Annotated in this window: 60 protein-coding genes, 1 pseudogene and 1 riboswitch (2 of these 62 running past the window's edge); of the genes and pseudogenes, 10 read left to right on the top strand and 51 right to left on the bottom strand. The window is 29.2% G+C overall.

Going from position 1 to position 57,671, the window contains the following annotated elements; translation table 11 throughout:
* Nucleotides 1-630: the 5' end (the start) of a methyl-accepting chemotaxis protein gene (locus tag ACYUEX_RS15090; protein ID WP_460288933.1), read on the bottom strand. Its footprint begins 1,137 nt before the window's first position; the window shows 630 of its 1,767 coding nt (coding positions 1-630); it begins with the start codon at nucleotides 628-630; its stop codon lies off the left edge, out of view.
* A gap of 518 nt (nucleotides 631-1,148) precedes the next feature.
* Between ACYUEX_RS15090 and ACYUEX_RS15085 the strand changes: the two genes are divergently transcribed.
* Nucleotides 1,149-1,349, top strand: coding sequence for a hypothetical protein (locus tag ACYUEX_RS15085; protein WP_460288932.1), 201 nt, complete (start codon nucleotides 1,149-1,151; stop codon nucleotides 1,347-1,349).
* A gap of 114 nt (nucleotides 1,350-1,463) precedes the next feature.
* Nucleotides 1,464-1,693 (top strand): annotated as a pseudogene (locus ACYUEX_RS15080) (IS5/IS1182 family transposase); the annotation flags it as partial.
* Between the two features lie 36 nt (nucleotides 1,694-1,729).
* Here ACYUEX_RS15080 and uvsE read toward each other — a convergent pair.
* The 8 genes from uvsE to ACYUEX_RS15040 form a co-directional block, all read right to left on the bottom strand.
* Nucleotides 1,730-2,707: a UV DNA damage repair endonuclease UvsE gene (uvsE, locus tag ACYUEX_RS15075; RefSeq protein WP_460288931.1), complete on the bottom strand. Its 978-nt coding sequence runs from the start codon at nucleotides 2,705-2,707 to the stop codon at nucleotides 1,730-1,732.
* Between the two features lie 296 nt (nucleotides 2,708-3,003).
* Nucleotides 3,004-3,546: a DUF6512 family protein gene (locus tag ACYUEX_RS15070; RefSeq protein WP_460288930.1), complete on the bottom strand. Its 543-nt coding sequence runs from the start codon at nucleotides 3,544-3,546 to the stop codon at nucleotides 3,004-3,006.
* A 159-nt stretch (nucleotides 3,547-3,705) separates the two neighbouring features.
* Nucleotides 3,706-4,701 carry an adenosine deaminase gene (gene add / locus ACYUEX_RS15065; RefSeq protein ID WP_460288929.1) on the bottom strand — a complete coding sequence of 332 codons (996 nt, stop codon included), beginning with the start codon at nucleotides 4,699-4,701 and terminating at the stop codon, nucleotides 3,706-3,708.
* Nucleotides 4,702-4,834: 133 nt separating this feature from the next.
* Nucleotides 4,835-4,934, bottom strand: a riboswitch (purine riboswitch).
* A 111-nt stretch (nucleotides 4,935-5,045) separates the two neighbouring features.
* Nucleotides 5,046-5,942 carry an N-acetylmuramoyl-L-alanine amidase gene (locus ACYUEX_RS15060; protein ID WP_460288928.1) on the bottom strand — a complete coding sequence of 299 codons (897 nt, stop codon included), beginning with the start codon at nucleotides 5,940-5,942 and terminating at the stop codon, nucleotides 5,046-5,048.
* A 246-nt stretch (nucleotides 5,943-6,188) separates the two neighbouring features.
* Entirely contained in the window at nucleotides 6,189-7,322 is a 1,134-nt protein-coding gene (locus ACYUEX_RS15055; protein ID WP_460288927.1) for a DEAD/DEAH box helicase, read from the bottom strand.
* Nucleotides 7,323-7,400: 78 nt separating this feature from the next.
* The gene (locus ACYUEX_RS15050) at nucleotides 7,401-8,102 is read right to left on the bottom strand and encodes a transglutaminase-like domain-containing protein (RefSeq protein WP_460288926.1); all 702 of its coding nucleotides are present in this window, start codon (nucleotides 8,100-8,102) and stop codon (nucleotides 7,401-7,403) included.
* Nucleotides 8,103-8,137: 35 nt separating this feature from the next.
* Entirely contained in the window at nucleotides 8,138-8,908 is a 771-nt protein-coding gene (locus ACYUEX_RS15045) for a helix-turn-helix domain-containing protein (RefSeq protein ID WP_460288925.1), read from the bottom strand.
* 127 nt (nucleotides 8,909-9,035) lie between these two features.
* Nucleotides 9,036-9,311: a hypothetical protein gene (locus ACYUEX_RS15040; protein WP_460288924.1), complete on the bottom strand. Its 276-nt coding sequence runs from the start codon at nucleotides 9,309-9,311 to the stop codon at nucleotides 9,036-9,038.
* A gap of 253 nt (nucleotides 9,312-9,564) precedes the next feature.
* Here ACYUEX_RS15040 and ACYUEX_RS15035 point away from each other — a divergent pair, with 253 nt between their 5' ends.
* A complete protein-coding gene (locus ACYUEX_RS15035) occupies nucleotides 9,565-10,104 on the top strand; it encodes an RNA polymerase sigma factor (protein ID WP_460288923.1) in 540 nt (179 codons plus the stop codon).
* Nucleotides 10,079-11,071: a DUF4179 domain-containing protein gene (locus ACYUEX_RS15030; protein WP_460288922.1), complete on the top strand. Its 993-nt coding sequence runs from the start codon at nucleotides 10,079-10,081 to the stop codon at nucleotides 11,069-11,071. Before ACYUEX_RS15035 ends, ACYUEX_RS15030 begins: the two co-directional genes overlap by 26 nt.
* An 86-nt stretch (nucleotides 11,072-11,157) precedes the next feature.
* Here ACYUEX_RS15030 and eutM read toward each other — a convergent pair whose 3' ends face one another.
* The 34 genes from eutM to ACYUEX_RS14860 all read right to left on the bottom strand — a co-directional run bounded on the left by eutM (nucleotide 11,158) and on the right by ACYUEX_RS14860 (nucleotide 43,584).
* Complete coding sequence (gene eutM / locus ACYUEX_RS15025; RefSeq protein WP_460288921.1) at nucleotides 11,158-11,448, bottom strand: ethanolamine utilization microcompartment protein EutM; 291 nt, start codon at nucleotides 11,446-11,448, stop codon at nucleotides 11,158-11,160.
* Between the two features lie 125 nt (nucleotides 11,449-11,573).
* Nucleotides 11,574-12,224 carry a phosphate propanoyltransferase gene (locus ACYUEX_RS15020; protein WP_460288920.1) on the bottom strand — a complete coding sequence of 217 codons (651 nt, stop codon included), beginning with the start codon at nucleotides 12,222-12,224 and terminating at the stop codon, nucleotides 11,574-11,576.
* Complete coding sequence (locus tag ACYUEX_RS15015; protein ID WP_460288919.1) at nucleotides 12,225-13,784, bottom strand: acetaldehyde dehydrogenase (acetylating); 1,560 nt, start codon at nucleotides 13,782-13,784, stop codon at nucleotides 12,225-12,227.
* Nucleotides 13,785-13,822: 38 nt separating this feature from the next.
* The gene (locus tag ACYUEX_RS15010) at nucleotides 13,823-14,605 is read right to left on the bottom strand and encodes a BMC domain-containing protein (RefSeq protein ID WP_460288918.1); all 783 of its coding nucleotides are present in this window, start codon (nucleotides 14,603-14,605) and stop codon (nucleotides 13,823-13,825) included.
* A gap of 22 nt (nucleotides 14,606-14,627) precedes the next feature.
* Complete coding sequence (locus tag ACYUEX_RS15005; RefSeq protein WP_460288917.1) at nucleotides 14,628-15,302, bottom strand: cupin domain-containing protein; 675 nt, start codon at nucleotides 15,300-15,302, stop codon at nucleotides 14,628-14,630.
* 54 nt (nucleotides 15,303-15,356) lie between these two features.
* Nucleotides 15,357-15,905 (bottom strand): BMC domain-containing protein, encoded by a 549-nt coding sequence (locus ACYUEX_RS15000; RefSeq protein ID WP_460288916.1) that lies wholly within the window; start codon nucleotides 15,903-15,905, stop codon nucleotides 15,357-15,359.
* A gap of 1 nt (nucleotide 15,906) precedes the next feature.
* On the bottom strand, nucleotides 15,907-17,235 hold the full coding sequence (locus ACYUEX_RS14995; protein ID WP_460288915.1) for a 4Fe-4S dicluster domain-containing protein: 1,329 nt from the start codon (nucleotides 17,233-17,235) through the stop codon (nucleotides 15,907-15,909).
* Between the two features lie 17 nt (nucleotides 17,236-17,252).
* Complete coding sequence (locus ACYUEX_RS14990; RefSeq protein WP_460288914.1) at nucleotides 17,253-17,516, bottom strand: EutN/CcmL family microcompartment protein; 264 nt, start codon at nucleotides 17,514-17,516, stop codon at nucleotides 17,253-17,255.
* Complete coding sequence (locus ACYUEX_RS14985) at nucleotides 17,513-17,815, bottom strand: BMC domain-containing protein (protein WP_460288913.1); 303 nt, start codon at nucleotides 17,813-17,815, stop codon at nucleotides 17,513-17,515. Before ACYUEX_RS14985 ends, ACYUEX_RS14990 begins: the two co-directional genes overlap by 4 nt.
* Before the next feature lie 15 nt (nucleotides 17,816-17,830).
* Complete coding sequence (gene eutJ, locus ACYUEX_RS14980; RefSeq protein ID WP_460288912.1) at nucleotides 17,831-18,676, bottom strand: ethanolamine utilization protein EutJ; 846 nt, start codon at nucleotides 18,674-18,676, stop codon at nucleotides 17,831-17,833.
* Nucleotides 18,658-19,326 (bottom strand): cobalamin adenosyltransferase, encoded by a 669-nt coding sequence (locus ACYUEX_RS14975; RefSeq protein ID WP_460288911.1) that lies wholly within the window; start codon nucleotides 19,324-19,326, stop codon nucleotides 18,658-18,660. The genes eutJ and ACYUEX_RS14975 overlap by 19 nt, the downstream gene beginning before the upstream one ends.
* 13 nt (nucleotides 19,327-19,339) lie before the next feature.
* Complete coding sequence (locus ACYUEX_RS14970; protein ID WP_460288910.1) at nucleotides 19,340-19,780, bottom strand: EutP/PduV family microcompartment system protein; 441 nt, start codon at nucleotides 19,778-19,780, stop codon at nucleotides 19,340-19,342.
* Nucleotides 19,777-20,130 (bottom strand): BMC domain-containing protein, encoded by a 354-nt coding sequence (locus ACYUEX_RS14965; RefSeq protein WP_460288909.1) that lies wholly within the window; start codon nucleotides 20,128-20,130, stop codon nucleotides 19,777-19,779. The genes ACYUEX_RS14970 and ACYUEX_RS14965 overlap by 4 nt, the downstream gene beginning before the upstream one ends.
* A gap of 27 nt (nucleotides 20,131-20,157) precedes the next feature.
* Nucleotides 20,158-21,111 (bottom strand): choline TMA-lyase-activating enzyme, encoded by a 954-nt coding sequence (cutD, locus tag ACYUEX_RS14960; protein ID WP_460288908.1) that lies wholly within the window; start codon nucleotides 21,109-21,111, stop codon nucleotides 20,158-20,160.
* 164 nt (nucleotides 21,112-21,275) lie between these two features.
* The gene (gene cutC, locus ACYUEX_RS14955) at nucleotides 21,276-23,816 is read right to left on the bottom strand and encodes a choline trimethylamine-lyase (RefSeq protein WP_460288907.1); all 2,541 of its coding nucleotides are present in this window, start codon (nucleotides 23,814-23,816) and stop codon (nucleotides 21,276-21,278) included.
* A gap of 50 nt (nucleotides 23,817-23,866) precedes the next feature.
* Nucleotides 23,867-25,357: an aldehyde dehydrogenase family protein gene (locus tag ACYUEX_RS14950; protein ID WP_460288906.1), complete on the bottom strand. Its 1,491-nt coding sequence runs from the start codon at nucleotides 25,355-25,357 to the stop codon at nucleotides 23,867-23,869.
* 47 nt (nucleotides 25,358-25,404) lie between these two features.
* A complete protein-coding gene (locus ACYUEX_RS14945; protein WP_411167481.1) occupies nucleotides 25,405-25,710 on the bottom strand; it encodes a BMC domain-containing protein in 306 nt (101 codons plus the stop codon).
* 25 nt (nucleotides 25,711-25,735) lie between these two features.
* A complete protein-coding gene (locus ACYUEX_RS14940) occupies nucleotides 25,736-26,032 on the bottom strand; it encodes a BMC domain-containing protein (RefSeq protein WP_411167480.1) in 297 nt (98 codons plus the stop codon).
* A gap of 34 nt (nucleotides 26,033-26,066) precedes the next feature.
* Nucleotides 26,067-26,333: a hypothetical protein gene (locus tag ACYUEX_RS14935; protein WP_411167479.1), complete on the bottom strand. Its 267-nt coding sequence runs from the start codon at nucleotides 26,331-26,333 to the stop codon at nucleotides 26,067-26,069.
* A complete protein-coding gene (locus ACYUEX_RS14930) occupies nucleotides 26,320-27,447 on the bottom strand; it encodes a hypothetical protein (protein ID WP_460288905.1) in 1,128 nt (375 codons plus the stop codon). The genes ACYUEX_RS14935 and ACYUEX_RS14930 overlap by 14 nt, the downstream gene beginning before the upstream one ends.
* Before the next feature lie 553 nt (nucleotides 27,448-28,000).
* Nucleotides 28,001-28,837: a MerR family transcriptional regulator gene (locus tag ACYUEX_RS14925; protein WP_460288904.1), complete on the bottom strand. Its 837-nt coding sequence runs from the start codon at nucleotides 28,835-28,837 to the stop codon at nucleotides 28,001-28,003.
* Between the two features lie 362 nt (nucleotides 28,838-29,199).
* Nucleotides 29,200-30,348, bottom strand: coding sequence for a 1-propanol dehydrogenase PduQ (locus ACYUEX_RS14920; protein ID WP_460288903.1), 1,149 nt, complete (start codon nucleotides 30,346-30,348; stop codon nucleotides 29,200-29,202).
* A 287-nt stretch (nucleotides 30,349-30,635) separates the two neighbouring features.
* Nucleotides 30,636-31,130, bottom strand: coding sequence for an NAD(+) diphosphatase (locus ACYUEX_RS14915; protein ID WP_460288902.1), 495 nt, complete (start codon nucleotides 31,128-31,130; stop codon nucleotides 30,636-30,638).
* A gap of 243 nt (nucleotides 31,131-31,373) precedes the next feature.
* A complete protein-coding gene (locus ACYUEX_RS14910) occupies nucleotides 31,374-31,919 on the bottom strand; it encodes a cyclase family protein (RefSeq protein WP_460288901.1) in 546 nt (181 codons plus the stop codon).
* A gap of 1 nt (nucleotide 31,920) precedes the next feature.
* Nucleotides 31,921-32,361, bottom strand: a complete 441-nt coding sequence (locus tag ACYUEX_RS14905) for a MarR family transcriptional regulator (RefSeq protein WP_460288959.1) — start codon at nucleotides 32,359-32,361, stop codon at nucleotides 31,921-31,923.
* 264 nt (nucleotides 32,362-32,625) lie between these two features.
* Entirely contained in the window at nucleotides 32,626-33,693 is a 1,068-nt protein-coding gene (locus tag ACYUEX_RS14900) for a DUF4179 domain-containing protein (RefSeq protein ID WP_460288900.1), read from the bottom strand.
* A gap of 1 nt (nucleotide 33,694) precedes the next feature.
* The gene (locus ACYUEX_RS14895; RefSeq protein ID WP_460288899.1) at nucleotides 33,695-34,255 is read right to left on the bottom strand and encodes a sigma-70 family RNA polymerase sigma factor; all 561 of its coding nucleotides are present in this window, start codon (nucleotides 34,253-34,255) and stop codon (nucleotides 33,695-33,697) included.
* Nucleotides 34,256-34,568: 313 nt separating this feature from the next.
* Nucleotides 34,569-35,681, bottom strand: coding sequence for a hypothetical protein (locus ACYUEX_RS14890; protein WP_460288898.1), 1,113 nt, complete (start codon nucleotides 35,679-35,681; stop codon nucleotides 34,569-34,571).
* A 4-nt stretch (nucleotides 35,682-35,685) separates the two neighbouring features.
* Nucleotides 35,686-36,912, bottom strand: coding sequence for an ABC transporter permease (locus ACYUEX_RS14885; RefSeq protein WP_460288897.1), 1,227 nt, complete (start codon nucleotides 36,910-36,912; stop codon nucleotides 35,686-35,688).
* A gap of 2 nt (nucleotides 36,913-36,914) precedes the next feature.
* Nucleotides 36,915-37,778: an ABC transporter ATP-binding protein gene (locus ACYUEX_RS14880; RefSeq protein WP_460288895.1), complete on the bottom strand. Its 864-nt coding sequence runs from the start codon at nucleotides 37,776-37,778 to the stop codon at nucleotides 36,915-36,917.
* Nucleotides 37,779-37,891: 113 nt separating this feature from the next.
* Nucleotides 37,892-39,001, bottom strand: a complete 1,110-nt coding sequence (locus ACYUEX_RS14875) for a sensor histidine kinase (protein WP_460288894.1) — start codon at nucleotides 38,999-39,001, stop codon at nucleotides 37,892-37,894.
* A complete protein-coding gene (locus tag ACYUEX_RS14870) occupies nucleotides 38,991-39,680 on the bottom strand; it encodes a response regulator transcription factor (RefSeq protein ID WP_460288893.1) in 690 nt (229 codons plus the stop codon). Before ACYUEX_RS14870 ends, ACYUEX_RS14875 begins: the two co-directional genes overlap by 11 nt.
* Nucleotides 39,681-39,837: 157 nt before the next feature.
* Nucleotides 39,838-42,045 (bottom strand): glycoside hydrolase family 30 protein, encoded by a 2,208-nt coding sequence (locus ACYUEX_RS14865; protein WP_460288892.1) that lies wholly within the window; start codon nucleotides 42,043-42,045, stop codon nucleotides 39,838-39,840.
* 306 nt (nucleotides 42,046-42,351) lie between these two features.
* Nucleotides 42,352-43,584, bottom strand: a complete 1,233-nt coding sequence (locus ACYUEX_RS14860) for a chloride channel protein (RefSeq protein ID WP_460288958.1) — start codon at nucleotides 43,582-43,584, stop codon at nucleotides 42,352-42,354.
* Between the two features lie 695 nt (nucleotides 43,585-44,279).
* Between ACYUEX_RS14860 and ACYUEX_RS14855 the strand changes: the two genes are divergently transcribed.
* From ACYUEX_RS14855 to ACYUEX_RS14845, 3 genes are all read left to right on the top strand, one after another.
* Nucleotides 44,280-45,131, top strand: coding sequence for a Cof-type HAD-IIB family hydrolase (locus ACYUEX_RS14855; RefSeq protein WP_460288891.1), 852 nt, complete (start codon nucleotides 44,280-44,282; stop codon nucleotides 45,129-45,131).
* Between the two features lie 66 nt (nucleotides 45,132-45,197).
* The gene (locus tag ACYUEX_RS14850) at nucleotides 45,198-45,389 is read left to right on the top strand and encodes a MurR/RpiR family transcriptional regulator (RefSeq protein WP_460288890.1); all 192 of its coding nucleotides are present in this window, start codon (nucleotides 45,198-45,200) and stop codon (nucleotides 45,387-45,389) included.
* A 36-nt stretch (nucleotides 45,390-45,425) separates the two neighbouring features.
* Entirely contained in the window at nucleotides 45,426-46,049 is a 624-nt protein-coding gene (locus tag ACYUEX_RS14845; RefSeq protein ID WP_460288889.1) for a MurR/RpiR family transcriptional regulator, read from the top strand.
* A 174-nt stretch (nucleotides 46,050-46,223) separates the two neighbouring features.
* Here ACYUEX_RS14845 and ACYUEX_RS14840 read toward each other — a convergent pair whose 3' ends face one another.
* The 3 genes from ACYUEX_RS14840 to ACYUEX_RS14830 form a co-directional block, all read right to left on the bottom strand.
* Nucleotides 46,224-47,069 carry an HAD family hydrolase gene (locus ACYUEX_RS14840; RefSeq protein ID WP_460288888.1) on the bottom strand — a complete coding sequence of 282 codons (846 nt, stop codon included), beginning with the start codon at nucleotides 47,067-47,069 and terminating at the stop codon, nucleotides 46,224-46,226.
* A gap of 20 nt (nucleotides 47,070-47,089) precedes the next feature.
* Nucleotides 47,090-48,541 (bottom strand): glycoside hydrolase family 1 protein, encoded by a 1,452-nt coding sequence (locus ACYUEX_RS14835; RefSeq protein WP_460288887.1) that lies wholly within the window; start codon nucleotides 48,539-48,541, stop codon nucleotides 47,090-47,092.
* Between the two features lie 113 nt (nucleotides 48,542-48,654).
* Nucleotides 48,655-49,386, bottom strand: a complete 732-nt coding sequence (locus ACYUEX_RS14830) for a MurR/RpiR family transcriptional regulator (RefSeq protein ID WP_411167454.1) — start codon at nucleotides 49,384-49,386, stop codon at nucleotides 48,655-48,657.
* 270 nt (nucleotides 49,387-49,656) lie between these two features.
* Here ACYUEX_RS14830 and ACYUEX_RS14825 point away from each other — a divergent pair, with 270 nt between their 5' ends.
* Both ACYUEX_RS14825 and ACYUEX_RS14820 read left to right on the top strand, forming a co-directional pair.
* The gene (locus tag ACYUEX_RS14825) at nucleotides 49,657-50,142 is read left to right on the top strand and encodes a C-GCAxxG-C-C family protein (RefSeq protein WP_322412774.1); all 486 of its coding nucleotides are present in this window, start codon (nucleotides 49,657-49,659) and stop codon (nucleotides 50,140-50,142) included.
* An 11-nt stretch (nucleotides 50,143-50,153) separates the two neighbouring features.
* Nucleotides 50,154-51,083, top strand: a complete 930-nt coding sequence (locus tag ACYUEX_RS14820; RefSeq protein ID WP_460288886.1) for a TDT family transporter — start codon at nucleotides 50,154-50,156, stop codon at nucleotides 51,081-51,083.
* A 187-nt stretch (nucleotides 51,084-51,270) separates the two neighbouring features.
* Here the strand turns inward: ACYUEX_RS14820 and ACYUEX_RS14815 are convergent, their stop codons facing one another.
* Entirely contained in the window at nucleotides 51,271-52,116 is an 846-nt protein-coding gene (locus ACYUEX_RS14815; protein ID WP_460288885.1) for an aldo/keto reductase, read from the bottom strand.
* 427 nt (nucleotides 52,117-52,543) lie between these two features.
* On the opposite strand from ACYUEX_RS14815, the gene ACYUEX_RS14810 reads away from it, so the two are divergent.
* The gene (locus ACYUEX_RS14810; RefSeq protein ID WP_460288884.1) at nucleotides 52,544-53,119 is read left to right on the top strand and encodes a hypothetical protein; all 576 of its coding nucleotides are present in this window, start codon (nucleotides 52,544-52,546) and stop codon (nucleotides 53,117-53,119) included.
* A 232-nt stretch (nucleotides 53,120-53,351) separates the two neighbouring features.
* Here the strand turns inward: ACYUEX_RS14810 and ACYUEX_RS14805 are convergent, their stop codons facing one another.
* The 4 genes from ACYUEX_RS14805 to ACYUEX_RS14790 form a co-directional block, all read right to left on the bottom strand.
* A complete protein-coding gene (locus tag ACYUEX_RS14805) occupies nucleotides 53,352-55,589 on the bottom strand; it encodes an ATP-binding cassette domain-containing protein (RefSeq protein WP_460288883.1) in 2,238 nt (745 codons plus the stop codon).
* A 74-nt stretch (nucleotides 55,590-55,663) separates the two neighbouring features.
* On the bottom strand, nucleotides 55,664-55,876 hold the full coding sequence (locus tag ACYUEX_RS14800; RefSeq protein ID WP_460288882.1) for a hypothetical protein: 213 nt from the start codon (nucleotides 55,874-55,876) through the stop codon (nucleotides 55,664-55,666).
* 25 nt (nucleotides 55,877-55,901) lie between these two features.
* Nucleotides 55,902-56,657, bottom strand: coding sequence for an EFR1 family ferrodoxin (locus tag ACYUEX_RS14795; RefSeq protein WP_460288881.1), 756 nt, complete (start codon nucleotides 56,655-56,657; stop codon nucleotides 55,902-55,904).
* A gap of 297 nt (nucleotides 56,658-56,954) precedes the next feature.
* Nucleotides 56,955-57,671: the final stretch of an OPT family oligopeptide transporter gene (locus ACYUEX_RS14790; RefSeq protein WP_460288880.1), read on the bottom strand. 1,194 nt of this gene lie beyond the right edge of the window; 717 of the gene's 1,911 nt are visible here — the last part of the coding sequence; the start codon falls outside the window, past its right edge; its stop codon occupies nucleotides 56,955-56,957.

Raw genomic sequence — 57,671 nt, 5'->3', positions numbered from 1 at the left:
ATTAATAGTTATACTAAACATTAACTCCTTTTGTGCAATAGCTTCTCTATCTGCTATTATCTTATCTATATCATCTATATAATTCCCTGTTCCTATTACCCAATTAAAAGGAGCATATAATTTACTATAACTTCTTTTAGGTGATGATTCTGTTTCTCCACTCTTAGGGAACCAATAATCAGTATATCCACCACCTTCTTTTTTACCATTTTCAATTACATCTTTTATCATATAGTTTCCTTTACTGTCTTGAGAATTAAGTCTATTTTTACCTTCTGTTTCAGATCCTAAAAGAACAACATTTAATCCATCAACTGTATCAGCCCAAAAGTACCCTCCATTACCAAATTTTAAATTTCTTAATAAATCTGCACTTTGCTTTTTAGCTTCATCAAGGGTAATCTCACCTCTTTTAGCCTTTTCGTTTATTTTATCTATCATAGAAATTGCAATTTCTACTTGCTCTTTAATTCTTGAATCATAGTCATCCTTTAAACTCTTTCTTTGCATAGATAACGAATTAGAATTATTCTTGATAAATCCATATGTCATACTTCCAGCTATAATTATAGCTGTCAGTAAAGATATTATCATTGTAACAAGAATTACTTTGTGTTTGACTTTCCTCATAAAATCATCTCCTCTTTTTGAAAATTTAGAATTCATTAACATAATTTATAAAATTATTCCTTTTAAAATAATTAATATAGTGATTTTTCTACAAACTTCAACATATTTGTACATATTAATTATAATATATATATCGGCAATACTTTTTATTAATTAATACTTATTCTATAATATTAAAATTAATATTTCTAAGCACTTCTCAAATAAAAAATTCACCAGACTATCGAAATAGTTCTATTCATTAAAATATGCTAACAAAATAAATCATGACCATAAGTACTGATATAAGTAATTATATTAAAGTAAGTGTAATAATCTGTAAAAGGCCTTTCATCAGGTATCATTTTTTATACTTTGTCAGTATGATACCTTTGCAAGCTAAAAATGTTAAGTTTAGTTGACAAATCTAAATTTTATTTTCATAATTACTGGAATTATAATCCATAAATTATGTATAATAAGAATATAAATAATTTATGGATTGTATTAAATTATTCATATTTGAGTGGGAGGATATTATGAGAAAATGTTTAAGATGTGATGAAGTTATGATTGAAGATTATATGTTAAAAACAGAAAATATAACTTCTACTGCGTCAGTTGTATTGGGAAAAGGGAGTGGAGTTCTTTCAGATAATAAAGGAAAGATAAAGGCTGCTATATGCCCGAAATGTGGTGAAATTTCAATATTTTTTGATAAGTTAGATAAAATTAAGTAGTGCATTTATTTAATATTAAGCGAAATAAGTATAAAAGGGGCTGTTGCACAACTAAGGTTGTTCGATGGCTTATTTTTTGCCCGAAATGAAAAAAAGCGAGTCAAAGACTCGCTAATGTTTTATAATTTATCTGTGAAAACAAAACTAAAATATCACAAAGATTATACTAAATTTAATGACAGCTATCAATTAGTTTTTTCATTAAATTTTGAAATGTTTATACCAGAGGATGATTTAGTTAAATGGCTAAGCCACATATTGGAGGGATTAGATTACAGCAAACTGTATAAGGCGGACTCTTCCGTAGGAATTTTGCAATTGAACCTAAAATTCTATTTAAAGTAAAAAAATGTATACTTAAAATTGATTTTTTATTTATATTAGTTAATAATTAATGTAGTTTTATCCTTCCATTTATATTCAGGCTTAATTTCTTTTATATCTTTAACTAGCTTAAATAAAGCTACATCTTTTTCTTTACATTCTAGCATTATATCAAAGTCTTTATTAATTTTTCTTGTTAATTCTATAAAATTTATAAAGTCTAAAGCATTTATAAAATCTGAATGTTTTCTATCTATTTTACCATCTAACTTTTCATCCCTTGGTGAAGAAAAGTGCATTTTAGGAGGTAAATTTTCATTACTCCATGTATCAAATATACCTTGTAGCATATCAGAAATATTTTCGTCATTATTATTGCAATTGTGGTGATGAATATCTAAAACCATTGGTATATTTAAAGTTTTGCATAATTCTAAAGTTTCACTAGCTGTATAAGTTTTATCATCATTTTCTATAATTAAACTTTCTTTTATTTTGCTAGGAAAATCTTTAAAATTTTCAATAAATCTTTGTATAGCCAATTCTTTCCCTCCAGTTGCTCCACCTATATGAATTACCATTTTCCCTTCTTTATAATTCATGTCTTCAAACCATTCAACTTGTCTAGTTAAATTTATAATTGTATTTTTAACAACCTTTAGATTATTACTGTTTATCACATTAAATTCATCCGGATGAGTATCTACTCTCATATTAGATTCTTTAATAAGATTACCTATATATTCGAAATCCTTTTTAAAAATTTCTCTATGTCCCCAATACCCGACTTCAGGGTGAGTAACTAACGGTACTAAGGCAGAAGTTATTCTATAAAAATGTATATCATTTTCTATATTGTGTCTTAATATTTCTTCTAATGCATTTAAGTTTGAAGCAGTAACGCTTTTTAATTTTTCTAATCTTTTTTCTTCTGATATAATTTTACTATAGTTTGTAAAGGTTACATTACTAGAACTTGTTATCTTCTTTCCTAATACATTTGAAATGGCAACATATCCAAGCCTTACTTTCATAAATTTTCTCCTATTTAATAATTAATTAAAAGTAGTTTTTCCTAATTAACTATTTTATAAACATAAAAAGCCCTTAGATTTTATTTAAATACTTTTAAAAACATATATTCATACTATCAAAGATGGTTTGTACTATTCAAATCAATGTAAATTATTAGCTAGAGATACAACTTAAAAGAGTTTGACTTTTTGTGTTCAATATATTGACATAAGACCAAAATAAGGTTGCCTAATCAAGACAACCTTATTTTAATATTTATATAACTAATTTATAAGTTTTATTAATTGATTATAATCTAAAGCCCGTATTGCCCTGTAATACTATCTTTAAAATATTCTATCATAGGAGGATTAAACGTAAAAAGAATAAAAATAATTATATGAATAGCTATACCTACTACAGCTATATAAAATAATGTTTTATTTTCTTTTGTTTTACAGGATATAAAGTATCCAGCTAATTGTCCTATTAAAATCCCTATAAAATAGGCAGCTATATCAACTATCATATTAGTTGTAAAACTTGCTTCTTTAAATAAAATATGCCATAACCCAACCAAAGAGAAGCATATAATTTCAAAAACTACTATAACTATAAATCTACTAAATAAAAAGTTTTTTACATGCCCTTTTACAAAAATATATTCTATAATAGAATATATTAATATTGGATATAATCCTATTTTCCAATGCTCCCACATACTTTCATTTACAGGTGCTATTAATCCTATCAGAACATTATTACCTAAAATATCATATAGATTATGCCATAAACATCCTATAAAAAATATTATAAATATACCTATAATATCATACTTAAATAGCTTTTTACATTTCATATTATTACTCCCAAACACAATATTTACTATATATTATATGTTGATGTTAAACATATATACATTTTATATATTTCTATTCAGAATTATCTAATTTTTGTTCTAGGATTATATCACTTTTATAATAATAATCAAAATAATATCTATAACTTATCTATTTTACTAAATTTGAAAAGAAAGTAAACCTACCTTTGTTTCTTCATCACAAAAGGCCGCATTTACACTATTTATATAAATTTCTCTATACTCATCTATGTTTACATTAAATATTTCTATCACTTTATTTGTTTCTTCTGTTAAACTTATATTAGAAACAGTTCTGTTATCTGTACTAATATTAACTTTGATACTATCTTTATGGTATTTATATATAGGATGTTCTTCATATGATATTACAGCTTTTGTATCAAGATTACTTTTAGGACACATTTCTAATGTTACCCCATTTTCTTTAACTAAATTATATGCCTCATCATCATTATATATATACACTCCATGGCCTATTCTTTCAGCTCCTAAAAGGTTTATTGCATCTCTTACATTTTTGCCAAAGCCAGTTTCTCCTGCATGTATTGTAATTCTAAATCCCTTTTCCTTAGCAACCTTCATTGCTTCTATATACTCATAAGCAAAATCTTCTCTTTCAGATGCTGCTAAATCTATTGCTACAACACCTCTACCAATATACTTTTCACCTGCATTTATAGATTGATATACGTGCTCTAAATCTAATCCTCTTATACAAGAAATTATTACATTACCTCTAATGTCGTATTTTTCTTCTGCATCCTTTATTCCACTTATAACACTTTCTATAATTTCTTCTAAATCTAGTCCTTCTTGTGTATGAAATACTGGTGCAAATCTAACTTCAATGTATTTAACATTTTCCTTTGCAGCATCTTCTAAAAGCTCATAAGCTACTCTTTTTAAATTTTCTTTTGTTTGCAAAACTTTATTAGGTAGATCAAATCTCTTTAAGTATTCATCTAGTGAATCACACTCTTCTGAAATAGTCAGTAAACTCTTAACGTAATCATAATCATAACTGTCTAATTTTATATTTTCTTTTTTAGCTAATTCTATAACTGTCTCAACTCTTAAGCTACCATCTAAATGACAGTGTAGTTCTATTTTAGGTAAGTTCTTAGTATCCATAATAATTTTTCCTCCTTAAAAACATTTTCTTTATGTAAAATATAAATTAAAATTCTTTAAAATATAAATAGCCTTATATATTTTTAATTTAAGTAATTTTATATAAAAAAAATTCTTGATTACGAAGAAATCACAAATAAAATGATTTCTTCGTAATCAAGAATTATTGGTTCTTGGTAGAAACCCCTAATCCATATTATTAGGGTTATACGAAGCTATTTAATATATCTTTTTAAATTACTATTAATTTTAGCATATATGTTAAAATAGTCAATATGTAATTATAAATTTTATCATTATATATTACCTTTAATCTTTGGCTCTTTTAGACATTTTTCTCTAATTTAGAATCCAATTCTAGTCCAATCAAATAGAGAACCTGGGTCAGTTTTTACACCTGGATTGTATTCATCATGCCCTATAATATGTCTTCTATCCTTTATTATACTAGGATTTCTCTTTATGATGTCCTCTAACAATACATTTAGTGATTCATATTGAGCATCTGTATATCCTAATAAAGAATGATTTATTAAGTCAAACTTCTCAGCTGTTATCACTGGAATCATCTCTTCTCTAGTACCAATAGCAAGTAACTCTATTCCTATTGAATAATGATTTAACCTATTTTCATATTCAGGGTAATCTATAAGCTTTCCAGGTCCTGCATGGTAAGCAACTCTATTTTCAGGTACAAAAAGATAAATCTTCCCTTCTCTATCGATTACATAATTGGAAGATACTCCATATTGCTCTAAAATAGAGTATGTATCATTAATTTCATATGGATTATTTGGGTTGTTAGAAGCATTACTTATAAAATGAATAACAACATGAGTAGTTGTTTCTATTCTTGGTTCTGAGTTTATATCAGGAAGAAGCATATTAATAGTATCTAAGCTTGTTTCCCATTGAATAGATAAGTCTTGTCCAATTTTTCTTTGACCTGATACTTCTTGTCTTATTTCTAATTGATTAAATACTTCTTTAGACTCTGAAATAGATATATTCTCTATATTTCCTTCTTCATAAGTAGATACTTTTTCTATTTCAGTTTCTTGTTCTATTTCTACTTTATTAGACTCCTCTTTTTCTTCTAAAGATTCTATATTTTTTTTATTATCCACTTTTCCTTGAGAGGCTAACCTTATTATTCCAATTTTCTTAGAGCAACCTGCTAAAATTAAAACTAATCCTCCCAAAAGCATAATTAGAATAATTAACCATTTATTTTTTTTCATCTATTTCTCCTTTGTAATTATTTTTATATATCCATTTTTACTAAATTATACCTCAATGTGAAATTATAATACAAATATACATTTTTTTCTATACATTAAGACAAAAAATTTCATTTTTGAATATAAAAATAAGTCACAGAATATCTATGATAATCATTTAAATGATCTTCATAGATATTCTGTGACTTTTCTTCATTTATATCACGTTTATTAAGTCTAATAACTAATTTAAAACTAACAACTACTCTACTCTTCTACATTTCCTTTATAGAGATTCTTTTGTAAAATATTAATTTTAAAGTTCTTTTCATGCATTTCTATTATCTTTTCTTCTCTTTCATCAACTAAAGAAAATACATCTCCAGTTTCCCCTGCTCTTCCGACTCTTCCTGCTCTATGTAGATAATCATTAGAGTCTTCAGGAATGTCTAAATTAATAACATGAGTTACACCTTTTATATCTAAACCTCTAGCAGCTACATCCGAAGCAATTAAAACTTGAATTTTACCCGTTCTAAAACTTTCTAAAGCTCTTTTTCTATCTTCCATCTTTCCATTACCACCAATAGCATCTACTTTTACATTATTAAATTTTAAATATTCAACAGCTGTGTTAGTAGTATAACTATCATTATTAAATACTAAAACTTTTTCAGCTTTTAGTGCATTTATAAGCTTTCTTAAAGTTTCAATCTTTTTTCTGCCATCAGTTTTTATGTAGCTATGATTTATATTTTCATTAACTTTATTATGTTTAACTGCTACAACATTTATATCATTAGCTAAAGTCTTAGCAATATCTAAAGTTTTTCCATTTAATGTAGCAGAGAACATCATAACTTGAGTTTGTTTTTGAGTAGATTTTATTATATCTTTTATAACAGGAAGATTATTTTTATCTAAAAGTTTATCTACTTCATCAATTACAATAGTTTTTATAGTATGAGCAGATACTTTCTTTTTACGAATTAACTCTAATATTCTTCCAGCAGAGCCAACTATAATATGAGGTTTTGCTTTTAAACTATCTATTTGCCTTTGGATATTAGCACTACCGATTAAAGATGTAGAAGTAATATCTAGTCCTGATGATTTTTTAACTTCATTTATTGTATTATTAATTTGAATAGCTAATTCATGAGTTGGAGCTAGTATTATACATTGCATTTCTTTTTTGCTTGTATCAATATTTTCTATTATAGGTAAAAGATAAGCTAAAGTCTTTCCTGTTCCTGTTTCAGACTGTCCAATTAAATTTACTTTATCAATAGCTAAAGGGATAATTTTCTTTTGTATTTCTGTAGGTTCTTTTATTCCCATAGCACTTAATCCACTAATAATTTTTTCATTTATTTTAAGATTTTCAAAGTTAATTTCCATAATAATACCTCTTTCATTAAATTATGTGCTTCTTAACTTTATCAGTAGTTTTAAATATTGTCAAAATATTATAAGATATTATTTAGAATTTCTAATTTTACTAATGTTCCTGTTCATCAAATGTCTAATAAATTTTCTATAAATAAATTTTTTCATAGAACTAATTGCTTGACTATGATTTTTAAAAAATTCATCTGGATTATCAAATACACCAAAATCTCTTAAAATACCTTCTTTTTGTATATATGTGTCATTTTCATTCCAATCAATTATTGGATTTTGAAAATCTTTTGTTGCTACTCCATATCCACAAAAAGAGCCTGTAAAATCTGAAAATCTACTTTGTAATTTATTTAGATAACTTACATCTAAAATAAATCCTTCAAGGTTATACCATTTAGAATTATAATAAACTTCTGCCCAACTATGAACTATTTCCTTAGGTGAAAGCTTATAGTATAAGGCTTTCATAGCACCTTTTTGTAGTATTTTATCTATTGTAAAGCCATGCATTCTGCACTGAACTCCAACTGCACGCAATAATGCCATAAATAAAATCCCTTTTGTATTACACTGTCCATATCCGTCTTCTAAAACCTTTGAGGCAGGAATTGCATCATCCTCATTATACCCAAAGGCAATATCATTTTTTACATAATTATATATCTGAAGAATTTTATTATAATCACTAAGATTTCTCCATTGCTTTTCTTCAACTAGCTTTCTAATGCAATTTGATGAAAAATCTAAAAGCTTTGTTTCTTCTAAATATCTTTCCATAAAATATAACCTCCATTTTCTTTATTGGCTATATTTTACTCTATTTTAAAATTAGGAACTTTCAAAAATACGCTATCTTTACGAATATTTTTCGCTGACATACCCGTTAACTTCTTACTTGTATAAGCAAAATGTGATGGACTATCAAAGCCGGCTTTCATTGCTGCATCTGTTATACTACCATTTTTTAACAAATGCATATATGCTTTTTTTAAATTACATAATACAATATAACTTTTAAGAGGTATCCCTATCTGCTCCTTAAATAAATGAGATATCCTACTTTCAGATAATGAAACCATTTTAGAAAATTCTTTTAAAAAATTAACATCATAATCATATTCATCTAACATTTTAAGTAATTTAAGAATTCGTTCATCATATTTAATTTTCTTGTTTACTTCTATTTCTAAAATATTAAACATTGAAGAAGTAAAATCACTATATTTTTCTATATCTAAATCTTTAACTAGTTGTTGAAACTCTTTTTGAAGTAATCTAATTTCAGAACAATCAAGTACACAATACTCTTTTCCTAATAGATATTTTTTCTTAAATTGTTGAGCAATATCAGATGTTGCATCTATAAGCATTGTAAAATGAATATTATTATCTGAAGAAAAACAATGCTCTACATTCGTGTTCACAATAATACATTTGCAAGATATATCTTCACCTTTCACTTCTATATTTAAATTATCTTCATAGCTCATAAACAATTGAAGCATATAATGCTTATGAACTTCAGCATCAATAATATCTGTAAAGGCTGATATATAACTTTCACTCATAAAAATATAATTCATATTAAATCTCCAATACATAATAAAAATAGTTTTTACTTCTTCATATTATATAGATGTTCATTAGTTATAGTATGCTTTATTATATAAACCATATCTTATAATAAAACAAAGTTTATTTACAGCATTATTATAAACCCATATCATCTAACACTTTATTTATGTACATTATAATATCTTCATCATTAACTTCAATTTTCCTCTCTAAATATAGCTGATTCCATATAAAATACTTCTTTAATAATATTGCTTCACTGATTTGAATATTTCTTTCAAATAACTTCTCTACTAATAGCTTCTCTATATAAGCAATCTCAGAATTATCTCTTGTATTTTGTGCTAATAAAAAACTCTTATCAATCTTAGTATAAACTTCTTCACCTTTTTCTAATATTGCACTTTTCATACATACACCTTATAAATTTTCGTTAAAACTTAATAAACTACTTTTTTAATTTCACAATTTTCTTTCTTTCTACTTGCAGTATATTATTTACATATATAATTATATATGTAAGTGATATTAAAATATAGTCGTCCTTCATACAGAACTGCTGAATTTCTATTTGAAGAACACTTAGATATTATTAATAAAAAATTTCCCAAACATGGAACAAATCAGCTATTTATAAAGTCTAGTTGGTATAAGGAGGGAACATATGGACGAAAAATTATTAATTAAAAAAGCTAAAAAAGGAAATAAAGAGGCTTTCATTGAGCTACTTAAAACTTATGAAAAAGATGTATATTTATTTGCAAAATATATGTTAAATAATGATGAGCTTGTCAAAGATGCAGTGCAAGAAACTATAACAGTTGTCTATGAGAAAATAAGCACTTTAAAAAATGATAACTCATTTAAGTCTTGGTTATTAAAGATATTAGGAAACAAGTGTCGAGATCTTTTAAAAAAAGAAAATAATGTAATATATCTAGGTTCACAAATAGAAGATCAGTATATTGACAATGGCTTTGCAGAAATTGAAATAAGGCAATGTATGGATGGTTTATCTGATGAACATAAGAAGATTATTATTTTGTATTATTTTAATGACCTAAGCTATAAAGAAATAAGTGATTTAATGGAAATTTCTGAAGGTACAGTAAAATCTAAATTATCAAGAGCAAAAGAAAGTTTAAAGAAGATAATAAGTAAAGAGGAGATGATAATAAATGAAACTAGAAGAAATGTTAAATGAAGAGAAAAATAAAGAAATTAATAAAGAATTTAAAGACTTCTATGAAGATACATTAAAAAATCTCCCAGATAAAAATAGAAATAAAAAAAGTAGCTTTGTAAAAGCAATAGCAGTAGTTATGCTATGTTTAGTTTTAACTCCCGTTATAAAAACATATGGAACTGACATATTGAAAAATATTTTTGGTGTAAAGGAAATTATAAATGATGCTGTTACAGCAGATTTATATTTAAAATATACAAATGATGAAATTGTTAATCTAGATTTTGAGGAATATAAAATAACAGTAAATAATATTGGATATGATGATAACTTTTTAGTTTATGCATATAGCTTAGAAAGGAAAGATGGTAAAGATTTATCTCCTCATGAGAATATGCAAATAGGGGTAAGACTAGACTTTGAGAGAAATGGATCCTCTTATGGTTCTGACGTAGATACAAAAATAGAAAGTAATAAGTTTTCTATGGTAGTATGGGAATATATTGGAGATTTAAATTTAGATGAAAATATTAAAGTTGAAGTAGTTGCAACAGATTATGTAAGTAAATTTAAAAGTGAAAAGAAAACTAAACTAGAGCTACAAAAATCAAAGGAAGCTACTTCAAAGATAGTTGTACTTAATAAGGAGATAAAAGTTCCAGAAGGAAGTATATATTTAGATGAAATAGTATTCTCTCCTTTTGCTGCTATTTTTAAATCTGAAAACAGAGGAAAATTTGGAAATATAAATGGACAAGAAAGAGACCCTTATTACTATGCTATATTTGATGAGAATGGAGATCAAATATGGATGGGAAATCAAAGTCGTCATGGAGTATCAGAAGAGCTTACTAAAATAGGTAAAACTATATTACCATCTGAATATGTGGGAAAGAAAAAATATACAATAAAAGTATATGATAGTAGAACATCTGAAGAAGTAGAAAATTCAGCTATAACTATAGATGTTCCAGAGATAAAATAGTTATTCAGAATTTTTAGACCTGCTGGGAGTGTTAAGTAAAAAGGAGCTATTGCAAAATAGTTTTGCAATAGCTCCTTTTATGTTAATTATTTTGTAGCGTCTTTAGCTGCTGGAAGTATTACTTCTACTTCTGAGTGTGGACGAGGAATTACGTGAACTGAAACTAACTCCCCAACACGTTGTGCAGCAGCAGCACCAGCATCAGTAGCAGCTTTTACAGCTCCTACGTCTCCTCTTACCATAACTGTTACAAGACCACCACCAACATATTCTTTACCAATTAGATAAACATTTGCAGCCTTAACCATAGCATCTGCAGCCTCTATTGAACCAACTAATCCCTTTGTTTCGATCATTCCTAAAGCATCATATTTCATTTTAAAATCCTCCATTTTATTTAATAATTTTTTGTTTAATAATTTTATATTATAATTTTTATTTTATAAGCTAATCTTTAATTTATGTTTTTTGATTTATATTTTAAAAATTTTTAATTTATATTTTACTTTATAATTTTAATTTTTGAACTAGAGCTAATATTCATAGCATTTGCTTCTTCAGTGTCAATATGGCATTCAAGTTTAGAGGCATCATTTGCTCTAATAGCTACATTACTGTAAATACCACCTCTTAAGTCATCAAATTTTATAGAGACTACTTGACCATCTGAAACACCAAAGCTTTTAGCATCTTCTGGTGTCATGTGTATATGTCTTTGTGCAACTATTACTCCTTCTTCAAGCTGTACTGAACCTTTTGGTCCAATTAAAGTTACTCCAGGTGTTTTGCACAAATCACCAGATAATCTTGGATGTTTAGCAACACCAAGTTTAAAACAATCTCCAGCTAATACTTCAACCTGAGTTTTACTTCTTGTAGGCCCAAGGATTCTAATTTTTTCAATAGCTCCCTTTGGTCCACAAATTGTTAAAGTCTCTTTGCATGCATACTGTCCAGGCTGTGACAAATCTTTCATTTTTGCCAGATGATAATCTTCACCAAATAAAATATTTAGATCCCCCTGTGAAAGATGTACATGCCTATTTGAAACACCTACTGGAATTTCAGATGAATCATTTTTCACTTCTGTATTAGCTCCGTTAGCTTGTACAGCTTCCAGTAAAAGCTTCAATATAGCTTCACATCCATCCATCTATTGTTCCCCCTTCATCGCCTTTACTATCTGATTAACTAATTTCATAAGTTCTTCATTATTAACACATGCATAATCATCAGTACTGTTGCACTTTGATGCAGCTACGTATTCAGCAGGACTTAAAGTTCCACATTGGTTTTGTGCAGAATGACAGTTCTCAGCAGTTTTTATACGATTGAAAGTTGGATCAGCAGAAGCTAATGTTGCACAATCTTTTAAGCCATAAGCAACTCTCTTTATATTAACTAGATGCATTGGGGTAACATTTTCAGATACTGAACTACCTCCCCAAGTACCACAACCAAGTGTAAATGATGGCATAAGACCTGTGCTTGCACCTGTTCCACCTTGAGCTCCTCCAGTATTAACTAAAATACGCGAAGCTGGCTTTCTAGCAAATTTCATTACTATATCTCTATCTTCAGTGTGAATACTCATTGTATGTCCAATTCCATTTTGAAGTAATTGAATACTTAATTCACACGCTTCTTTCCAGTCTTTTACTGTATAGAATCCAAGTACTGTTGTAAGCTTTTCAAAAGATAAAGGATAACCTTCTCCTACACCTTTTTGCTCTCCGATAAGTACTTTAGTTCCTTCCGGAATAGAAATTCCTGCAGCTTTTGCAATAACTTGAGGAGATCTACCTACAAACTTAGCATTCATATTGTGTCCATTCTTAAACAACAAAGCACAAACTTTATTAGTTTCCTCTGTTGTCATAAAATATCCACCTTGCTTTTTAAATTCTTCAACAACTAGGTTATGATTACACTCTTCACATATAATTGATTGTTCTGATGCACATATTGTACCATTATCAAATGTCTTACTTGCAATTATATTTCTAACAGCTTTTTCAACATTAGCACTTCTCTCTATATATGCTGGAGAATTTCCTGCTCCTACTCCAAGTGCAGGCTTACCAGAACTATAAGCAGCTTTTACCATACCTGGGCCACCTGTTGCTATAATGATAGCAACCTCTTTACTTTTCATTAATTCATTTGTTGCTCCAATGGTTGGTATAGAAATACATCCAATAATATCTTCAGGTGCTCCTGCTTCAATAGCTGCATCTTTCATTAATTTAGCTGCTTTAATTGTACATTCTGCTGCTGATGGATGTGGTGAAAATACTATAGCGTTTCTAGATTTAATTGCAATCATAGACTTAAAAATAGTAGTTGATGTTGGATTTGTAGATGGTACTATTCCCATTACTAAGCCAACCGGCTCTGCAATTTCAATCAGCTTATTTACCTCATCTTCTCTAATTACACCAATAGTCTTCATATCTTTTATTGCGTCATATAATATTGTAGATGCCATATGGTTTTTATAGGTCTTATCATTAACCTTACCAAACCCAGTTTCTTCTACAGCCATTTGCGCTAAACATACTGAATTTTCTTCAGCAACTTTAACCATATTACGTAAAATTCTATCAATTTGTTCTTCTGTATAATCTGCAATTTTTTCTGTTGCAACTTTTCCTAATCTTGCAAGATCTCTTGCTTCTTGTATAGAGCGCAAATCTTTATCAAAATTTCCCATTTTGTCATTCCTCCTTTTAGAATATTTGTGTATTAAAGTTATTTGTAATATGCTTTTATTTTACTAATTATTATCTTCTTACTTGCTTTTGAGATTGCTTTATTTGTAATCTCTAAATCATCATATTGACGAGCTAAATTTCTAAGGTTCATTAAATTAAGAGTATTTAAAACTTTTATAGCTTCTTCCATTCCACTATCTTTTACTAGATTATCTACAGTATCTTTCTGTAAATTCTCTATATCAATTTCTAAAGATTTAGTTTTATTTTCATCTTTTAAATTTTCATCAGCTATGTTTTCTATATTCTCAATTACAATGTTAGCTTCATCATTGTGATTGTAAGCTTCATTTATATTTTCAATGCTAATATCAGTATCTTTATTAAGATTAATATCTTTGTTATCATCGCTACCCTTATTAACATTGATATCAGTATTCTTATCAATCTTATCAATAACATCAATAACATTAATATCATCAATATTATCAGTATCATCATTAGCAGTATCATTTATATTAGAATCTTCTATGCTAACTGTTGTATTTTTAATTCCAATAATACTATCTAGCTCTTCATGTGGGCGTGGTATTACATGTTCTGAAACAAGCAATGAACTATCAAGCTTTTTAACAGCTGCAACACCAGCTTCTACTGCTGCTTTTACTGCACCTACATCTCCAGTTACTGCTACTGAAACAAGTCCACCACCAACATAAGTTTTATCAAAAATGCTAACATCTGCTGCTTTAAGCATTGTATCTGCACTTTCAATTGCTGCTAATAGTCCTCTTGTTTCTATTAATCCAAGTGCCTTCATAGCTTAATCCCCCCAAAGTTTACTATAAAAGATCCGCCCAGTTTGCAGGATAAGTAGTATAGAATACCCTTGCCTTATCTGGTGAACCCCAAACTACCTTAGAGCCTGATGGTACAAATAGTACATCTCCAGGATATGCAGTATAGGTCTTTCCATTAATCTCCACTGTTAAAGTTCCTTCAATAACATAATCAATTTCTTCATAAGTTAATTCCCAATCAAAGCGTGAATTTTCTATTGTTAAAAATCCAGCACTCATTTTAGATTCATCTTTGCTAACTAATTCCTGATAATAAGCCTTTACATTTGGATTACCTGTATCAAATACATCCATTTTAACTGTATTACCTCTAACAACCTTTAAACCACCTTTATCACTTTCAAAAGAGTAAGGTGTATTTGGTTTGTTTAAGCAATTAAGCATTTCTTGCACAAGACCTTTATCCATCATAGTTTTGAAAAATGTTAAAAGCATTTCACTATCTAGTCCATCCACACAAATTTTTTGTGCTTTATTTTGTTTTACTTCACAGGACTTTGTCTCACATTTAGGAGTCTCTGTAGTGAACTCTATTCCATTATTCCTTGCTAAATCTTTAGCTGATGGTGTAATAATTACATTACTATCAATATAAAATTTTGCTTCACCTTGTTTTATTAAGGCTTCAACATCTTTTGCACTAATTAACCTCTTCATTTACTCACATCCTTTCATTATAAAATTAATTTTATATAATGTTTTTACTCATTTTTAGAGTAAAGACTGTAGTAATCTGTCAGACGGAGATGGTATAATCTCTGCATTAACCAACAACCCTTTTTCCTCCATAATGGACTTTCCTGCATCAATACCTGCTTCAACTGCAGCTACATCACCAGTGAAGGTAAAGAAAGATTTTCCTCCAAGGCCTGTTCCTAGTCTAAGTTCTATTGGCTCCAAATTAGCAGCCTTTAAAACAGCATCTGCAGCTATAACCATATTTGCTATAGAGAAGGATTCTAAAATTCCTAGTGCCTGTATTCTCTCGGGCATTGTTGCTCCTGTAATTGCTGGAAAAACCAATGGACTTACATTGGGAATAATTATTGAGTCAATCCAAAACTCTCCTGCCATTTTTTCTCCTACACTTACTGATTCCTTTACAGCTGCAACGTCGCCACTAACTATTGCAATGTATTTTCCTGGACAAACAGAACTAGCAGTAACTATTTCAACTTCTGAAGTCTTAAGCATTTGATCCGCTGAATAAATTCCACGCGCAATGCTTGTAAATTCAACCATTCCTATTGCATTAGCCACATTAATCCCTCCTTATAGTTATAAAATCATTTTCAATCTCTATAATAGTTCCTGAAATACTTGTATGAATTGGAGCACCCAAACTTCCTTCTGGAACTTTACCTATTAAATCGCCAGCCTGAACATGGTCACCTATGTTCACACTGCAAATAGATGGCGCACCTACATGTTGTTGCTTTGCAATATAAACTCTTTCAGGTTCTAATGTAATATCTGTTAAAGGAGCTGGTTTGTCAAACTCTCTTAATCCTAGCCTAGCAATAAGTCTTTTACTTGGAACTAATCTATATTCACGAGCTTGTCTTCCCTCAAATTTATCTTGCACTGGCTTATACCTAATATTCTTTTCAGCAAGCTTTTGTTTAAAGTATAAATTAGCTGCTTTAGGATAAAGTCCAGCTGGACAAGAAAATAATTCACATAAATTACATTGACAACATAGTTGAGATATTTTTTGTCCTTCCATATCATCAAGATTATATGCCATAGCTCTCATCATTTTATGAGGTTGAGTGTTATGACCTAGTAGATATCTTGGGCACATATCAGTGCACATTCTACATTGTTCACAAGACGCTCTATTTACTCTTTTAGCTTGATCCATGCTAACAGACTTCTTACGAATCAGTGAATGACTTTTTTTAAGTATTACAAATCCTTTGTTTTTCTTTGTAACATATCCATCTAAACTTTTCATTACAGGTCCCATCATTGGACCACCATCAATAACTGCATAATCCTCAAAGTTATTGATTCCACTAAGCTTTAATACATCTATAATAGAAGTACCAACTGGTACTTTTACAGTTACAGGATTTGGAACATCTCCTGACACAGTAATATACTTTTCTGTAACTGATTTTCCAATAGAAGCATTATAGATATTTAAAGCTGTTTCACTATTAACAACTACACAACCAACTTGAATTGGAATACCAGCTTCTGGAACAACTCTTCCTGTAAGCTCATAAACAAGTACTTGTTCATCACCTGCTGGATAAATATCAGGAAGTTCTTTTACTTCAATTAAATTTCCTAATTGTAATTTGTTAATTCTATCTCTTAAAATATTAATTACTTCTTTATGCTTTCCTTTAATTCCTATAATTCCTGTCTTTGCATCAACTAGTTCTCTAGCTGCTTCAAATCCCTTTATTATCTCATCTGGAAATATCTCCATTAACTGTTGATCAACTCTCAAAAGAGGTTCACATTCAGCTCCGTTGAGAAGTATGTATTCTGCCTTTGATGCTAACTTAGCATGGGTAGGAAAACCTGCTCCACCTGCACCAATAACTCCTGCCTCTTTTACTTTATCTAAAAGACTCATTGTTATACCTCCTGAATTTATCTAAAATCACAATCTTCATCAATGATTCCTACAACAACTGCATCAACTGGAATATCATCATTACCTAACATTCTACGGGCAGAGGATCCAGTACATATAATTACTCTATCACCTATACCTGCACTAATAATATCTACTACTATTAGTCTTCTTCCTTCATTGATTCCACCAATTTCCTCAGCTAACATAAGCTTAAAACCACTAAGTGACTCAGCTTTTCTAGTTGCCCATACATTGCCAATAAGTTTTGCTGTTATCATAATGCTTTTCCTTCTTCCATCTTGATTTTAATTTCCTTGACTGCTGACTCCACAGAAGCTGTATCTCCAAAAATAGCAATTAAAATCATATTTTGAGGACAACTTCCTTTAATATCCTCAACTGTAACTCCAACAGCTTTTTCTGCAATATCTGCAGCGCAAATCATTTCTATCATTCTTCCTTGAACAAGGCCAACTGCATCTATAGTATTTAAATCTGTTTTGCAATTTACTCCCATACGTCGTTTTAGAATATCTATAGTCCCTTCAGAGGGTGATTTTATAATCCTAAACTCCATATCTTTTCACTCTCCTTATTCAATAATTTCTTTTGTACAGCTAAGGGCTATTCCTAATGGTGTAACAAACATTGGATTTTGAGGCTTATGTGTATATATTCCTGTTTGTTTTTGGATGATTTCTTCTATTCCAGTTAAACAACAAGTTCCACCTACTAAAGAAATCTCTTTAACATCATGGCCTTCTATATGTTCATTGATAATAGATGAAACTTTTTCAACTACAGGTTTTAATACTGGAAGTAATTCTTTATGCCTTTTATTGTCTCTTTTAAATTTATCTGCTTCTGCAAAAGACATGCCATAAGCTCCTGAAATAACTAATGAAAAGTGAGTTCCACCTGTTGGCTCATCGACTACATAAACGACTTCCCCATTCTTTAATATAGAAATACCTGTTGTTCCACCACCTATATCTACGACTGCTCCATTTTCAATTTTAAGAACTTTATTTGCAGCTGTAGGTTCATCTAATATACTTGTAAGTTCAAACCCTGCTGCTTGCACTACATTTTTAATAGCTCCTGAATCTAAAGCGTCTGTTCCTGGTGGAATTGCTGCTGCTGCATAAAGTAGCTCTGCGCCTAATTTTTCTTCGATCTCTTCTTTTAATTCTCTTACAATCTTAACAGCACCAATATAGTCAACAACCATACCATCACGAACTACATCTGCATATCTATAGGCTCCTGCAACTGGTTTATAGTTTTCATCTAAAACAGCTAGTACCACACATGCAGTACCTAAATCAACACCTGTATAGTAAATTGATGATTTTTCTATAATGGGCTTGTTTATAACTTCTTCAAAGTCATGAACAAGCTTATCACAATATTCAAAAGTTAATTCTCTCTCTGACATCTCTTTCCTCCAATAATTGAACAAATCATTTGGGATATGGTATTAATAATTGAATTTATATTTTTAATAACATCTTTCCCTAAATTGTCATCATCTTCATAAACTTCAAAAACATAAGGTTCTAATTCATGAAGAGCACAACGAAGTGTATGCAATTTTAGAATTTCCTTGCTTTTTTCAAGTTGCATATAAAACTCTGTAATTTCAAAGCAGTCACCAATGTCATCATAAAAATTATTTGAATTTATTCCAGTACATTCTTGACAACTAAGGATCTCTAATTCACTTTTTCCATCTATAAATTTTCTAATATTTGTAATCTTCTTACCTAAGGCAATAATATTTTGTGATATGATAATATCTTCTTTTAAAATATCACTACTTGTAACAAGGAATATTGCTTCAATAGATTTTAATTTATAATAAAGCTTCTTCTTATTGTTATTTTCCCTTGGCAATATTTCTGATTGCTTTACTTCAGGATTTTCCTTATTCTTGCAAGCAACCTCATCTAACATTTTTATACCTCTATCAGAAATATATTGTCTTGCTCCAGGTGTAAGGCGCTCTCCCTGAACTAATTGATAAGTACTAAAGGGTTCTTTCTTATACAAATCTCTTAAATACTCTTCAGTAATAAATTTCATCATTGCCCCCTTTGTTTTACCCTTCTTTTAATAAATATTCTTTTAAATCATCAATACCTATCCTTTTAGAAAAACTAATGTGAAAATATGGCTCTGAAACTCCTATGATTTTTAATTGTCTTAAGCAATTTTCTTTATTTTCTGGCATTAAATCACATTTAGTTATTACTCCTATTACAGGGCATCTAAAGGACTTTGCAAATCCATGAGGATACACATCTGCGCATCTTGATTGGTCAATTAAAATTAATACATGTGATGCATCTTGTGCTGCTGCAATTATATGCTTATACATCCAAGAATTTTCTATATATGATCCTGGGACATCAATGGTATTTTTACCATAAATCATATCCTGTGTTCTTTTTAATTCACCTTGGTAATTATTTAATTCATTTACTAATGTGGTTTTTCCACATCTTGAAGGGCCAATTACCATTATTCTTTTCTTTCTCATGTTCTTGTAATGGGAGCAGGTGTAAACCCAAGTAAATTTTTCAACGTATCATTTACAGCAGTAAGTGCAGTTTCAACGCTCTGTACATCTCCATTTATAACTACAGATCCTGTAAAACGATCTAAGAATCCAATTTCAACATCTGCGACCTTTGTAGCAATGTCTGCTGCAATAATAGCAGTTTCATAAGGAGTTAAAGTTAAAATTCCTATAGCTCCTTTTTCATCAATCCCTAAACGTTCATAGATATCTGGCATAGGTGAAGCAATAACATGAGCTATTGTGATTTGCTTACCTGGCACTGACTCTTGTATAACACGTTGTATATTTCTTTCAAGAAATTCTCCCATAAACCTTACCTTCCATTTTTTATTTATTTAGTGACGAATCACTTTAACAGGTAAATCATATTTTTTAATCCAGCTTTCAATTCTATCTAAGTCTTCATTGCTTAAGCTTGGATCTCCTTCAATTGGATATTCCATTCCTAATTGTTTGTATTTATTTACTCCCATCTTGTGATATGGAAGTAAGTCAATTCCTTTAAAATTCTTGTAATCTTTAAAAGGAATTAAAAATTTCATAGCATTTTCAATGTCATCTTGACAATCATTTACACCCTTTAATAAAGGCATTCTGATTTTAACATTATATTTGCGACGAAGAAGTTCTTTTAAGTTCTCTAATATTTGTTCATTTCTCACTCCAGTTAGTTGAAAGTGTTTGTCTGAATCAATATGCTTCATATCAAATAGAAATAAATCTGTAAACTCCGCAGCCTTTAATACTGATTCTAATTTTGCATATCCACAGGTTTCAATTGCAGTATTTATACCTTCTTGTTTGCATGCCATAAGTAAATTACTAGCTGCTTCTGGTTGCATTAAAACTTCACCACCACCTAAGGTAACACCCCCACCTGAAACTTCATAAAATTCTCTATCTTCTTCAACAATTTCTACAAGCTCAGAAATTGTTTTTACTTCTCCTACTATGGATAATGCTGAGTTTAAGCAAGCATTATCACACTTTCCACACCCAATACAATCAATATTACGATTTACCTCATGCTTTAAAGTTTCGTTGGAAATAGTATGTATTCCAACCGGACAAACAGAAACGCAAGCACCACAATCAACACATGAATTACTTTTAAACATAACTCTATATTTCTTTAAAATTCCCTCAGGATTAGCACACCATTTACAACGTAATGGACATCCTTGAAAAAATATTAGAGTTCTTACTCCTGGTCCATCGTACATATTGTATTTTTGTACATTGAAAATTGTTGCTTTTCGTTCGATTATACCTAAGTTTTTATTCCCCATACTATTCAGTCTCCAGTCTCATTTATCATAACTTTAAATATATAATTTAATTGTTACCTTGCCACCAAAATCTTTAATTTCAGTGGCAAGATTTATAAAAATTAATTTATAGTCAAAAGATATTTATTTACTTGTCTGTAATTTACAAAACAATTTAAAGTGTTTTAAAAATGTGTTAGCATAGTTCTGCTGATAATTTCATCTTGAACATCTTTACATAACTCAACGAAGTACGCACTATATCCTGCAACACGAACAATTAAATCACGATATTGTTCAGGATGTTTTTGTGCTTCAATTAAGGTATTGTTATCTAAATAGTTGAATTGAATTTCACCAAGTCCAAGAGCACAAGCACTACGTAATAAAGTTATAATACCTTCTTCTCCTTCTTTTGTATCAAGAAGTCCAGCTATAAGCTTAAAGTTATGAACCATACCAATGTTCATATTGTCACAAGCCATTTTTGATACAGATTTAATTATTGCTGTTGGTCCCTTATAGTCTGCACCTTGAGTTGGACTTATACCATCAGATAATGGCATCCATGCTCTACGTCCATTAGCTGTTGCACCAGTTAATTGACCAAATGGAGTGTTATTAGAGATTGATAAAGTACCATGACTTAGTACTGAATATAAAGTTTTAAATTTACGGTGCTCCATTTCAGTAAAATTGATTAAGTCAGCAGCAATGTAATCTGCGTAATCATCATCATTACCATACTTAGGTGCTTCTAAACAATCTTTTCTAAGCTTTTCATATCCAACAAAATCAGCCTTTAATGCTTCATTTAATTCTCTTAATGTATATTTCTTTTCTTCAAATACTAACCTTTTAATAGCAGCCATAGAGTCTGCATAAGTAGCTAGTCCACTCCATACTACTCCTGGTCCAAAGTTATACATTGCTCCACCAGCTTCAACGCCTCTACCTTTTTCCATACAACCTTCATACATTATAGACATTAAAGGTTTTGGAGCAAGATCTTTGTGAACACGTTGTGAAATTACAGTAGCAACACTACTCCACTTAGTTATATATTTAATTTGTTCCTTAACTGCAATTTCAAATTCTTCATAAGTTCTAAAGTTATCTATATTACCCATATCTGGACAAACTTGTTTTTTATACCAAAGAGGTACACCATTATTAAGTACAAGTTCTATACATATTGGCCATTGAGTGTAAGCAGTAGATGTCCATTGATAAAGTCTTCCTGATTTTTGAGGTTCAACACAACCCATTAAACAGTAATCTCTTGCATCTTCAATAGAAACTCCCTTTGCTAACATCATCTTTATGTGTACATCATCAAAGTGACAAGCTGGGAATCCCATTCCTGCACGAACTACATCAACTATCTTTTTAAGGTATTTATGTGGTGATTTCTTATGAATACGGCATGCTAATGATGGTTGATAAATCTTAACATGACGAACTGCATCCATAAGTAAGTAAGTTAAATCATTTGTAGCATCACGTCCATCTCTTGTAACACCACCAACACACATATTAACAAATGGTTGATATCCAGCGAAGAACTTAGAACCACCTTCACTTGTAATCCACATCATTTCAGACATTTTAATAAGCATACAGCCTGATAATTCAAATGCTTCAAAATCATTCATTCTGCCTGATTCAATATCAGCTTTATAATATGGATACATATATTGATCCACACGTCCTATAGACATACCTGTTTGGTTTTCTTCAACTACTAGTAAAGATTCTATAGTCCAAACTGCTTGAATTGCTTCCCAGAATGTGCTTGGCTTATGAGCTGGTACCCTTGCATTAACTTCAGATATCTTTTGAAGTTCTGCTTTACGCTTAGGATTTGTTTCTTTAGCAGCTAATTCTGCAGCATATTCTGATAAACGCTTAGCATAAATCATTACGCCTTCTGTAGTATCAATTACTGCTTTATAGAAATATATTTTTTCTATATCATCAGGATTTTCATACTGAAGCTTTTCAAGATTCTCTTTAGCTTCACGTTGAATATCTAACATACCCTTTTCCATTAAAATTACATCATATCCTGGGTTTGAGTCTCCTCCACCATTAATAGCATGGTATGAACAGTCTGAAACAAAGGACTCACCTGAAAGTTCCCAAACACCGGCTTCACGATACTGATCTTCGCAGTATTCATCAACTGATTTACCTGCCCAGTATGGGAATAATTCTTCTTTCATAATCTTCTTATCTTCTTCAGAAATATAGAATGGATCTTGAGCACGATTACCTATAGTATCAATTTCATCAACCATCCATCTCCATGCTATATCAGGAGAAAATGCTCCTGCACGAGGTGCACCACATGGAGCTCCTACAATAAGTTCATTATCTTGAATTACTAATGGTGCAGTTTCACAACAATATTTAAAACACTTAGCACGTAATAAAATCTTAGGCATACCAGGATTTTCTTTAGCTATCTTTGTAATAGCTCTTGCACGATGTGTTGTTATTGTTGGAACTTGTTTTAAATAGTTTTCCTTTAATTTTACTAAACGATTTGTTATTCCATCTGGAATTTTATCGCCTTCATTATTTAATACTGTTTTTGAAACAGGTTCTTCTTTTGAAATTTCTTTTGATATACTTTCAAACATCTTCATTAAAGATTCACGTTCTTCAGAAGACATATGTTGAGTAGCTTCCATAAACTTATTTGAAAATTCACGAATATCCAAATCCTTACCTCTCATTCTTTAAATATTTTTCATATTTATAATCTTATCTTCTATTTTAAATTTTGTATTACCTTCTTTAATAGGCTTTCTAGAAATTCTACATTATCTAAAGTACAACCTTCTTTTACTTCAACCTCTTTAGATAAAGATGTACTTTCTTCTAATTTATCATTAACGATTTCATTAGCTTTACGTACTCCATATCCAATTTTTCTAATATATATTAGATTTCTTGGTGAAACATTATCAGATGTCATACCATGTCCTGCAGAACCACTACCTAATGTCATTGAAGGAAATAAATTAGTAGTTGCTCCCATACTTCCTAAAGCTCCAGGTGTATTTACTAGCACTCTACCTACTGGTTTTTTTAGTGCAAATTGACGGATAACTTCCTCATCTCTTGAATGTATAATTAGAGTATGTCCTTGTCTTTCACTTAGTAATAATTCAATACATTTTTCACAAGCATGCATCCAGTCATCTTCAATGTAATATGCTAAAACTGGACAAAGTTTTTCCCTAGAGTAAGGATTACTCTGTGAAACATACTTTTGCTTTGAAATAAGAACTTTTACATCATTAGAGACACTAAAGCCTGCTTTTTTTGCTAATTCTTGTGCTGATTTACCAACAACATCTGATTCAGCACTTCCACCATTATAGGAGAAAATTAAAGCAAGTTTCTTCGACTCTTCTTCATTCATAAAGTAAGCACCATTTTTTTCTAGCTCTTTCTTCACTTCAGATTCGATACAACTATCTACCACAATAGACTGTTCAGCTGCTGAAACAACTCCATTATCAAAAGTCTTACTAGCAATTATATCTTTAACAGCTTGTTTTATATCTGCTGTACGTTCTATAAAAGCTGGTCCATTACCATTTCCACCATATATTACTGGCTTTCCAGATTTATAGGCTTCTTTTAGTAAACTTGGTACACCTGTATTTATTATTAATGAAGCATCTTTATGATTCATTAGCTCTAATGTTCCACTTTTTGTAACATTATGAAGGTATGTAAGTGCTCCTTCTGGTAGCCCATATCCTTCAGCTGCACGAATCAAAATATCTAAAGTTCTTGAAATTGTATTTTTAGCTCTTGGATGAGGTGAAAATATAATTGCATTTCCTGATTTTATTGCAATTAAGGCCTTATATATTGTGGTAGAAACTGGACTTGTTGATGGACAAAAGGCGATTATTACTCCCATAGGTACACCTACATCCATTGTTTTATTTTCTTTATCTTCACTAATTATTCCAACACAATTCATACCTTTTAATCTGTGACTTAGATACTTACAGATAAAATGATTCTTTATATACTTATCTTCCCATTTTCCGTAATCTGTTTCATCACTAGACATCATTGCAAGTTCTGAAAGATGCTTTTCTATTTCTTCAGTCATCCTTTCAACAATTTCATCAAGCTTTTTTTGTGAAAAAGTTGCTAATTTTCTTTGAGCTTCACGAGCATTTTCAACAAGAATTCTCGATTCTTGTATGGAGAGTAAATCGTTATCTATTATATTCATTTTTTTCTCTCCTTTTTATAAGAAATAACTATAATATTCTTTTACTTTTAAGGCATCAAATTAGTAATTTTGTAACGCTCAATAATCTTTTCAAGATCTGGGTGAGGTCTTGCAATAACAACTGAACTATAAAGGTTTCCACCTTCCATACTTTCAACTGCTTTTACTCCAGCTTCAACTGCTGTTTTACAAGCTCCTACATCTCCACGAACAAGAACCGATATATATCCTGATGCAACGTTTTCATAACCTATAAGTTCAACATCAGCTGCTTTGCACATGGCATCTGCTGCTTCTAAAACGAAAACTAAGCCAAAAGTTTCAATTAATCCTAAAGCTTCATAACGTGCCATTTAAACACCTTTCCTTTCATTAAATTTAAGAATCTATATCATGTACTGAAACAATATCTCCAACTTCTCTAATAGGACGTGGCATAACATTTTTTGCTGTTAGCTTACCTATTGCAGCTGCTGCTTCAGCACCTGCTTCTACAGCTGATCTAACTGCTGCTACATCACCTTTAACCATAATTGTAACTAGGGTTGATCCAACGTTTTCATATGATATTAATTCAACGTTTGCAGCCTTTAACATTTTGTCAGCTGCCTCAAGTGCCGGAACTAATCCGATTGTTTCTACAAGACCTAATGCTTCATCACCATAATATCTCATTCACAATTCCCCCCTCTCCTTTTAACAAATTAGCTTAGTCTTTAATATATCTATTTATTGTTGCTGCTCCTTCTTCATGAGCATGATAGTAAACTCTTAGCTCACCATTGTTATCCATATCAAATCTTGTTTCCTCAAGAAGGCCATTTGCTTCTGCTGTCATTAAAGCTGTAATTATATCTTTCTTATTAAGAGCTTTAAATTTACCATATTCACCTTTTAATGCATTAATTACATCATTAGCGCAGGCTTCTTCAACAGTAGTAAAATGCTTTAATATAGCATAATTAAGTGGCTTCATAATGGTCTACCTCCTTATCAGTATCTTTATTCTTCTTTCTAAATAAATCAAGTGGATTCATAGCAATAACTAGAATACCAAAAATCATTAGAACAGCTCCAATCCAAACTACTGGAGGTAATGCCCATCCATCCATTCCTGCGAATACTCCAAGTACAATCCAACAACAGAATGGTCCCCAGAATGAATAAGTACCATTACATGCCATACCAAGAGCTGCACCACACATACTATTACCGTTATACCAGCACATGTATGAAACGAATGCACAAAGTCCACTTAACGCAAACCAAATCATAGAAGAACTACTTGTAAATGCTTCAACAACTAAATTAGCTGAAAAACCAACTCCATCACCAAATATCATTCCAAAAATAGGAACTAGAATTATTAGATTTGATAAACCTGATGTTGCTTGACGGATTGTAATTCCAATCTCTGAATCAATCATTGATGTACCATATCCAGCAACACATCCTTCAAATCCCCATCCAAGAGCTGCTATAAATGCAATGCATAATCCAAGGAACATTCCTTCTGGGGCATCTCCTGAAAGGCTTGTACTACCAATAAGAAAACTTGAAGCAACACAAATTGCAATACCAGCCATCATACGTTTATTTAATTCTTGCTTAAATAATATTCTTCCTAAGATAGCACCGATAGCTGGACAAAGAGCTGTAATAGGAATAACTATTGATCCAGCCATTTGAAGTCCAACAACATAAGCTGTACTTGAAATTGGGCCTCCAATAAGAGCAGCTAGAATCATTACTCCACCTGGAGTTGTTCTAATACATCTAAAGAAATCACCAATTTTTCCTTTTATAGTTGCATAAATCATTGCCCAAACAGCACTACATGTATCATTTACTGCACTACCAAGAGCTCCCAGTAAATATGTAATTACAAGTACTGATAAGCCTGCATTGTTATCGCCATACCAATCGGCCCAAACACCTTTCTTCATTCCAAGTGTCATAAATGCGGAATAAAATCCATACATAAGACCTGAGAATAATGCGATAGAAATACCTTTTTTAAGGAAATTAGATGATAATTTCTTTTTAGCAGCAATTGCTGACGAATTAGCCGCTCCTGACATTTCACTCATAAATAAAACTCCCTCCATTTAAACGTTATCACGTTTGATTGTATATTATCATTAAATAAAGATTTATAATGACCATACTAAACTTTTAATAAGTATAAAATTACTTATTAAAAGCACTACAAGAACTCCTTTGAGTTTAATTACACTTGTTATAATTTTATCTCTAGGATATTTTATTTGTTTTGAAATTATGGAATAACTTTTCATCTTATGTATGTTTGTAGGTATTTTTTACTCTTGATTAAATTATAGTCCTTTCCCTATAGGGGAAAGTCAATATGTATTTTAATTGCACTGTTTAGTTTTATCTCTATAAATTTTTAATATAGATTTTCTTTTCATTAATTTTTTACTTAACTACACCTAAACCTATTGTATTAAAGGTTTTAAAAGTACCATCCAATATTTGTAATTATGTAGAATTATACTGATTTTTTTAATTTAAAAAATATAAAAAGCATCTTAACTGATAAATCTATAATAATTTATCCCTTAAAATGCTTTTATTTATAATTTATACGTTACCCTAAGGGTAACGTTTTCACCAAAGTCATTATTTTTTACCCCTACTAATCTTAACCATCACTTCTGTTACAAACTTATCAGTATTTTTAGTTGTCCAATAATCAGTAACATATCTTTCGTATGAATTATTTTCATATTTGTATTTATTTTTTTCTGCCCAATCTCTTATCTTTTTATATGTTTCATTAATTGTTTCATGTGAGCCTACATGATAGCAAGATGCTACCATACATCCACCAAATTCAACTGTTTTACACTCTTTACATTTTAATATTGTTTCCTGCATTATTTTCATTTTATTACACTTTCCATTCATCTTATCTTCAAAAGACGGAAACTGTATTATTACAGGACCAGTTATTGCATTATTTATATCTTCTATATAATTAGTAAATTCTATATTTATTATAGAATCCATATAATCATAATTAAATTTTTGATCTAAGTACACCATTCTACAGCTGTCCACATATTTTACTGAAACTTCTTTAATATCATTTTCTATAACTGTCTGGGCTTCAATTATAAGATCATACCAATCTTTTATAGATTTAAGTTTTAAATTTATTTCACTTTCTTCCTCCTTAAGTTCATCTATTTTATTTCTAAAGCTCTTTTCAAAAACTGAATAAGATGTTCCTTCAAGAAATTCCTTCATTTCTTCAAGTTTAAAGCCACTTTGTTTATAGTATTTTATCATTGGTACAGATAATAAAGTTTTTTTACTATAATATCTATACCCGCTTTCATCAGACACTTTATCAGGCGATAATATCCCCATTTTATCATAATACCTAAGTGCTTTTTTTGATAAATTACATATCTCTCCAACCTTCCCGATGCAATACAATTCACTTTGTCTCATAAAACAACCTCCCCTATTTTCTCCCCAGAATTTAGCTGTAATGAAATTCAGTTACATATCTTCCACCTTTATAGTTTACTTAAAATTTAAGTTATTTTCAATATTTAATATTTATATATATGGTTATTTTAAATGCATATAATTTTGCGTTATCTTTCTCTATCTATTTTAAATAAAAGGCTGTCTTATATAAAAATGCTTATATGACAATCACCTCATCACTAATTCACTAGGTTCATACAGAATCCATAGCGGCTTATAGACTGTTTACTTACTTTTAAAATAACTAATGCACTATGTTAAAACAGAACCACAAAAAAATCGAACAAAAAACCACTCATTTCTGAGTGGTTTTAATTAAACTATTTACTTCCTGAAACTTTATCTAAAATCTTTAATAAATCTTCTCTTGTTACTTCTCTAGGATTTGTAGCCGTACAAATATCCTTCATAGCAGCAGTTATTATTTCTTCTTTTACTTCATTTAGTAAGTTTAAGTCTGATCCTTGCTCCTTTAATGTAGTGGGAATCATTAGTTTCTTTTGAAGGTCAACAATACATTTAATTAAATTGTTAACTCCAATAGGTACTGTAGAAGCATGTAAATTCAACACCTTTGCTAATCTTTGATACTTTCTAGCAGCTAAATCATATTCTTTATTATAATTATCTATATTTAAATTAGCGTTATATTCTATAACGTGAGGAAGTATTATTGCATTACTTCTTCCATGAGATATATGCAATTTTCCTCCTACAGCATGTGCTAAGCTATGTGTAATACCAAGTCCAGCTGAATTGAAAGCCATACCTGCTAAACAAGATGCATTATGAATTTTTTCTCTTGCTAATAAGTTATTTCCATCAGCAAAAGCCTCTGGTAAAAATTTAACAGCTAAAGAAAGTGCTTTTTCTGCTAAAGCATCTGAAAAATCATTAGCATCCTTTGAAACATAAGCTTCTATTGCATGTGTAATTACATCCATACCTGTGTCTGCTGTAATAGCTGAAGGTACAGAAGTTACAAGCTCAGGATCAAGTATTGCTACCATAGGAAGAAGTGATTTATCTGATAAAGCATATTTTAATCCTTCCTTTTTATCAGTTATTACTGCATATTGAGTAGCTTCAGAACCTGTCCCACTTGTAGTAGGAATAGCAAAACATTCTTCTACTTCAAAATCTGAACCTAGAAGTTTTTTTGAATACTCTCTTATAGCCTTAGCTGCATCAATTGAAGATCCACCACCAAGAGCTATAATAGTCCTTGCACCACAACCTTTTAATTTTTGAATACCAGCAGCAATAATTTCCACTGAAGGATCTGGTACTATATCACTAAATATAGTTACCTCACAATTAACTAACCTTTCTTGAATCTTTGCAGCCATACCTGAAGACTCTATAAACTTGTCACATACAATCAACACTTTTTTATCTTTTATTTCACTTAATCGACTTAAAGAACCTTCTCCAAAATAAATATTGGTACTAACACTAAATTCTTTCATATAAATTTCTCCTAATTTTAAGTTTATAAAATATGAATAATTTAGTCATTCCTTAAATTTCAAAACAATGATTAATAATTACCCTACAATATAATTATAATTAATCACAATAAATCTTTATTTGTTAATTATACTACAATCATATTGAGATAGCAAATGATTACATGACATTAATTCTATTTCTAAATAAATTTACTACTGAAATTTCTATTATTAGTTTCAGCGCCTTTATCTAAAAATAATAAAGTCTTCATAATATATCTAGTCCAGTTAATTATTTAGCTTTATTATATATAATTCATTTTTTTAAGAGCATATATTAAAAATTCCTCTGCTAAACTTTCGCTTTTAATATTCTTTAGTGCATCTTTGAAAGTAAACCATTGTGCTTTATCAATTTCATCATTAATTTGTCCTAAATCTTCACTATCCGCTGTGCAAATAAAATTACACATTAGAGTGTTAGTTCTTTCAAAATATCTACTCTTCATATATTCATAATCTTTAATATTAAGACCGATCTCTTCTTTTACTTCTCTTACTAAAGTTTGTTCTGCATCTTCGCCTTTATTAATATATCCTGCTACAAGTATATTATCTAATCGTCCATACTGTTGTATAAGTAATACTTTATTTTTATCAGGGTTCAAAATAACTGCACTTATAGCTGAACTAAAAGTAGGAAAATGAAATACTTCACATTTATTACAATATGGAATTTCTCCCTCATTATTACACTGCTTGTTTATTAACTTAGTTCCACACTTAAAACAATAATTCATACTATTACTCCTTGTACCTCTATATAATTCATAATCATTTGTTTGCACCAATTCTCAATTTACATATCTTAGAATCAAGAACATTATAAATTCTTTAATAAATCATTTTTCTTTTTCTGTAATAATATATTATAATTCCGTTATAAAGTAAATAAAAAAACTCATAGTTCATATTATATATATTTTACACTTATTTTGGGTATTATTCTTAGCATTATTACTAAGTGAGGTTTTATAAGTAATTTATAAAGTCTCAATTTCAACTTTTATCGCTGTAGCTTCATCTAACTGAATCCAATTTAGATTCGCCTTGAATTCTGAAGTAACTTTATCTAAATTGCATATATTTTCTACAACATAAGCTCCTTTATTTTCAACATATTTATCTATTTCTACATGAGCTCTACCATGTTGAATTCCACTTAAATCAATACCTATTAATTTTACATTACAATCTAATAATTTATCTATAAGTTCATTAGTTAAATATGGACTTGATTTAGTATTAAAATACTCTTCACTTCCATATCCATAGCTTTCTAAGTATCCTGTTCTAAATATTACAAAAGAGCCTGCCTTAATTGATAAATTATCTAATATATTAACGTCTATAATATCTAAATTTCTAACATCTACTACCCTAACATCTATTTTTGATGCTAACTCTATACTTGATAGATTATAGCAATCTATATGAGTTCCTATATGTTGCCTTTGATGTGCTGGCTGTGAGTCTCCCCACTTCAATATTTTTTCTGGAATATTAAATTCTATTAAATGTAAATTCATATTATATTTCCCCCGATGATTCTATTATTTTATCTAAATAGTTATTAAATTTTATTAGGAATCTAGCTACAATCTCTTGATCTTCCTCAGTTATATCTTTAAAGAAATTATTATTTCTTTCTTCCCATTGCTTATGTTTTATTTCATGATATTTATATAATTCTTCACCTGATTCTGTTAACTTAAAATATATTTCTTTGTCATTCTCTGGCTTTTTATATTTAACAATAAGATTATTACTCAAAAGCTTTTTGCACAGTTTACTTATTGCACCTCTTGTCATATTCATACTTTGAGATATTTTAGTAACATTAGGCTCCTTTATTTTCCCTATAAAATCTAAGCAATGTATTTCTGAAATCCCATAATCTTCATATTCACCTTTAAATGCTAATTTTCCTATAGTTTCTTCCTTTTCATATATACTTTTTAAACTCTCCATAATAGTATTGATATTATCCACTTTAAAAACCTCCCTTAGAAACCTAATAAAATAATATTCATAACTTTGTTTCCTTAGAAACAATATTATTACATTTTTGTTTCCTTGTCAACATTTTATATAAATTAATCTAATATCTAATCCTTAATTTTATGTAATACAAAAAAGCTATCAGAATAATAATTCCAATAGCTTCTTATTAAAAAATTAAATAAAAATATTATTTTGTTATTCTCTATAAAACCTCTAGGTTTCCCAAATAAATTATTTTTCTAGCTCAATCACAATATCGTCCAATGTAAGTTCACCATCTCCATTACCTGATACTTGGTGTACATCATTTGATAAATGTACCTTAGGAGTTATTATTAGCTTAGTTGCATTTGGATCTAGTCTGCCAAAGTTTGACATAGAATCTCCTGAATATCTTCCTTCACTACCTGCATTTGTTGTACAACTTGTTGCAGTATAAACATTTCCTAAGTCATCTTTTACTTCTTGTATTGGAATATCTACAGAAAAATATTTTTCCTGTAATTCTTTAGAAACTTCTTGAAAATAGTCTAAGGTAAATGATACTTCAGTCTTAGAAATGCTCTTTATATTTAATTTAACTCCATTTTTTTCAGTCTCCTTATTTACAGATTGTTTAACATTATCTAATGCCTTTAGATTAATTTTAAAATTCCAATTTCCCTTTATTTCTTTAGAACTCTCAGAACTCATATCTCCTATATCTGCAAAGTTTAGTTCAAAACTTATAGCTTTTCTTTCTTCATCTATAGTAATGTTTTCTCGACCTACATAAGTATTCTCATCAACTTTTTTTACTCCAGAATTTCCTCCTGTGCTTCCATTATAATCATTTATAGTAAGTCTAGGTCCATGCATATTAAAAAGTGGATTCTCCCCTAAATCTTTATCACTTTTTATTTCATAAGTATATGTTAATGTTCTTCCATTAAATATTGCTTCTTTTATAGTAACCTTAATACCATTACTTTCTTGCGTAAAATCTACTACATCTGCATAATCCTTATATTTATCATATGCACCTGTTCTGCCATTATCTAAAAATCTAAATATATCTCCAACTATAGGGATTTCTGCTGCATATGCTGGATTTGTTATTCCAACTGCTCCAATACTTCCAACCAATGAACAACATAACACTGCTGCAACTAGACTCTTCTTCTTCCATCCTCTATTTTTATTTATACATTTCTTTAAATAATTTTTCACTTTTGCTTTTTCAACTTCTGATACTTCCATTGTTTCAATTTCACTTTCATCTATATCTACATCATTTATTAATTCATAAATATCCTTCATATTACATTACCTCCAAATTCAATCTAGTTGCTTGTTTACTAAGTAGCTTCTTACCTCTGTAAATCCTGTTATCTATAGCCGTTCTGCTCATTTTAAATTTTTTAGCTATATCCTCTGACTGTACACCTAAGAAAAATTTCATAGTAAATATTTCTCTATCTAAAGGTTGAAGAGTGTTTATTAGCTTTATTAATTCATTTCTATTTTCCATAGTAATAATTTCATCTTCCACTAATCTATTAGTAGTTATTTCTTTGTCTTCTAAGCTTACATCAGAATTTTTAACTTCTTTTCTGTAATAATCAATAGCTTTAAACTTAGCTATTTTATATATCCATTTTTTAAAATCTACTTCTTCACCAGTGAATTTGTCTGTATTATTCCATACTGAAAGAAATACATCATTTATACATTCATCAATAATTCCATCTCTTTCAAGTGGTGAAAGTACTTTATATATAGCTGATTTAACTAATCCTAAATATTTATCTACTATGAATTCTAAAGCATCCTCTTTTCCTTTTTTCAGTCTATCAATATAATTTTTTTCGGTACAACTCATTGAAATTTCTCCAATCTAATAGTTTTGTAAAAGCCTTTCCACTTTATATAACGTAAACAAAATTATTTTCTCTCATATTATTTTTATTTACTATCTATATTTCTATTTTTAAAAACTAATCTAATTTCATTATACTTAACTCCACGATCACTTAGTTAATTTAAAATAATTTTTCCCATGTAAAATTTCAGCATATTAAAAAGAAGAAGGAGAACCTCCTCCATCTGGACTTGGCTCTCCTTAATTACTTAGACACATTATTAAGTTATTATTAAATTAGCTCTACAACATACTCTTTTTATTTCTATGTTAATTATATTTCTTCTCTACAAATTGCATGACTGAGTAGCATACCGAATACAATAAACACCACAACCATACTCACCATAACTGCGTATGGTCTCCAAATCAACATGTCGAAACGGAACCCAGACACCTCATTTATCACCTGTGATGATGCCAGTGGCAACGCATTTAATATATATTGAAAGAATCTTCCTGATATCTTGATAAATGAAGCCATGAGGATATAGAAAATATTTATTGAAATTCCTATTGCTGTAGTGAAATTCGTATTTGCTGTTTTGTAGGATATCCACCCCATAATAGTTGTTAAAGCCAGTACTCCCAAAAGTTCACTCACAAACATCAAGAGCATTCCACCACCTAATGTGAAATTTCCTATAGAAAATAGTGCAAATACTTTCAAACTGCTCTTCAAAGCCTGAAGTCCCGTAGCCGAACCTATAACTGACACCATGCCAAGTGTTGCCACTAAAGTTAACAGTAGACCATATATCATAACTGGCAGAAGGCGAATAGCCATCATTCTTTTTCCAAGTTTTGTTGCATAAATAATTTCCATACTACCATCTTCCATGCTATCAGAATAAGTGGCTGCTGCAAAAAATGTCACCATAAAGATAATTATTAGATAAATAACCTTAAGATTATCAATTCCTAAATTCCAATAATAATATCCTGGATACTTAACAAAAGGCGTCTTTACCTTGTTTAGTTCTTCTAATGCTTTTGCTTGATCCTTTTCAGGAATTTTTTCTATAAGTGCAATAGATTTTTTTCTCCAACACTTATAAAATTTTTTTGCATAATCATCTGGAAAGTCTTCAATTCTATTTTCACCATATAACACTTCAGGATGAACCTTAACTAAACCGTTCATAAAAGTTAAAAGTGATCTATATTTTATTTCATCTGATTTTTCATCCCTTACCTTTTTCAGTCCTAACCATAATTTATCTTCCGTCATTTCACCAGAATAAACAGCTTCTTCTTTTAACACTTCAGGTAGATTTTTCTCTCCTACTATCAGTATTGCTAACCCAACAGTCAAAAGAAGTATCCCTATTATTGAGAAAAGCACATATCTTGTAAAAAGTCGACGCTTTAATTCTTGATATATCATCTCTTTACCTCCTTCTATAGTTTAATGCGGTGAATACTGTGCTAAGTAAGAATATAACTCCACTTACTATCAGCAAAATTAATGGTATTAAGAAAACTTTTCCATAAAGTGTTCTCATAGGGAATTTAGTCAATCCTACGAATTGTAGATATGAAAATGTTGCTCCTCCAGGTAACAATATTTTAATTGCATCAATAATTGGAGCATCTATATTAATAAACACACCTAATAGAAAAGCTCCTAGTATTGTCAATATAGAGAATTGAATGGCCTTTGAAGATTTCTTAGCTATAGATGAAATCCAAGTAGAAAAGCTTGCTATTGTTAAGATTCCTATAGCTCCGAAAATAAATAAATTTCTAAGTAATTCACCTAGGTTGTATGTAAGAAAGCTTTCAGTAAAAACCTGTATTGATGTATTTAAAGCATCAGCAGGCAATAAAAGTCTCAGAAGCACAACATAAACACCAACTCCACAAAGATAGATAATAAATGCCATAACCCAAGGTATAACAATCTTTGCTACAGCGAGATTCTTCCTACCCTTCATTGTAGTTGTGATAATCTCATCCATTCCATTTTCTTTATCTTTCGCTATAATGGAACCTGCAAAAATTCCTACCATAATCATAAGTACAAATGAGAAAAACATCATATGTTGAATTCCGTCATCCCATTGTTTAAATCCACTATAATAAGTATAAGGTTTTTTTACGCTATTCCAAATTGAAAGAGCTAATTCCTTTTCACTTTCATTATGTGCGTTTTTATCAATATAATCACGATAATAAAGATCTTCATTTTCATAAAAATGTCTTCCTGCATCCTTCGGAATATCCCAAAGATGCTCTGTAGATGCTCCTATCATGTTTCTAAGCCTTAACTCTTGCATAACTAGCATGTCAGCATAAACAGCATGTTCTAATAGGTCTTTAGTCATTTCTACATTACTTTCGTCATTACCTCTTAATGCACTAAGAAACGCATCACAACCACTTTGAAATTTATCTTCAGTCATTTCTCCAGCAGTAACATTTCTATCCTTAGCTGCCACTTCTATTGCCGCTTTACCTTTATAGTCTTTGTAACATCCTGTCTGCATAAATCCCTCAGTAGCTCCCCCTACAATAAACCATGTCCATAATCCTGCTAATGTAATTGCAATTAAAATATATGTTATCAGCCTTTTAAAATTAAGCTGTCTTTTTAACTCTTGAAAAAATATATCCATTTTTATACCTCCTTCACTTTTGAAAGGTAAAAATCATTAAGAGAAGGTGGAACTAACTTACTATTTGGTAATGGAACATCTGCAATATATCGAATTGTAACCTGACCCCCGTGTTCATTACGAAAATTCATAATTCTATATTCATTTTCTATCCTTTTCATTTCATTTTCTGGAACAACTGTCTCAAATACATTACCATCAAGTCTTTGAATTAAAGAATCACTTTCTCCATTTGCAATTACTTCACCTTTTTCCATAATTACAAGATAATTAGCAATAAACTCAATATCTGAAACAATATGTGTAGATAAAATAACGATTTTTTCTTTACTTATTGTTGTTAAATACTTACGAAATCTTCTTCTTTCTTCAATATCTAAACCTACAGTTGGCTCATCTACAATCAAAATATCAGGATTATTTAACATAGCTTGGCATATTCCAACTCTACGTTTCATACCTCCAGAAAGCTTATCAATCTTTTTCTTTTTAACTTCTGATAAATTAAATTGACTTAATAATTCACTGATTCTTTCATTTCTTAACTTTTTATCCATCCCTTTTAAAGATCCAATATAATGGAGAAAATCTTCCACTGATTGATTTTTATCATATCCAAATTGCTGAGGTAAGTACCCTATTTTATCCAAATATGCCTTCCTAAGTTCAGCAATATTTACATCATCCAGCATTATTTTTCCTTTACTTGGCTTTATATTTCCAACCATCATTCTCATTAATGTGGTTTTTCCTGCGCCATTAGGTCCTAAAAGCCCCCAAATTCCTGGAGTAAATTCAAGATTTATATCATCAACAGCCTTTAAATCTTTAAACTCCTTAGAAAGATTATAAACAAATAATTTCATATCTTTTCCTCCTCGTAATTAAAGCAAAATAAAAAACCTTTCTTCTATCTTCAGTATAACTAAGATAAAAGAAAGGTTTATTCATAAATTATTTAGTATTTATAAAGATTTTATTAAGAATTGGGCAAAGTAATAATAAATACAGTATGTACATCCTGACTTTCAGCTTCTAAAGATCCCTGATGCCTTTCTACAATTTCTCTTGCAATAGCTAATCCAAGTCCTGCCCCTGATGATTGGCTCCTTGACTGATCTCTTCTATAGAATTTTTCAAATATAAGTTTTAATTCTTGCTCACTTATTACGTCACCATCATTTTCCACAAATAATTGTATACTATGTTTTCCTATTTTTCCGTTTATTTTTATGACAGAATCCTTGTTACTATATGCTATGGCATTCTTTAATAAATTATTTAACACTCGAGCAAATAGTGATCCGTCGGCATAAATCTTCATATTAGGCGGAATATTTATATTAATTCTTAAGTTTTTATCTCTAAGTAGTGGATATAATTCTTCAGTCAACTGTTCTAGAAAAAATTCTGCATCTAATAAACTTTTATTTAAAGGGATTTCATGAAGACTAAAACGAGCAATATCAAAAAACTGATTAGTTAAGTCTTCCAATTTATAGGATTTTCCCAGAAGTTTTTTAATATAGTCTTTGCGCATATTCTCTGGTACCTCAGATTCATCTAAGATTGTGAGATAGCCAATGATACTTGTTAATGGAGTCTTTAAGTCGTGTGCTAAGTAGGTTACAAGGTCATTTTTTTTACTCATCTCTATTGCTATTTCCTGTTTTACAATTTCATTCTCATGTATAATCTTATTTATTTGAGAATCAATAATCTTTAGTTCTTGAACTTTTTCAGATACCTCTCCTTTAGCTAATAAAGCTATTCTTTGCTCCAACTGATCTATTATCTTTTTTCGTTCCTTATTTTGAGAGTATCTTGTTGTAAAGTAAACAACAATTTCTAAAATAGCAAAACCTCCAACAGCTATAAGTATCAATATATCTTTAAGGTGTGGCCAATAAAAGGTTCCCCTGGTGCGTTCCCCTCCTAAAAATGCCACTTTTTCTCTATCGTATAATATTTGCTTTTCAAAATATTCTGCTACAATTCCCTCCAAATTAATATCAATAAATAACATTAATCCTATAAATATAAAAAAAGCTAAAACATAATAATTCCATTTCCATTTTTTACGCTTCAATGATATAACCTACCCCCCAAACAGTTTTAATATATTCAGGATGTTCAAAAGATTCCTCCATTTTTTCTCTTAAGTTTCGAATATGAACTGTTATTGTATTTGTAGATTTTGAATAATACTCATCCTCCCTAAGGATATGGAACAACTTTTCTCCATTTAAGACTTGTCCTTTGTTTAATAGTAATATTTCAAGAAGGTTAAATTCTGTAGGTGTTAGTTTTAGCTCCTTTCCATTTAAATCAACATGCTTACTTTTTCTATCTAAGATTAACCCTTTATAATATATGGTATTATCTTCCTTTGTTTCTTCTCCATATTCCTTGTATCTTCTGAGCTGAGCTTTAACCCTTGCCATAACTTCCAATGGGTTAAAAGGCTTAGTGATATAATCATCTGCACCATAAGTAAGACCTATTATTTTATCTTGATCTGCAGTCTTAGCAGTAATCATTATTATAGGATACTTATATTTTGTACGTATATTTTTACAAATATTTAGCCCATTTATATCTGGTAACATTAAGTCCAAAATAACTAAATCTGGTTCTTTATTTTCAAGAAGTTTAAAAGCTTCCTTACCATTTTCTGCTTCCCATATCTCAAAAGATTCAGACTTTAAATAGATTTTTAATATATCTCTAATATCTTCATCATCTTCCACAATCAAAATTCTCTCCATTTAATTCCTCCATATGTTTATATTAAAAAATATATAATGTCCTTAGTTCCATTTAAGTATAATTATACCAAATAAAATTACTATCTTCACGCTTTTTATATTTTCGGCTGTGTTAGACGATTTCCTCTAACACAGCCATATTCATAATTTCTTAATTTTATTTTTTAAGAAAATCTCCAATCCACTGGGTTCCATTATACCTACCACCTGTTCCGTTTAGTTTTAAGGTAATAGTGCCATTAAATGGATTAATGTCTTCATAATCATGATGCCTTTCACCATTAATCCAGAAATCTACATATACTCTAGCACTAGAGATAGGTCTATTATAGTCTAATTGTGTTATTTCTATTTTCTTGTCTCCTGAAATACTTCCTGAGTTTGTTAGATAATCACCAAGCCATTGAGTTCCATCATATTTACCCCCCTCTGTAAATAATGAAAGTTCTTTAGTATTATCCCATACACCGGTATTTTCATAGTCATAATGTTTTGCACCATTAATATAAAATTCCACAGCTACTTTTACATCTGAAATTTCTCTAGTATCATCATCTAAAATCACGATTTTATTTGGAGTATAAGTAATTGCAGTCCCATAATCAACTTGTAGTGATGTTCCTTGAGAAAAACTATTTTTATCACCTGTAATTCTTATCTTTATCTTATGATTTCCTAAAGGTAGATTACTTGGGCTATAAATATAAATGGAATCTTTAGATGATGAACTATAAAGATCTATATATTTTTCTGGACCATCATCTACAGAAATCGCAGCAATACCTGATGTAGAGCTCTTTCTACCATATAATTCAATGTTAGTTCCAAAGAAGCTAATTTCAGCACTACTATTAATTTCTCCATTTATGAAATCACCAGTATAATTAATATCATTTATTGTTTCTAGAGTGCCCTTTGAAGTAAAATTGCTATTTGGTATTACAAATGTAGTAATAGAATTAGCAGGTAAAACTGCATTTAAGCATTTATCAGTTATTGAAATATCATCTTTCTTTTCAATATTTTCAGTGCTAGATGTTCTAAATACATTTGAAACTTCTGAAAGTGAATCAAAGTTAGTAAGATTATAAGAATTAGATATATCATTAGAAGTATTATTCATTGCTACAATTACAAGATTTTTTGAATCTTTATCGTAAGCAGCTATAGAATTTTTATCATTTATATCTATTAACTTATATCCCGCCTTTATAAATTTTGAGAATTGTCCAAAGGTATAATATTGTTTAGTAGTTGTGTACTGATAAGTTGTATCTAAGTAGCGAGCTTGTATAAATCCCCATGAATCACTTCTTTGTTCAATATTTTCTACTGGTTGCCAATATACCCACGCATCAGGCTTCATATCTCTTAAATCTCTTATCATTGTATCTGATAATGTTAATCCATTTGAAATAGCATTTAAATCTGTACCCGAGCCTGTACCATATTCACTCATCCATAATCTCTTATTATTAGTCTTAGCGTATTCCCTAACACCTATTCTATCACTACCACTATATGAATGAACATTAAACTGGGAAATAGCATTTTTTGCATTTGAATCATAATGATTCACATGGTCTGCTAATTTATCCATACTCCAAGAATCATTTGCAGTAATTTCAATCCCTGTTTGAGCAGAATCAATTTTAGCTTTTAATACATTTATAATATTTTTTTGTACCCATGGTTCTACTATCATTCCTTCTTGAGGACGACCTGACATCCAAAAACCATCAGGCTCATTAAAAGGTTCAATTGTTCTAAAGTTTATTCCCATAGTATCCTTTAAATGTTGAGTTACTTTTAAAAGATAATCAGCAAAATCGTTTTCGTATTTTGTATTGAAATTTGGAAGGGATAGAGTATTCCCAGCACTACAACCTGATTTCGTCATCCAATATGGTGCACTATTTGAAAAAGCTTCAAATATATTTACTCCTCTTGCTTTTGCTAACCTTAACATTTCACGTTCACCAGCATCACCATCCCAATTCCATACTCCTGGTGATGGTTGATAACCCTCCATTTCTGCATTTACAAAGCTTCCTGAATTCATATGGTTATGACCTGGATCATCGCCTCCCCCAATATTAAAACGAAGCACATTAATTCCTAGACCATCTTCACTAAATAATAAATCAGCAATTTCATTTCTTTTATCTTCTGGCCATTTTCCAATTGTATTTCCCCACCAAGCAAGATTTACACCAAATCCTTCTGATGTTTGATATTGCATATTTGGATCAACTCTTATAGTAGTAGCTGCTTGAGCTTTTTTAGGTAAAGTTATATTAGTACACAAAGATGTCAAAAGTGTAGCAGATAGCAATAAAGCTGCAGACAATTTTGATTTTTTCATTATAATACCTCCATTTTAAATTTATACATATATATTCAAATGTAAATTAAAAATGCAAGTATTTCTCATATATTAATAACTATAATGGTAAAAAAATTCTTGAATAATTTTGTAATTGAATAAAAAAATCTGTTTCGTAGACTATGTGATTCTGCCTCTTTGCAAAGTTATTCACAGATTCAAACCCTATAATTCTCTATAAAGTAAGAAAAAGATGCACCATCATGAAAATGTTAGCATCTTTTCTTTAAATTTTTTATGTATCACTTATAATTTTTTTACTTTACTATCTATATTTATATATCTTTAATTTTTATTTTCAAGTTTATTAAATATATTTCCAGCAGCTGCTGCCATTATCATAGGTATTATAGCATTTGCTGGGAAAAAGAATATTAATAAAAATATTGCTATAAACATATTTCCTATTGCCTTACTTGCAAGACCTGTTACAATTATAGCCAAACAAAAAACTGGATCTAATGAAAATAACATGGATACCCCATAAGCTGCACAACTACCTGCAAAAATCAATGGGAAAATGTGCCCTCCTCTATGACCTGTAGATAAGCAAATCTCAGTTAATAGAAGTTTTAATAATGATAATAATATCAACATATAACCTGACATACTACCCCATTCAACTACTAGTTTTTTCAATTCATGTTCTCCTGAAAATAATGTATAAGGAAAAATTGTTCCAAATATACCTATAAGTACTCCTCCAATTATTCCTTTTAGTAATTTTTTATTTTCAATAGATTTTAATGCTTTATGAAGTATAACACCATAAGCTTTATATATGTATGCTAGTAACATAGCTATTAATATTAATGGAATTGCCCAAATAATTTCTTTTATTGTTATATTACTCTCTCCAAATTTAACAACAAAGGACTCTCTATGATTAAGCTTTGATAATAGAAAAAATGCTAAAAAACCTGCTACAGTAGTAGTTGTATATACTATAGTTTTTATTTTTTTTAGAACCTTTGAATCATTTTCTTCTTCACCTGTTAATGTGTATAGACCAAATAAAGGTGCATTAAATATAATACTAGCGCTTGCTTGGATACTATATTCTATTACAACATCTGAATTCTCAACTGCTATATTTTTATTTTTAAACCTCTCCTTCATCTTATCTCCAATATATGTACTTATTCCTCCCACAATACCTGTTAATGCTGCTTCTGGCCCAACACTTGCTCCAAAAAAAAGTATTGTTAACGAATTAATTATTGAATTTTTTACAGATTTATATTCTATTCTTTTATTTTTCTTATACTCCTCTAAAGTTTCAGGCATATACTTTGGATATTCTCCAAGATATTTTTGAGTAAGCCCTACTAAAACACCACCAATAGTAGCAATAACTAATGTCCAATATTTTATATTAAAAAATCCGCCTGCTGTATTCCATATAAAATTAATCCCAAAGGTTACCAAACTTAAAAATACCCATGTAAAGGCACCTACTAACGCTCCCATAAATATGCTATGAATCATCAACTTTAAATCTAATTTTGCAATTTTCATCAAAACTTTCACTCCTTATCTATAATTATTTAATCTTTTCGTTTTACTTAAATCACATTTATTAATATATTTATAATATTATTATATTTTTATAATAAATTCATAATAAAATAATATACCACTATTTTTAAATTTTTTCTACTCTTTCTAAAAATCTATACTCATTTTTTAACCATTTAATTAACTCACTATCTCTTTTTGCAATTCTTGCAATATTTATTCTTAAAGTTCTCTATACTTATAATTCACTGCTACACTTCTAAGGTTTTTATATCTACAATTGCATAATTTTTTCTTTTATACTTTTATTAATTTTTTTTACTAAACTCATATTTCCACTAATCATCAAATTCCCTTCATAATTAGTATCTTTATAAATAAGGATTTATATAAATCAATATGTTAATGCACATAGAGCAAAATAATCACGAAAAAATTTTTTTCTATAGTAGTACAAAATAAATGAATTATCACTGACATTAGAAAAATTTGGTTCTATTTTTAAAATGTTTTTGCCTACTCCACCATTTCAATTAACAATTCAGTAAAATTCTAAAAAATTGATAGACTTATTTCATCTATTATTTACTAACTTTATTATTTTTGATATGTGTTGCTCATTATTCAATTAGTCTATTTATTTATAAAACTATCATTAGTATAATTAAATAAAAATAACTATGGAGGAAAGATAAATGAGTAATATAAGAGTAATTATTATGGATGTAGATGGTACATTAACTAATAGTAAAAAAGTAGTAACTGAAAAAACTAAAAATGCTTTAATTAAAGCACAAGAAGCAGGAGCTATACTAGTTTTAGCCTCAGGGAGACCTACCTCTGGATTAATGGATCTTGCTAGTGAATTAAAAATGAATGAAAATAATGGACTTTTAGTTTCTTTTAATGGGTCTAAGGTTATTGATTGTGAAACTAATGAAGTTCTATTTAATGAAACTATGAGCATCGAAGAAGGACAAGCCATTCTTGAACATATGAAGAATTTTGATGTTAAACCTATGATTGACAAAGGTAATTATATGTATGTTAATGATGTCTTCAACAATGAAATTAATTATAAAGGTTCACCTTTTAACATAATTCAGTACGAAGCTCGTGGTGGTAAATTTAAACTTTGTGAAAAAGATGATTTAGCTGCTTTTGCTGATTATCCATTAAATAAAATTCTAACTGCTGGCGAATCAGAGTATCTAAAATCTCATTACAAAGAAATGATTGAACCTTTTAAAGACACTTTAAGTTGCATGTTCACAGCAGATTTCTACTTTGAATTTACGGCTAAAGGAATTGATAAAGCTAAAGCCTTAGATACTGTACTAATTCCTATGGGATATAAAAAAGAAGAAATGATTGCTTTTGGAGATGGTCATAATGATGCTTCAATGATTAAATATGCTGGTATCGGAGTAGCTATGGGTAATGCTGTAGATGACTTAAAATCTATAGCTGATGAAGTGACTTTATCTAATGAAGAAGATGGTATTGCTTATACACTAGATAAATATATAAAAGATATAGATATTTAAACTATCTATAAACTTTAAACACTAAAATTTAATAAAATATTATATAATGTTCATGAGGTGATCTTCATGAACATTTTTAGTAAATTGAATAAACTAACTAATTTAACTGAAAACGAAAAAACATTAGTTACATATATGCAAGATAATCCTGAAATTTTCGTAAAGATGAGTGCTGCTGAAATTAGTGAAGCATGCTTTATTTCAACTTCAACAATTTATAGATTATGTCAGAAGTTAGATTTAATAGGTCTATCATAATTAAAAGTACAAGTATCTTCTTCTATTAATGAATATTTGAAAGAGAAAAGTTTAATAGATTATAACTATCCCTTTAAAGAAAATGAAACACAATATGAAATTGTTCTTAGAATGAAGGAATTGTATGAACAAACGATGGTATCTTCCTTAAATCTAATAGATCTTGAACAATTAAAATTAATTTCTAATGCTTTAAAAGAAGCAAAATACATAGATTTTTACACATCTGCTGGGAATATTTATTTTGCTGAGAACTTTAAATTTCAAATGCAAGAAATAGGAACATTTATTAATGTTCCTATAGAAGAATACCATCAACTATTAACAGCTTCTACTAGTGACGAAAATCATATTGCAATAATAGTTTCATTTGAAGGTAGAGGTGTAATAATACAAAATATAGCAGATATATTAAAAAAGAATAAAACACCAATTATTTTAATATCTTCTACAAATGAGACTCCTCTTACTAAGTATTCAAACTATCAATTGTATTTAAGTTCAAATGAAAACCACTTTAATAAAATTTCTTCTTTTTCAACAAGATTATCTTTATTATATGTTTTAGATTGTATATACACTCATTATTTTAAATTCGACTATGATAAAAATGTAAGTTATAAACTTAATGCATACAAAAAATTATCTAAAAAGCAATAATGAAGTTTATTAAATTAGTTATGCAATTAAATTACTTTAAAAATATATTCTCTCTATATATATCCTTTATAAATTAGGTTTAAGATCCTTAGGTATTGATATAGAAGTTAAAAACAAAATAATAAGATGGATATTTTTCTTTCAAAAATATCCATCTTCTCTATAATCTAAGTTCTATATTAAATTATTTTTCTTAAAGCTAAAATATATACCATCATTACTAGCACTATATGTTACTTCATCAGCTATTTCAAGCAACTTTGGTTTTGCATTTTCCATCGCTACACCATGGCTAACACATCTAAACATCTCTATATCATTTTCTCCATCACCATAAGCTAATGTATTACTCTTATCTATGTTTAAATAATCAATAACAAACTTAATAGCTGTATATTTACTTATACCTTTAATACCAACTTCCCCGCTCTCAGGTCCAAATTGTGGTACTGTATTATGATATAGTTCTAAGTCTTTATTAAAAGTATTAAATACATCTTCATAAGGATGACCATTGCTAATAAATGAAATCTTATTTACATTATTATAATCAATTTGTTTATCCTTATGTTTATCTAATATTTCATTAAACCATTTAATTTCTTCTATTGCTTCTTCATAGGCCTTACTATTTTCATTAAGTCCATTAGTAACTTGTCCCAAAATAGCATCTTTACAATTTAAACTTCCAAATAAACCATCATTTGATTCAATATAGTAAGCAATATCATATTTATTAAAATACTCTATTAATCTTATTACAAATTCCTCAGGCATTTTTCTATGCATTAATGTTTCACCATCAACTTCAACATATCCTCCACCTGCACAAATCATACCATCAAATCCAATTGACTCTATATCATCATTAATTTCTGGTTTTGACCTACCTGTACAAATATAAACTAAATGCCCATTATCCCTAGCTTCTTGAATTGCTTCTCTAGCTGATTTTGGTACTTCTCCTGCTAAATCACAAAGTGTTCCATCAACATCTATGAAAATCAACTTTTTATTCATTAATATTCTCCTCTAAATTATTAATCTAGATTTTCTCCATTGCTTTCTATAACTTTTTTATACCAATAGAAACTATCTTTCTTGCTTCTGCTTAAATCTCCATTTCCATCATTATCTTTATTTACGTAGATAAAACCATATCTTTTTTTCATTTCTCCTGTTGATGCACTTACTAAATCTATACATCCCCAAGGAGTATATCCTATTAATTCTACTCCATCTTCAACTGCTTCTTTCATTTCGATTATATGATCCCTTAAATAGCTAATTCTATAATCATCTTTAATAGAGCCATCTTCTTCAAATTTATCAACTGCACCTAAACCATTTTCTACAACCATCATAGGGATTTGGTATCTGTTATAAACGTTATTTAATACCCATCTTAAACCTTTAGGGTCAATTTGCCATCCCCAATCACTAGCTTTAAGATATGGATTCTTTGCTCCTCCCATTATGTTTCCTGCAGCATTTTCTACTTCCTTATCTGCTGTTGAGCAATTTGACATGTAATAGCTAAATGTATAGTAATCTACGCATCCTTCTTTTAATATTTGCTCATCATTTTCTTCCATCTTTATTTCTATGTTATTTTCTTTAAAATATCTCTTTGCAAATCCTGGATACGCACCTCTTACTTGAACATCTGAACATAAGAAGTTATTTATATTATCTCTTTCTTGAGCTAATAATACATCCTTCGGATTACATGTATATGGATAAGTACACATATACGCAATCATACATCCTATTTTAAAATTACTATTAATTTCATGTCCTAATTTAACAGCCTTTGCACTTGCTATAAATTGATGATGAAGTGCTTGGAATCTAAGTTGTTCACTTTTATCTTTTCCATCTCCAAAGTTAAGTGCAAGATCAGCTCCACCTTCTGGTATGATTCCACCAGCCATAAGCCCACCAAATGGATGTGTTAAACAGTTAATTTCATTAAATGTCAACCAATATTTAACTTTATCTTTATATCTATTAAATATAGTTTCACAATATCTAACATAGCAATCAACTACTTCTCTACTTGCCCATCCATTGTACTTTTGAACTAATCCAAAAGGCATTTCATAATGAGATATTGTTACTAATGGTTCTATGTTATATTTTTTTAACTCATTAAAAACATTATCATAAAACTTTAATCCTTCTTCATTTGGCTCTAACTCATCTCCATTTGGGAATATTCTAGTCCAGTTTATTGACATTCTAAAAACCTTGAATCCCATTTCTCCAAATAATTTTATATCTTCCTTATAATGATGATAAAAATCTATAGCCTCATGGCTTGGATAATATGTTCCTTCTTCTAACTTAGGTGTAACTCTTCTTGGCGTTGTGTGAGTACCTCCTGTCATAATATCTGCAGTACTAAGGCCCTTTCCACCTTCTCTATATCCACCTTCAAATTGGTTAGCAGCAGTTGCTCCCCCCCATAAAAAATTCTTTGGTAAACTCATCTTTCTTTCCTCCTCTAAAAAATTTACTTGATGACTAAATTATATACTTAAATTCCTATTAAAATATTTTCATTCAAATTCTGAATAAAAAAGCGAGATGATTTTTAACTACCTCACCTCGCATTTTTTAACTCTTCTATTATATTATCTAAAAGTGCCATCATAACATAACGACTATTTTTTACTCCAATATCAATATCTAAAATAAGATGCTTGTTAAACAATTTTTTAGTTCTATTATCTAAATCTTGTATTGAAATAACTAATTTTTCGCCTTTACAATTTCTTATATATTCTTTAATAATTCTATTTCCATTAAAAAAATTTCCTGATGTAGTAAATATCAATAATAAACTATCACTACTTATATTTTGTATTTCTTCATTATCTTCAATAACTTTAACTATTTTTCCAAATGGGTGACATTCCATTTGAAAGTATTGTGCCATTAAATAGCAATAATTTAACCCTGATATATAAACTTTATCATAACTATTTATAGTTGAAGCTACATTATTAATATCTATATAATCTATTTTACTATAAAATAATTTTAAATCCTGGCTTAATAAATTTATATCGGTATAATTATTATCTATATTATTTTTTACTCCCTCTATATAAAGCAAACATTCCTCTTTAAAAGCATTATAATCAACATAACCAAGCTTTTTTATAAATCTACTAGTAGTTGCTTGAGATACAAAACAAAGTTTTGAAAGCTCAGTTATATTATAATTAGGAACACTTTCTATATTATTAACTATAAAGGAAGCTATATTGTAATTTATATCTTCAATATTATGATTATTTATATAATTATTTAACTTATCTATAACTATCAATGGTTTTAATTCTCCTATTTTATGCCGAAAATTATTATAAATCATTTTCTAAAATTATACCATAAAATATTCCCTAAAACATCTATACTTGAAACATAAAATCATTCTAATATCTTCACCAATAAGTCCGAAATCAAATGCACTATTATCCCTTAATTCCTTCTCTTCTTTAAAATACTAGTATTTATTTATTTAATTAAAATATAAATTTGTATTTAATTTCCTTATAATTTATAATAAAAGTGATTATATAAAATGGAGGATTTTTGTATGAATGCAAAAAAAGAGGTAAGCATAAGAAAAATATCTGAAGATGCTGAGAATTTATTTAGAGGAGGATTTTTCTGCTCTGAAGCACTAATAAGTTCAATACGTTCTAACTTTGAGTTAGATATACCTGAAGAAATAATATCTATGGCTTCAGGATTCCCTGTTGGCATTGGACGTTCTAAGTGTCTGTGTGGAGCAGTTTCTGGTGGGGTCATGGCTTTAGGACTATTCTTTGGCCGTACTAAACAAGGAGATCCTAAAGTAGAGAAAAATTTAGAATTAGCAAAGGAATTACATGATTGGTTTAAAGAAGCTAATGGTAAAAATGCTCTTTGCTGTCGTATATTGACTAAAGAGTTTGATATGGCATCTGGTGCTCATAAAGAGCAATGTATACATTTTACAGGTATGGTTGCTGGAAAAGTTGCTGAAATAATAGTAAGAGAACTAAATCTAGTTAATACAGACACCTTAGTTACAGTATAGGAGTAAAAGATATGATAAAGAAAATACCACTCCCTATTTCAGGGGTAATGCTCGGATTTGCGGCTTTAGGTAATTTACTTCAAAGCTATTCTGAATCTATCCGTTTAGTATGCGGAATTATATCTTTAATTTTAGGATTACTATTAATATGTAAAATTGTAATATATCCGTCTATGATAAAAGAAGATATGAAAAATCCAATCATGGCCGGTGTATCTGCAACATTTCCTATGGCTATAATGCTTTTATCTACTTATATTAAGCCTTTTATAGGACCAAAAGCTATTTATATTTGGTATTTAGGAATACTTCTTCATTTAACTTTAATAGTATACTTCTCAATAGAATTTATATTAAAGTTCAATATAAAAAAAGTTTTTACTACATATTTTATAGTTTATGTTGGACTAGCTGCTGCAAGTGTTTCTGCACCAGCCTTTGAAAAAACAAATATAGGCACATTAGCATTTTGGTTTGCATTTATATTATGTATGATATTACTTGTGGTTGTAACATATAGATATGCTAAATATAAAGAAATCCCTGATCCAGCTAAACCACTATTCTGCATATATACAGCTCCTGTAAGCCTTTGTCTTGCTGGATATATTCAATCAGTACAAACAAAGTCATTATTAATGATAACTTTCTTATCTATTTTATCATTCATAATATATATTATAGTTCTATTTAAATTACCAAAGTATTTAAAAATGCCATTTTTCCCAAGCTATTCAGCTTTTACATTTCCTTTTGTTATAAGTGGAATTGGAATGAAAATGAATATGACTTACTTAACTAAAATAGGATATAATATGGAATTTTTAAAATATGTTGTTTTATTACAAACAATTATAGCTACTGTATTAGTAATATATACTTTATTCAGATTTATACTTTTTTTAATTCCAGAAAAAAAAGGTTATTCAGTAGCTCAATAATTTTTTTATAATTAATTTACTTTTATAAAAATAGAAAGAATGAGTTATAAAAAAGAAATTTAATCTTTTATCTAAATAAGAAACAACTTACCATATTAAAGAGAATATTGTAAGTTGTTTCTAGTTGTTTTATATCCAAATTTCTGAAACTGATTCAGAAGAAACTTTAAATTCCATATATTTTATATTACTCTTCTAATCCAGCAAAAATTTCTACAACATTAGGATCACAATGAGAGAAAAATGCACTTTCTCCTTTGTCTAATTTAGCAATATTATTTATATCATCATCATCTAATTTAAAATCAAATACATTAAAATTCTCAATCATTCTCTCTCTATGCACAGATTTAGGAATAGCAATAATACCTTTTTGAATTAAATATCTTAATGCTACTTGAGCTGTAGATTTATTATATCTATCTCCAACTTTTTTCAGAGTTTCATTTGTAAAGATATTCTTTTCACCTTCTGCAAGTGGTGCCCAAGATTCAATTTGCACCCCATATTTATCCATGATTTCCTTAGCCTTTACTTGCTGATTAAAGGGATGTGTTTCAACTTGATTAATCGCTGGAACTACTTCATTAAACTTAATAAGATCTATTAATCTATCTGGATAAAAATTACTTACCCCTATAGCTCTTATTTTACCACTCTTATACATTTCCTCCATAGCTCTATATGTGCCATAATAATCATTGAAAGGTTGATGTATTAATACTAAATCCAAATATTCAAGTTGAAGCTTTTTAAGTGATTTCTCTATAGAAGTTTTTGCCTTTTCATATCCAGCATTTGATATCCACACTTTAGTTGTAATAAATAATTCTTCTCTTGGAACTTTGCACTTTTTAATTGCTCTTCCCACAGCTTCTTCATTACCATAAGTCTGAGCAGTATCAATTGAGCGATATCCTACTTCAATTGCATCTAATACACACCTCTCACATTTCTTCAAATCTTCAATTTGATAAACCCCATATCCTAAAATGGGCATTTTCACCCCATTATTTAACGTTACATATTCCATATATTCCTCCTCATTTCCAAAGCTATTTTCATATATTTATTACTACTATTTCATATTATTATTTATACTTTATTTTAGTTCATTTTCATATTTAAGAACACGCTCTTCATATCCTTCAATTTTCTGATCAAGATAATCTAATATATATATGTTTCAATTAATAATCTACATCATTATGGTGTTATAAAATTAAAAGTTAATAGTCTTATTTAAGTAAAATAGCAAAATTGAAAGCATATATATTTTTAAATTTTTTTATATAAGCTGCTGAAATACTGGCTTTACTTATCCTTTACATTCATTTATTCTTCTCCATACTAAATTGTGTATGGTCTTAAAACGACCATTATTAAGTAACACTACTTAGATTTGCTAATATACTATTAATGATAAGTTTTATAATAGTATCAATATAAAGGAGTATTATATGTATAATAACCAATTTTTCTTTTGTCCCTATCACATGAATCAAGCTGCTTATCCCTCCTTCAATCCAATGTGGAGAACCATAGCACAAAAATTTGCAGCCTTTAGTGGTACCGTTACAAGTATTGAAGATTTTTACACAGGGCAAGATGATCCATCAGCAGGCTGCTATAAATTAATATCGCTGCAAAACATGGACATGGGGCCTGTAAATTTTGTAATTTCTCCGGGAACTTACTTTGTAAATCATGAGGTGATTGAGGTAGGCGACGAAGTAACAGGATTTTACGATGCAAATGCACCCGTACCTCTTATTTACCCTCCACAATATCGTGCAATTGTTATGGCTAAAAACACAGAACCTGAAAATGTTACTGTAGACTATTTTAATAATCAACTTATAAGCAGCGATGGAAATTTAAAACTAAACATTGCCCCATCTACAGAGATAATTCTAACAAATGATCAGATTTTTAATGGATACCCTGGAAATAGAAACCTAATTGTTCTTTATGGCCCTACAACATTTAGTATCCCTGCCCAAACTACTCCATATAAAATCATTGTTCTTTGCTAAATCAAAATATGCTATATTAATGCATACAATTTACTTACATCATAGCCTTTCTAAAAAAATAGGATTGACTTTGTTTTCACCTATAAAAATACCCTTAGCCAAGTAAAGTCAATGGCTAAGGGTAAAATCCTGATTTATTTATGGTACAGCTCTCCGTAACTATTATAAATGATATGTATCTTATTATTTACTTTTTGTACAGCTACTATATAGCTTTTAAATAATAATATAATTATAGATACTTAGCAGTTAATGACTCATTGCACTCATATAATTCTTTAGGAGTTCCTTCAAAAATTATTTTTCCACCTTTAGTTCCACCTTCTGGTCCAAGGTCAATAATCCAATCAGCTCTTTTAATTACATCAATATTATGCTCAATAATAATTACTGTATTTCCGTTATCTACTATATTTTCAACAATATTTATAAACTTCTCAATATCAGCCATATGAAGTCCTGTTGTTGGTTCATCCATAATATATACTGAACTTTCCTTATGCAATTCACTAGCTAATTTTAATCTTTGGCATTCACCGCCTGATAATGTATCTAGAGTTTGACCTAATGTTAAGTAACCTATTCCCATATCATAAATAGACTGTAGTTTTGTTTTAATAGCTTTTATATTAAAGAAATCAATAGCTTCTACTACTGTCATATCTAATACTTCAATTATATTTTTACCATGGAATCTATAATCTAAGACTTTCATCTTAAACTTTTTACCATCGCATACATCACAAGTACTCTTTATATTTTCCATAAAAGCAAGGTTAGTTTCTACAATTCCACTACCCTTACAATTTTCACATGCCCCTTCTGAATTTGAACTAAATAATGATGGATTAACGTTATTTTCTTTAGCAAAAGCTTTTCTTATATTATCCATAATTCCACTATAAGTTGCTAAGCTTGATCTTGAATTTGCTCCTACAGGACTTTGATCAATTAACACAGCTTCTTTGTTTTGTTTTAAAAATTCATCCTTAATTAATGTACTTTTTCCTGAACCTGCAACCCCTGTTACTAAAGTTAAAACACCCTTTGGTATATTAACAGAAATATTTTTTAAGTTATTTTTCTTACAATTAACAACTTTTAAATATCCCTTATGCTCTCTTACATCTTCTTTTATAGTAAGAGATTTATTTAAAGCATCTCCTGTTAAAGTTCCGGATTTAAGTAAATCTTCATAGCTGCCTTTATATACTATTTCTCCTCCATGTCTTCCTGCTAGAGGTCCTATATCAATGATATGATCAGCAATCTTAATAACATCTGGATCATGTTCTACAACAATTACAGTATTACCTTTATCACGTAGCTTTTTTAAAAGATTATTTAACTTATGAACGTCTCTTGGATGAAGACCTATACTTGGTTCATCAAATATATACATTAAATCAACTAGGTTACTGTTTAGATGTTTTACCATCTTTATACGTTGAGATTCTCCCCCAGATAATGATGAAGTTTCTCTATCTAAAGTTAAATATCCAAGTCCTATATCAATAATATTATTTAATTTTTCAAGAATACCATTAACTAAAGGTTCAGCTTCTGGTTCTTTAATATCTGAAATAACTTTGACTAATTCATCGATTTGCATGCTAGTTAAATCTGCAATATTATAGCCATTAATTAAACATTTATAAACTCTTTCATGTAGTCTTCTTCCTCTACAAACAGGACATTCACCTTCAATTAGTAATTTACTAAGTTTCTTTTTAGCTGCTTCAGAAATTTCTCCTTCTCTCTTTAAATAAAGTCTATTAAACTTAACTATTAATCCCTCATAAGTTAAATTCATTGTCCCTACTTCATCTATCTTGATTTTTTCAGCCTCTCCATATAAAAACTTCTGTAACTCTTCTTCTGAATAATCAATTATCTTTTTATCATTATCAAAGAAGCCTGATTCGGTAAATAGCTTCCAATGCCATGATCCTACTCCAAAGCCTGAAAGTAAAATTGCTCCTTCATTTAAAGACTTATTGATATCAACTATCTCTTCCATATTAGGAACTAGCTTTTTACCAAGTCCCTCACACTCTGGACACATACCATTTATATCATTAAAAGAAAACATATTAGCTTTTCCTATATAGGTACTTCCAAACCTTGAATATAAAGCTCTTAGGAATGAATTAATATCTGTAATAGTTCCTAAAGTTGATCTAGAATTACCACCAATTCTACTTTGATCAATAATAATAGGTGTAGAAAGATTCTCAATATGATCGGCTTTAACCTCACCATATTTAGGTAAAAAGTTTCTTATAAAAGCACTAAAAGTCTCATTTAATTGACGTTGTGCCTCCTTTGCAACTGTTTCAAAAACAATTGAGGATTTACCTGATCCAGAAACCCCTGTAAATATAGTAATTTTTCTTTTTGGTATTTCTAATGATATGTTCTTTAAATTATTTTCCCTACATCCTTTTAAATAAATGAATTCATCTTCCACTTCATTCGCCTCCTTTAATTACTACTTATATATTATAATATTTTAATCTATTTGTAACTGCTTTGAAAATCTATCTAAAGATTCTCACTCTTGTCAAACTTATACTCTTGTTTTTCTTCTAATGTATATCTCAAATACATAGAATCACCAGTAAAAACTATTCCCTCTTTTTCACTACCAAATAGTGTTGAATCAACTATTGCTAAAACATACTCTGGATTTACATTAGGTGCTATAGCTGAAATTGCATTATTTAATTTCTTTTCTGGAATTTCAGGGTATTCCATGGACATTTAAAAGTTCCTATAGTAATTAAATTAACTCTTTAACTTCAATAAATGGATTTCTATATCTATTTTTCTTCAAAGTTTTATTACCAATATTTATAGATTTCTTAGGACATATATTTATACAAGCCATACAATCAGTACATTTTCCGAGCCAAGCTGGCTTTTTATTAATGATTTCAATATTATCCACTGGACAAATAGCTTTGCACATTTCACAGCCTATACATTTATCATTAACATTAAATGATTTATCCTTATTTTTAAACCACTTTTTCCAAGCATTATAGAATAATTTATTACCTCTTTTGTAATCAACTTTCTTTACTTCTCTCTTTCCAATCCTTTGAATAAAATCATCTATTATATCTTCATTTAACTCTATTGATTTAAGAGCTCTCTCCTTAGTTGGATTTTTACCTGCTCTTGTATAATTTGAAATGTATTTTACCGTTAAATAATTACTAAGTTCACCTTTATTGCCTAAAAGTTCATTGATGTGAGGAAAACTTTCTTTAGCTCCTCCCCCTCCAGTAACTCCTATTGCAAAAATATATGTTTTATCATTTACTTTTAACTTTGATATAAAATCTTCTACTACAATAGGTAATGATCCACAATGTATTGGATATACAAAGCCTATAACATCATCATTTATATTGAAATAACATTTTTTCATAGCAGCTGGTATAGATATTAACTCACAGTCCTCTACTGCCTCTTTTATTTTTTTAGCTACGTATAATGAATTACCTGTAGATGTAAAGTAATAAATCTTCATGATTTTCTCCCCCTTGAGCCTTTTTTACGTTCTGTTTATTTTTTAATTGTACCATAAATTAATTAACTCATTTTAAAATATTCTTCTAACTTTTAGCTTAAAAAAGATAAAAACTAAGAGGTAAGGATCATCCCTACCTCTCTTTATTCTTACTACTATAGCATAGATTATTTTAGATATTAGCCTTACAATTTTGCCCTATCTATCAAAAGGACTCCATAGAAACAAATCCTTAATTATTTCAAATTCCATTTCTAATATACATGCTTCTACTAATATAATAATTCTTTGCTTTATTTAATTATTATTTTTATTTGTTTCCTTAACCTTAGATGACATAATTGGTATTGTCGTTGCTATAACTAAAATTATTAATAATATTATTGCCATGGTGTTACTAGATACAAAGCCTGTTGGAGTCATAGGAGTTATTACTCCTGTTAATTGTAATATCATTCCTACTAAGCCTATTATAGAACCTCCTGCAACAAGCCCTGAAGATAAACTTATTCCATTTGACACTCTAAGTTCTCTTTCTTTATCACTTTTACTCATCTTTTCAACAAAGAAACGTATTAATGCTCCTACTAGTATTATAGAATTTGTTGATATAGGTAAATAAAATCCTATGGCAATAGTCATTATAGGCAAGTTTAGTAAAAATAAGAATAGTGCCATAACAACACCTACTATAATCATAGGCCATGGTAAGTTTCCTGACATTATACCTGATGTTAAAGTCGACATTAAATTAGCTTGTGGAAGAGCAAAAGGTGCATCTACTCCTGTAATTGCTATTTGATCTTTTAGTATAAGAATTGTTCCTGTTACAACAACAACACCTACTATACTAGCAATTGCAAAATAATTTTGCATTTCTCTTTTCCTTCCTTTTATAATATAAGTTACTTTTTGAGATTGGCTATATCCACCTGCTACTGATATAGCTACTATCATAAATAGTGCAAATAAAAGTAAAGATTTATTATCTGACTTATCAGTCCATCCCATTAT

This window comes from Clostridium sp. CTA-7 (assembly GCF_054768095.1).
Note: the sequence above shows the minus strand (reverse complement) of the source record. Positions and strands in the feature narration are given on the sequence as shown.

What these genes read in the sequence shown, in the direction of transcription:
- ACYUEX_RS15085 (WP_460288932.1), top strand. Translation starts at nt 1,149, where the DNA reads ATGAGAAAATGTTTAAGATGTGATGAAGTTATGATTGAAGATTATATG.
- uvsE (WP_460288931.1), bottom strand. Translation starts at nt 2,707, where the DNA reads ATGAAAGTAAGGCTTGGATATGTTGCCATTTCAAATGTATTAGGAAAG.
- ACYUEX_RS15070 (WP_460288930.1), bottom strand. Translation starts at nt 3,546, where the DNA reads ATGAAATGTAAAAAGCTATTTAAGTATGATATTATAGGTATATTTATA.
- add (WP_460288929.1), bottom strand. Translation starts at nt 4,701, where the DNA reads ATGGATACTAAGAACTTACCTAAAATAGAACTACACTGTCATTTAGAT.
- ACYUEX_RS15060 (WP_460288928.1), bottom strand. Translation starts at nt 5,942, where the DNA reads ATGAAAAAAAATAAATGGTTAATTATTCTAATTATGCTTTTGGGAGGA.
- ACYUEX_RS15055 (WP_460288927.1), bottom strand. Translation starts at nt 7,322, where the DNA reads ATGGAAATTAACTTTGAAAATCTTAAAATAAATGAAAAAATTATTAGT.
- ACYUEX_RS15050 (WP_460288926.1), bottom strand. Translation starts at nt 8,102, where the DNA reads ATGGAAAGATATTTAGAAGAAACAAAGCTTTTAGATTTTTCATCAAAT.
- ACYUEX_RS15045 (WP_460288925.1), bottom strand. Translation starts at nt 8,908, where the DNA reads ATGAATTATATTTTTATGAGTGAAAGTTATATATCAGCCTTTACAGAT.
- ACYUEX_RS15040 (WP_460288924.1), bottom strand. Translation starts at nt 9,311, where the DNA reads ATGAAAAGTGCAATATTAGAAAAAGGTGAAGAAGTTTATACTAAGATT.
- ACYUEX_RS15035 (WP_460288923.1), top strand. Translation starts at nt 9,565, where the DNA reads ATGGACGAAAAATTATTAATTAAAAAAGCTAAAAAAGGAAATAAAGAG.
- ACYUEX_RS15030 (WP_460288922.1), top strand. Translation starts at nt 10,079, where the DNA reads ATGAAACTAGAAGAAATGTTAAATGAAGAGAAAAATAAAGAAATTAAT.
- eutM (WP_460288921.1), bottom strand. Translation starts at nt 11,448, where the DNA reads ATGAAATATGATGCTTTAGGAATGATCGAAACAAAGGGATTAGTTGGT.
- ACYUEX_RS15020 (WP_460288920.1), bottom strand. Translation starts at nt 12,224, where the DNA reads ATGGATGGATGTGAAGCTATATTGAAGCTTTTACTGGAAGCTGTACAA.
- ACYUEX_RS15015 (WP_460288919.1), bottom strand. Translation starts at nt 13,784, where the DNA reads ATGGGAAATTTTGATAAAGATTTGCGCTCTATACAAGAAGCAAGAGAT.
- ACYUEX_RS15010 (WP_460288918.1), bottom strand. Translation starts at nt 14,605, where the DNA reads ATGAAGGCACTTGGATTAATAGAAACAAGAGGACTATTAGCAGCAATT.
- ACYUEX_RS15005 (WP_460288917.1), bottom strand. Translation starts at nt 15,302, where the DNA reads ATGAAGAGGTTAATTAGTGCAAAAGATGTTGAAGCCTTAATAAAACAA.
- ACYUEX_RS14995 (WP_460288915.1), bottom strand. Translation starts at nt 17,235, where the DNA reads ATGAGTCTTTTAGATAAAGTAAAAGAGGCAGGAGTTATTGGTGCAGGT.
- ACYUEX_RS14990 (WP_460288914.1), bottom strand. Translation starts at nt 17,516, where the DNA reads ATGATAACAGCAAAACTTATTGGCAATGTATGGGCAACTAGAAAAGCT.
- ACYUEX_RS14985 (WP_460288913.1), bottom strand. Translation starts at nt 17,815, where the DNA reads ATGGAGTTTAGGATTATAAAATCACCCTCTGAAGGGACTATAGATATT.
- eutJ (WP_460288912.1), bottom strand. Translation starts at nt 18,676, where the DNA reads ATGTCAGAGAGAGAATTAACTTTTGAATATTGTGATAAGCTTGTTCAT.
- ACYUEX_RS14975 (WP_460288911.1), bottom strand. Translation starts at nt 19,326, where the DNA reads ATGATGAAATTTATTACTGAAGAGTATTTAAGAGATTTGTATAAGAAA.
- ACYUEX_RS14970 (WP_460288910.1), bottom strand. Translation starts at nt 19,780, where the DNA reads ATGAGAAAGAAAAGAATAATGGTAATTGGCCCTTCAAGATGTGGAAAA.
- ACYUEX_RS14965 (WP_460288909.1), bottom strand. Translation starts at nt 20,130, where the DNA reads ATGGGAGAATTTCTTGAAAGAAATATACAACGTGTTATACAAGAGTCA.
- cutD (WP_460288908.1), bottom strand. Translation starts at nt 21,111, where the DNA reads ATGGGGAATAAAAACTTAGGTATAATCGAACGAAAAGCAACAATTTTC.
- ACYUEX_RS14950 (WP_460288906.1), bottom strand. Translation starts at nt 25,357, where the DNA reads ATGAATATAATAGATAACGATTTACTCTCCATACAAGAATCGAGAATT.
- ACYUEX_RS14945 (WP_411167481.1), bottom strand. Translation starts at nt 25,710, where the DNA reads ATGGCACGTTATGAAGCTTTAGGATTAATTGAAACTTTTGGCTTAGTT.
- ACYUEX_RS14940 (WP_411167480.1), bottom strand. Translation starts at nt 26,032, where the DNA reads ATGAGATATTATGGTGATGAAGCATTAGGTCTTGTAGAAACAATCGGA.
- ACYUEX_RS14935 (WP_411167479.1), bottom strand. Translation starts at nt 26,333, where the DNA reads ATGAAGCCACTTAATTATGCTATATTAAAGCATTTTACTACTGTTGAA.
- ACYUEX_RS14930 (WP_460288905.1), bottom strand. Translation starts at nt 27,447, where the DNA reads ATGAGTGAAATGTCAGGAGCGGCTAATTCGTCAGCAATTGCTGCTAAA.
- ACYUEX_RS14925 (WP_460288904.1), bottom strand. Translation starts at nt 28,837, where the DNA reads ATGAGACAAAGTGAATTGTATTGCATCGGGAAGGTTGGAGAGATATGT.
- ACYUEX_RS14920 (WP_460288903.1), bottom strand. Translation starts at nt 30,348, where the DNA reads ATGAAAGAATTTAGTGTTAGTACCAATATTTATTTTGGAGAAGGTTCT.
- ACYUEX_RS14915 (WP_460288902.1), bottom strand. Translation starts at nt 31,130, where the DNA reads ATGAATTATTGTTTTAAGTGTGGAACTAAGTTAATAAACAAGCAGTGT.
- ACYUEX_RS14910 (WP_460288901.1), bottom strand. Translation starts at nt 31,919, where the DNA reads ATGAATTTACATTTAATAGAATTTAATATTCCAGAAAAAATATTGAAG.
- ACYUEX_RS14905 (WP_460288959.1), bottom strand. Translation starts at nt 32,361, where the DNA reads ATGGAGAGTTTAAAAAGTATATATGAAAAGGAAGAAACTATAGGAAAA.
- ACYUEX_RS14900 (WP_460288900.1), bottom strand. Translation starts at nt 33,693, where the DNA reads ATGAAGGATATTTATGAATTAATAAATGATGTAGATATAGATGAAAGT.
- ACYUEX_RS14895 (WP_460288899.1), bottom strand. Translation starts at nt 34,255, where the DNA reads ATGAGTTGTACCGAAAAAAATTATATTGATAGACTGAAAAAAGGAAAA.
- ACYUEX_RS14890 (WP_460288898.1), bottom strand. Translation starts at nt 35,681, where the DNA reads ATGATATATCAAGAATTAAAGCGTCGACTTTTTACAAGATATGTGCTT.
- ACYUEX_RS14885 (WP_460288897.1), bottom strand. Translation starts at nt 36,912, where the DNA reads ATGGATATATTTTTTCAAGAGTTAAAAAGACAGCTTAATTTTAAAAGG.
- ACYUEX_RS14880 (WP_460288895.1), bottom strand. Translation starts at nt 37,778, where the DNA reads ATGAAATTATTTGTTTATAATCTTTCTAAGGAGTTTAAAGATTTAAAG.
- ACYUEX_RS14870 (WP_460288893.1), bottom strand. Translation starts at nt 39,680, where the DNA reads ATGGAGAGAATTTTGATTGTGGAAGATGATGAAGATATTAGAGATATA.
- ACYUEX_RS14865 (WP_460288892.1), bottom strand. Translation starts at nt 42,045, where the DNA reads ATGAAAAAATCAAAATTGTCTGCAGCTTTATTGCTATCTGCTACACTT.
- ACYUEX_RS14860 (WP_460288958.1), bottom strand. Translation starts at nt 43,584, where the DNA reads ATGAAAATTGCAAAATTAGATTTAAAGTTGATGATTCATAGCATATTT.
- ACYUEX_RS14855 (WP_460288891.1), top strand. Translation starts at nt 44,280, where the DNA reads ATGAGTAATATAAGAGTAATTATTATGGATGTAGATGGTACATTAACT.
- ACYUEX_RS14850 (WP_460288890.1), top strand. Translation starts at nt 45,198, where the DNA reads ATGAACATTTTTAGTAAATTGAATAAACTAACTAATTTAACTGAAAAC.
- ACYUEX_RS14840 (WP_460288888.1), bottom strand. Translation starts at nt 47,069, where the DNA reads ATGAATAAAAAGTTGATTTTCATAGATGTTGATGGAACACTTTGTGAT.
- ACYUEX_RS14835 (WP_460288887.1), bottom strand. Translation starts at nt 48,541, where the DNA reads ATGAGTTTACCAAAGAATTTTTTATGGGGGGGAGCAACTGCTGCTAAC.
- ACYUEX_RS14825 (WP_322412774.1), top strand. Translation starts at nt 49,657, where the DNA reads ATGAATGCAAAAAAAGAGGTAAGCATAAGAAAAATATCTGAAGATGCT.
- ACYUEX_RS14820 (WP_460288886.1), top strand. Translation starts at nt 50,154, where the DNA reads ATGATAAAGAAAATACCACTCCCTATTTCAGGGGTAATGCTCGGATTT.
- ACYUEX_RS14815 (WP_460288885.1), bottom strand. Translation starts at nt 52,116, where the DNA reads ATGGAATATGTAACGTTAAATAATGGGGTGAAAATGCCCATTTTAGGA.
- ACYUEX_RS14810 (WP_460288884.1), top strand. Translation starts at nt 52,544, where the DNA reads ATGTATAATAACCAATTTTTCTTTTGTCCCTATCACATGAATCAAGCT.
- ACYUEX_RS14800 (WP_460288882.1), bottom strand. Translation starts at nt 55,876, where the DNA reads ATGGAATACCCTGAAATTCCAGAAAAGAAATTAAATAATGCAATTTCA.
- ACYUEX_RS14795 (WP_460288881.1), bottom strand. Translation starts at nt 56,657, where the DNA reads ATGAAGATTTATTACTTTACATCTACAGGTAATTCATTATACGTAGCT.